The organism is Streptomyces sp. NPDC052682, from assembly GCF_040678435.1.
GTDB lineage: Bacteria > Actinomycetota > Actinomycetes > Streptomycetales > Streptomycetaceae > Streptomyces.
Genome location: NZ_JBFATS010000008.1, coordinates 1 through 57,671, shown reverse-complemented (window position 1 = coordinate 57,671; position 57,671 = coordinate 1). Strand labels below are relative to the sequence as shown.

Here is a 57,671-nt window from a genome sequence, read left to right as displayed (position 1 = left end):
GCTCCAGGCCGACGACGCCGGCAAGCTGCCGCGCCCGCAGACCTCCGAGGAGCTCAAGGACCAGGTCCTGAAGCTGGTCGCCTCCCCGAACCAGGCCTCCAAGTCCTGGATCACCTCGCAGTACGACCGTTTCGTGCAGGGCAACACGGTCCTCGCCCAGCCCGAGGACTCCGGCATGATCCGCATCGACGAGGAGACCGGCCTGGGCGTGGCCATCGCCACCGACGGCAACGGGCGGTACGCCAAGCTCGACCCGTACACGGGCGCGCAGCTGGCCCTCGCCGAGGCCTACCGCAACGTGGCCACCACCGGCGCCAAGCCGCTGGCGGTCTCCGACTGCCTGAACTTCGGCTCCCCCGAGGACCCGGCCGTCATGTGGCAGTTCGCCGAGGCCGTGCGCGGTCTCGCGGACGCCTGCCAGCAGCTGGGCACCCCGGTGACCGGCGGCAACGTCTCGCTCTACAACCAGACGGGGGAGGCCGCCATCCACCCGACCCCGGTCGTCGCCGTCCTCGGCGTGATCGACGACGTGGCCCGCCGCACCCCGGTCGCCTTCCAGGAGGAGGGCCAGCTGCTGTACCTCCTCGGCGACACGCGTGAGGAGTTCGGCGGCTCGGCGTGGTCCCAGGTGATCCACGACCACCTGGGCGGTCTGCCCCCGCAGGTCGACCTGGAGCGGGAGCGGCTGCTCGCCGAGATCCTGATCGCCGCGTCCCGCGACGGCATGATCGACTCCGCGCACGACCTGTCCGACGGCGGTCTGATCCAGGCCGTGGTCGAGTCGGCGCTGCTCGGCGACAAGGGCGCCCGCCTGGTCGTGCCCGACGGTCTGGACACCTTCACCTTCCTGTTCTCCGAGTCGGCCGGCCGCGCGATCGTCGCCGTGCCGCGCTCGGAGGAGCTGCGCTTCACCGACATGTGCGGGGCCCGGGGCCTGCCGGCCACCCGCATCGGTGTCGTCGACGGCGACACGGTGGAGGTGCAGGGCGAGTTCACCCTCACCCTGGCCGAGCTGCGCGAGGCACACGAGGGCACGATCCCGGCCCTGCTCGCGTAACCCCTCGCTGCACGAGCCCCCGTCCGGTCCTCCGGGCGGGGGCTTCGTCGTGTCCGGACCCCGTCGCCCCTTGCCAGAGATTACGTAGTTACGTAATCTCATACTCGTGGATCTGGAACAGCGCGTGGCCGACCTCGAGCGGCGGCTGGCGGCACTGGAAGAGGCGAGGCCGGCCGCGCCCGGCCCCGGCGAGGGCGACTTCTGGGCCCTGGAGGGCTTCAAGGAACGGCTGGCCGAGCTCGGGGCGGCCGACGGAGGCGTGCTGTTCACCGGTGCCGTACGGCTGCCCACGGGGGAGCAGTACGTGTGGCAGGCCGGGACGCTGACCGGGGACCTGCTGGACGACGACTGGCAGCCGGCCGCCGACGCCTTCGCCGCGCTCGGCCACCCCGTGCGACTGCGGCTGCTCCGCGAGATCCTCGGCGGCCGGCGCACCGCCGCCGAACTCGCCGAGCTGGACGAGATCGGCACGACCGGCCAGATCTACCACCACCTGCGCCAGCTGACCGGCGCGGGCTGGCTGCACACCACCGGCCGCGGACGCTACGAGGTCCCGCCCGGCCGCGTGGTGCCGCTGCTCGTCGTACTGTCCGCGGCCCGGCCCTGACCAGGCCGGAGCCGGCACCCAGAGGGGGAACGATGTCGTTGCGCAAACGGGCCGCACTCACCTACCGAGGGCTGATCCTCACCTTCTTCGCCCTGGTGGCGGCCCACACCGGGCTGGACCTCGGCTACCCGTGGTGGTGGAACTTCCTGCCGCTGGCCCTGGCCCTCGCCCTCGTCTTCGTGGCCAACCGGTGGGGCGGCGCACCGGACGCCCCGGGCGTGGTCCGGGAGCCCGTCGAGGTCGCCCCGCCCGTCACCGGCCGCTGGACCGCGCTCAACAGCCCGGCCGACCGCACCCCCAGCCACGGCACGCACGCCTACGGCCAGACCTTCGCCATCGACATCGTCGCCGAGCCGGAGCCGGGGGCCCGCCCCGCGTTCCGCCTGCTGTGGCCGCTCGCCCGCCGCAACAGCGCCTTCCCCGCCTTCGGCGCCCCGCTCCACGCCGTCGCCGACGGCACGGTCGTGCGGGCCACCGACCGGCAGCGCGACCACCTGAGCCGTACCTCGCTGCCCGCGCTGCTGTACCTGATGTTCCTGGAGGCGACCGTGCGCGACCTGTCCGGCGCCCGGCGGATCATCGGCAACCACGTCGTCCTCGACCTCGGCGACGGCACGTACGCCCTCTACGCCCACCTGCGGCGCGGCTCCCTCACCGTCCGCGAGGGCGACCGCGTACGCGCCGGGCAGCTCCTCGCCCGCTGCGGCAACTCGGGCAACTCCACCGAGCCGCACCTGCACTTCCAGCTGATGGACGGCCCCGACCCGGACACCGCCCGGGGCGTGCCCTTCCGCTGGCGGGGCCTTGGCGTACCCCGGAACAACGAGGTGTTCGAGGTGCCGTCAGCGAAGACAACCGTCGTGTGACACCACCCCGCTGGTAGCCTCTGCGGGCCGTTGAGGGGAGCGAGCGGGGGGCCATGAGGATCCCGGAGGGTGTGCGCAAGGGCGTCAACGTCCTGCTGTGCCTGGTGGCCGTGGTGGGGGCCGGCTGGAGCGGACACGAGATCTGGCAGGTCGTCGACGCGCGCCGGCAGATAGACGAGGCCTGCGCGGGACTCGTCCCGGCGGGCCGGGTGCTCGCGCTCTCCCCGGCGGGCGGCACCATCACCCACCGCTCTGCCGAGGAAGGCATGACCGATCTCGGAGACGGGCTGCCCCAGGACTGCGAGTTGTTCAGCACCGAGGCGGGCGAGAAAACCGGCACGAAAACCGGGGCGCGCTTGTTCTTCACGGGCACGGTGGGCGTCCTGCCGGCGGACCGCCCCCAGGTCGCCGACGGCCCGCTGGAGGATCTCGTCGACCCCTTCGGCAACCCCACCCATCCGCCCCAGCCGCTCGGCGGCGGCATCGCGGGTCTCGTCACCGACTCCGGGGTCGTCGTCGAGCTTCCATGCGCCGAGGGCGAGGTGAACGGGCGGCCGGTGAAGGCACTGCGGGCGCGCGCCGAACTGATGACCGGGCCGCCGTTCACCGTGAACGGCCAGGTCGGCGCCCATGACCGAGATGTCCTCGCCGAGACTGCCGTGATCACCGCGAACAATCTCGCGGACCGGCTGGGCTGCGCCGACCGGCTGCCCGACCCGCCGCAGGACATCCCCGCCCTGCCCGAGGGCCCTGTCCCGGCCTCCCGCGCCGAGGGCACCTGCTCCTGGTACCGCGAGGCCGGCTTCGCCCGTGACAGCCGGTACCCGGACCAGGTCCTCGAGAGCCGCACGGACGACCGGCTCTGGGACGAGCGGTGCGGCCTGGTGCTCGGTGACGGTCGCGCGGCCGATCTGTACCTGGCCGAGGCCGACGAGCACCGCAGCCTCACCGAGCCGCAGCTCCCGGGACAATGGTTCGTCTCCCTCCACACGTACTCAGGCGAGGACGCGAAGAACGTCCTGCTCACCAGCACCGGCAGCGACGAGGCCCCGGAACCCGCCGAACCCGGCGGGGCCGGCCGCAGCAGCGAGGACCCGATCTGGTGGGCGTCGTCCGTCTGCGCCGGCCGGCCGCAGATCCACACCATGACCCTCGCCCTCGGGTACGCCACGGTGATGGCGTCCGAGACGGAGAAGGTCTTCCGCGCCTACGTCACCGACGTCACCGAGCGCCGTCACTGCACGGACCTCGTCTTCCCGAAGCACTCCGACTTCCGCGCCGCATAGGCTCCCCCCATGCCCCCGGCCAAGAAGCGCACCCGCAGCTACGACCCCGCCAAGATCCGCGCCGCCGTCCTGGCCCAGTTCGGGAACGTCCGGGCAGCCGTCGCGACCCTCACTGACGACCAGCTCGGCCTGCCCACCCGGCTGGGCGACTGGACGGTCCGGGAGCTGGCCGCGCACGTGACCATGGCGGTGGAGACCGTCAGCCGCAACCTCGAGCGGGAGGAACCCGCCAAGGCGGAGCTCGCGCTCCTCGACTGGCCCTTCGCCACCGCCGCCCGGGCCGCCGGCATCGCCGACGGCACCCGAGCCCTGGCCGCCGACCACCCCGACCTGGACGCCCTCTACGCCCGTACCGGGGAACGGCTCAGCCAGAAGCTGGCCGACGCGCCCGGCACCCGTCTCCTCGCGGCCCGGACGGGCGCCATGACCCTCGCCGACTACCTGGTCACCCGCACCGTCGAGCTCGTCGTCCACACCGACGACCTCAACGCCGCCGTCCCGGGCCTGGCCATCCCCTACGACCGTCAGGCCCTGGCCGCCTGCACCCGGCTGCTCGCCGACGCCCTGGCCGCCAGGGCGCCCGGCGGCTCCACGGAGGTGCGGATCCCGCCGTACGCCGTCGTGCAGTGCGTCGAGGGGCCCCGGCACACCCGCGGCACCCCGCCCAACGTGGTCGAGACCGACCCGCTGACCTGGATCCGGCTGGCGACCGGGCGGCTGGCCTGGCAGGACGCCGTCCAGCAGGCGAAGGTCAGCGCGAGCGGGGAGCGGGCGGACCTGGCACCGTACCTGCCCCTGCTGGCCTGACCACGGGAACCGGTCCCTCCGGGTCCCCGTCGAAGGGGCATGGACAGGCAGAAGCAGCGCATGACCCTGACGGCCGTGGCCCTCCTCGCGCCGTTCCTGGCGGCCTGTGGCAGCGAACAGGCGGGCGGCGGCAGCTCCTCCTCCGTGGCCGGCTGGCCGCCCGTGACCGGCGTGCTGTGGAGCGTCGACAGCGTAATGGCCGACGGCACGACCCACCGTGCCCCCGCCGACGCGCACGTGACGTTCGGCAAGAGCGGCCGGGCCGAGGGCAGCTACGGCTGCAACCACTTCAGCGCCCGGGCCGCCGTCGACGGCGACCGGATCCGGCTCAGCGACACCATGTCCACCGAGATGGCCTGCGAGAAGCGGTCCATGACCTTCGAGAAGACCCTCGCCCGCGCCCTCGCCGACCGCGAGCTGACGGCCGAGGTGAACGGCGACCGCCTCACCCTCACCACCGCCGACGGCGACACCGTCCGCCTCACCAGGTCGAAGCAGGCCCCGCTGTACGGCACCCAGTGGACCGTCACGTCCCCCGACGGAACCGGCCGCGCCCACCTCACCTTCGACGGCACCAAGGACACCGTCTCCGGCCGGCTCGGCTGCAACCACGTCAACGCCGAGGCCACCGTCCGCGACGGCCATATCACCCTCGGCCGCCCGTCCGTGACCCGAATGATGTGCGAAGACTCACTCATGGACACCGAGAAGACGCTCCTGCGTCTCTTCGACGGCGAGCTGCGCTACGGAGTCGATCACCGAACCCTCACGCTGACCAGCGACAACGGCACCACGGTCCGGGCCGTCGCCGAGCAGTGATCCGGTAGGACCGCCGCATCCCCCATTCGGACCAGTGGTCGATCTCGCCTACACTCGGTTGCGTGCCACGTGGTGACGGACGACTCAACCACGACCTGCTCCCCGGTGAGAAGGGCCCCCAGGACGCCTGCGGCGTCTTCGGTGTCTGGGCTCCGGGCGAAGAGGTCGCCAAGCTCACGTACTTCGGGCTCTACGCCCTCCAGCATCGAGGCCAGGAATCCGCGGGTATCGCGGTCAGCAACGGCTCCCAGATCCTCGTCTTCAAGGACATGGGCCTGGTCTCCCAGGTCTTCGACGAAACCTCGCTCGGTTCCCTCCAGGGTCACATCGCGGTCGGTCACGCCCGCTACTCGACCACCGGCGCCTCCGTGTGGGAGAACGCCCAGCCGACGTTCCGCGCCACCGCGCACGGCTCCATCGCGCTCGGCCACAACGGCAACCTCGTCAACACCGCCCAGCTCGCCGAGATGGTCGCCGACCTGCCCAAGCAGGAGGGCGGCCGCAGCCCGCGCGTGGCGGCCACCAACGACACCGACCTGCTCACCGCGCTGCTCGCGGCCCAGGTCGACGAGGACGGCAAGCCGCTGACCATCGAGGAGGCCGCCCACAGCGTCCTCCCGCAGGTCAAGGGCGCCTTCTCGCTCGTCTTCATGGACGAGCACACCCTCTACGCGGCCCGCGACCCGCAGGGCATCCGCCCGCTGGTCCTCGGCCGCCTGGAGCGCGGCTGGGTCGTCGCCTCGGAGACCGCCGCCCTCGACATCACGGGCGCCAGCTTCGTCCGTGAGATCGAGCCGGGCGAGTTCGTCGCCATCGACGAGAACGGCCTGCGCACCTCCCGCTTCGCGGAAGCGAAGCCCAAGGGCTGTGTCTTCGAGTACGTGTACCTGGCCCGCCCGGACACCGACATCGCCGGCCGGAACGTGTACCTCTCCCGGGTGGAGATGGGCCGCCGCCTGGCCAAGGAGGCCCCGGTCGAGGCCGATCTGGTGATACCGACCCCGGAGTCCGGCACCCCGGCCGCCATCGGCTACGCGGAGGCCTCCGGCATCCCCTTCGGCGCCGGCCTGGTGAAGAACGCGTACGTGGGCCGTACGTTCATCCAGCCCTCGCAGACCATCCGGCAGCTCGGCATCCGCCTGAAGCTGAACCCGCTGAAGGAAGTCATCAAGGGCAAGCGCCTGGTCGTCGTGGACGACTCCATCGTGCGCGGCAACACCCAGCGCGCCCTGGTCCGCATGCTCCGCGAGGCGGGCGCCGCCGAGGTCCACATCCGGATCTCCTCGCCGCCGGTGAAGTGGCCCTGCTTCTTCGGCATCGACTTCGCCACCCGCGCCGAGCTCATCGCCAACGGCATGACCATCGACGAGATCGGCACCAGCCTGGGCGCCGACTCGCTCGCCTACATCTCCATCGACGGCATGATCGAGGCGACCACCATCGCCAAGCCGAACCTGTGCCGCGCCTGCTTCGACGGCGAGTACCCGATGGAGCTCCCCGACCCCGAACTGCTCGGCAAGCAGCTCCTGGAGACCGAGCTGGCCGCCGGTACGGCCGCCCCGGCCGCGGTCGACGCGATCCGCCGCCCGTAGCCGGCCCGCACTACCTGCCGTACGACACGAAGGTTCTCATTAGCCATGTCTGAGACAACTGGTGCCAGCTACGCAGCCGCGGGCGTGGACATCGAGGCGGGCGACCGCGCGGTCGAGCTGATGAAGGAGTGGGTGAAGAAGACGCAGCGCCCCGAGGTCCTCGGCGGCCTCGGCGGCTTCGCCGGCCTCTTCGACGCCTCCGCCCTGAAGAACTACGACCGGCCGCTGCTCGCGTCCGCCACCGACGGCGTCGGCACCAAGGTCGACATCGCCCGCCGGCTGGGCGTCTACGACACCATCGGCCACGACCTGGTCGCCATGGTCATGGACGACATCGTGGTGTGTGGCGCCGAGCCGCTGTTCATGACCGACTACATCTGCGTCGGCAAGGTCCACCCCGAGCGGGTCGCCGCGATCGTCAAGGGCATCGCGGAGGGCTGCGTGCTGGCCGGCTGCGCCCTGGTGGGCGGCGAGACGGCCGAACACCCGGGCCTGCTGGGCCCGGACGACTTCGACGTCGCCGGTGCCGGTACGGGCGTCGTGGAGGCCGACCGGGTGCTGGGCGCGGACCGTATCCGCACGGGAGACGCGGTGATCGCCATGGCGTCCTCCGGGCTTCACTCGAACGGGTACTCGCTCGTCCGGCACGTCCTGCTGAACCAGGCCGGTATGAGTCTCGACACACACGTCGACGACCTCGGCCGCACCCTCGGCGAGGAACTCCTCGAACCGACCAAGATCTACTCGCTCGACTGCCTGGCCCTGACGCGCACCACGGACGTGCACGCCTTCAGCCACATCACCGGCGGCGGCCTCGCGGCCAACCTCGCCCGGGTGATCCCGGCCACCCTGCACGCCGTGGTCGACCGCTCCACCTGGACCCCGGGCCCGGTCTTCGACCTCGTCGGCCGGACCGGCCCGGTCGAGCGCCTAGAGCTGGAGAAGACCCTCAACATGGGCGTCGGCATGATCGCGATCGTGCCGCAGGAGTCGGTGGACGTGGCCCTGGCGACCCTGGCCGACCGGAGCGTGGACGCCTGGGTGGCCGGTGAGATCACGGACCGCGGCGAGCACACCACCGGCGCCGCCCTGGTCGGCGACTACGCGCAGTAGGACCCGGAGGCAGCACAGAACCCGGTCGGTGACCGAGGTCACCGACCGGGTTGCTGCTCAGTGCAAGGTCAAGCGCCGCGACGCTGGTGAGAGGACTGGTCGTCCTCGTCCTCGTCGTCGTCCCCGTAGAGGTCGGCGTACTTTGCGTACAGGTCGTCGTCGTGCTCATCGTCCTCGAATCGGTCGCCGTTCGGCGACTGGTTCGACGTCGATGCGCCCAGCTCCTCGGCCAGGCGTGCGAGGTCAGTCCCACCGCTGTTGTACTTCAGCTGGCGGGCGACCTTCGTCTGCTTGGCCTTGGCCCGGCCGCGCCCCATGGCTCGACCCCCTCAACGACGGGGCTCGACGGCCCCAGAGTCTGACACGCGTTCATGGTCCGGAACGGACTCTCCGCGGAGAGGCCGGTCCGTAGGGCTTCCACGGTACCTGAGCCCGCGCCCATACGGTACGTCGCCCGCACGACGTGCCCGCGCCCAGGACCTTCGAGGCGCCCCGTCCTCGCTGGTCAACCGCGATTTTAACCACTTATCGGCGGCCGACCCGCCGGTGGAAGTGAGAGTTCTCTCCAACTGCCCACCGGCGGGTACCGGTCAAATCCGCCCGACAGCCCCTGCCGGTCAGCGCCCGCGGCGCGCCGCGGCGGCCTCGTGCATCCGCTGCTCGGCGATCCGGTCGGCCGCGGCAGCCGGCGGAACACCGTCATCCTTCGCACGTGCGAAGATTGCGAGCGTGGTGTCGAAGATCTTCGCCGCCTTCGCCTTGCACCGCTCGAAGTCGAAGCCGTGCAGCTCGTCGGCGACCTGGATGACGCCGCCGGCGTTCACCACGTAGTCCGGCGCGTAGAGGATCCCGCGGTCGGCGAGGTCCTTCTCCACGCCCGGGTGGGCGAGCTGGTTGTTGGCGGCACCGCACACCACCTTGGCGGTCAGCACCGGCACGGTGTCGTCGTTCAGCGCCCCGCCGAGCGCGCAGGGCGCGTAGATGTCGAGTCCCTCCACACGGATCAGCGCCTCCGTGTCCGCCACGGCCGTCACGCCCTCGGGGTGCCGCTCGAGGATGCGCCGTACGGCGTCCTCGCGCACGTCCGTGACGACGACCTCGGCGCCCTCCTCGCGCAGGTGGTCGACCAGGTGGTGGCCGACCTTGCCGACCCCGGCGATGCCGACCTTGCGGCCGCGCAGCGCCGGGTCGCCCCACAGGTGCTGGGCGGAGGCCCGCATGCCCTGGTAGACGCCGTAGGCGGTGAGGACGGAGGAGTCCCCGGCGCCGCCGTTCTCGGGGGAGCGGCCGGTCGTCCAGCGGCACTCGCGGGCGACGACGTCCATGTCGGCGACGTACGTACCGACGTCGCAGGCGGTGACGTACCGGCCGCCGAGGGAGGCGACGAACCGGCCGTAGGCGAGGAGCAGCTCCTCGCTCTTGATCTTCTCCGGGTCGCCGATGATCACGGCCTTACCGCCGCCGTGGCCGAGACCGGCCATGGCGTTCTTGTAGGACATCCCGCGCGCGAGGTTCAGCGCGTCGGCGACGGCCTCGGCCTCGGTGGCGTAGGGGTAGAAGCGCGTACCGCCGAGCGCGGGGCCCAGGGCGGTGGAGTGGATGGCGATGACGGCCTTCAGGCCGCTGGCGCGGTCCTGGCAGAGCACGACCTGCTCGTGCCCCCCTTGATCCGAGTGGAAGAGGGTGTGCAGTACGTCAGCAGGTGCGCCGGTTACGTCGGTCACTGTGGTGACTCCTGAGTAAATAGCGGCGGGTGAGACCAGCTCCCGTGCGGGTGGCGGGGGCTGCTGGCATGAGAGTAGAGCCTCGGGCGCCCGTCGGCCGCACAGTGCTCAGGATCACCTCCGACCGGAGTACGTCCGTGCGACGATTTGCATAGATTTCCCGCGCGTTTTGTGTCGGGGTTCCGCAGGTTTCCGTGACGGAGCGCGGGGGAGGGAGCAGGCGTGCCCAAGGTGTCCTCGGTGATCGTCCCCTACGCGGCCTACCTCCGCGTCTACGAACCGCTGGCCGCCTTCCCGGAGCCGGAGCGCAGCCACTGGGCGCGCTACGCCCGCCGCCCCGACCGCCCCTCGTACCAGGACGAACTGCGCCGCGCGCTGGCCGACTTGGTGCCGACCCCGCCGGTTCCGGTGCCGGTGCACGAGAGCGAGGACGCCTTCGTCCTCGACATGGACGGGGTGCTGTGCGTCTGTCCGTGGCGGACCCGGCTGCGCGGCTGGCAGGCCCTGTCCGAGCTCGCCGAGGAGCTCCCGCCGCCGGTCCTGGACGCGGTCCTGCCGCCGGTCCTGCGCCGCCAGACCGCCCAGGACTACGAGCGCTGGCTGGCCGACAACCCGGACGCCCGGCCGTGGATCCGCACGGCCACCTGGCAGGTGCCGATCAACTGGTTCGTGCTGGTCTCCGACGACGAGCGCGAGTACGCCAAGGGCTCCGCCGACGAGGCGCCGGTGCTGCGCTACCGCACCCCGATGGTGCAGGCCAGGCGGCGGGTCGCCCGGGGCCTGCGCGCCCTGCGGGAGGCGATGGACGAGGGGCCGCTGATCGACGGCCTGGTGGACGTCGGCCGGTGGCTGGAGGAGTTCCACCCGCGCTCGTACGTCGAGCTGGACTACGGCGGCCTGGTGCACGCCCTGCCGGCCGGCGCCCTGGAGGACGACCACTCGGCGGCGGACGTGGCCGAGGGCATCGCGGCCCTGCGGCGCGGCGACGGAGCCCGGGCGGGGGAGGCCTACGGGCGGCTGGTGGAGCGCTGGCGGTCGGTGCGGGACCTGCGGTCGGCGAACTGAACCGGAGCAGACCGCCCCGCCGGTTTATAACGAACTGACGTTTGACGTGGCGCCCGTTTTGGGGTTTCGTCCTCGCACCGAGGTTCCTGAGGTGGCGTCAACAAGGGACGTAGGTCCCGTTCCGGGCGTATGTGTCAACCGTCTCATGCGTGACGGACTGCACTTACAAGGCCCTTGCGTCCCTTGCCCTCCCTCGTGCCAAAATAGGACAAGGAGTCCGGGGAGGGCTCCTTCCGTCCCGCTGTGGGCGGATTCTCTCGACATTGCACGCTTTGGGGGGTTTTGGTGACTCCAGAGAACCACTGTGACTGATCGTCACAGTGGCGTGACTGTCCGCTATGGCATGGTCCATCGGCTTCCGTCGCTGATGGACACCTGGAGGGCAATTCCATCGGTTTGGCCGTGGCGGCTGGACAGATGGTGTAGTTGTAGTGCCGAGGACAAGCCGTTCGTCCTATAACCGACTCGACTCGCGTCCGCCATTTCGGGCAACGCGGGTCAAGGTGCAGAATTTAGAGGAAAGAACCGAGAAGGTTCGGTTCTCCCGAGGAGGCCGCTCATGACCGCTCGCACCCCTGATGCCGAGCCGCTGCTGACCCCGGCTGAGGTCGCCACCATGTTCCGTGTGGACCCGAAGACGGTCACGCGGTGGGCGAAGGCCGGCAAGCTCACGTCGATCCGCACGCTCGGCGGGCACCGCCGCTACCGCGAGGCCGAGGTGCGCGCTCTGCTCGCGGGCATCCCGCAGCAGCGCAGCGAGGCCTGAACAACCGAATAACCGGACCGACCGGTTGGTCCCCCAACTGGCCGTGACGTCCGGAACGACAGCTCCAAGCGACGCGGGACCTGCCCCAACAGGCCCCACGCCCAAGCCGACAGAGCTTTCAGGCACGTAAGCAGGGTGCGTCGTCAGATCGCGCTGGACTCCGCCGGGTCCAGCGCGATCTTCTTTGTGCGCCGGCTGCGGGCGGGGGAGCGGGGCTGTGGGCGTCCTTGTAGGTCTCTGGGGAGGGGTGGGGGATCCGCTGTGGGAGACCGCTCGGGACTGGTGCAATTGCACATATTAAATTGACCCGTTGTAGGAGAGCCGTAAGTACCGCGCTTTCCCCAACTCATGCGGTGACACCTGTCACATGCCAGAGGTCTTGTTGTCTCTGACGCAGCTGAGTTAAAGGAGTGTCACGCGGCGCGCATTCACGCGGGGGCCGCGCTCTCGTCCTCGACGGTTTCCTCGCGGAGCTCCGTGGGGCGCTCGGCGGGGCCTGGGGCGGAGGCCATCGCGAGCCGCAGCAGGTGGCGGCAGATCGGACAGTGACGGGTGAGATGCCCGTACGACGACGCGGCCGCCAGGTGCGCGCGGAGCAGCGCCCGGGTCTCGTGCCTAGCCGATGCCGCCATACGCCACCTCCAGCGAGCCCGTACCGGGAACGGGCCCTGGTTCTGGGGTACCGAGCGAATGTGACGCCGTCAAGACGGCCGGGCGGCACGCGAAAGAGCCCGGATCCGAGGATCCGGGCTCTTTGTTCTGCGGTCCTGACGGGATTTGAACCCGCGGCCTCCACCTTGACAGGGTGGCGAGCACTCCAAACTGCTCCACAGGACCAGGTTTCGCGGCGACTGTTGTTCTTGCGCTGCGAGAAGGACTGTACAGGAGGGTGAGCCTCCTGGTCGAACTCACCCTCCGTGTTCAGGGCGTCACGGCGCCAGCGCGTCGATCGCCTTCACGATCCGCTTGTCGGAGACGGGGTACGCCGTGCCCAGCGCGTGGGCGAAGTAGCTGACCCGGAGCTCCTCGATCATCCAGCGGATGTCCAGGACCTGCTGGGGGACGGGCCGCCCCTGCGGCATCTGTTCCAGCAGCCAGGCGTACTCGTCCTGCATCTCGTGGACCTTCTCCATGCGGGTGGTGTCCCGCTGGACGTTGGCCGGCATCTGCTGCAGGCGCCGGTCGGCGGCGATCAGATAGCGCATCAGGTCCGGCAGGCGCCGCAGCCCCGCCTCCGTCACGAAGCCGGGCCTCACCAGCCCGTCCAGCTGCTTGCGGACGTCCTGGAGGTTCGGCAGCAGCGCGGGGCTGCGTACGGCCTTCAGACGGCGCTCACAGGCCTGCCAGGCGGCGAGCACCTGCTGTACCTGGCCCACGGCGCGGACGGTCGTGTCGACGATCTCGGCTCGCACCTTGTCGTACAGCTTCCGGTACGACTCCTCGTCCCACGCCGGGCCGCCGAAGTCGGCCATCAGCTTGTCGGCCGCGGCCATCGCGCAGTCGTCGAACAGCGCCTGGACGGAACCGTGCGGATTCGCCGACAGAGCGAGCTTCTGAGCGTTGGTCAGCTTCTCGGATGCGAACTTCGCAGGGTTCACCGGGATGGTGCGCAGGATGAGCCGGCGCGTGCCCTTCCACATCGCCTCCGCCTGCTCGGCCTCGGTGTCGAAGAGGCGTACGGAGACCGTGTCGCCGTCGTCGACCAGGGCCGGGTAGGCCTTCACCGGCTGCCCGGCCCGGCGTGTCTCGAAGACGCGGGTGAGCGTGCCGATGGTCCAGTCGGTCAGGCCCTTGCGCTCCAGGGACTCGCCGCCCTCGCGGGAGGCGGTGGCCGCCGCGGCCTGCGAGAGGGCCTTGCGGGCCTTCGGCTTCAGCTTCAGCTTCAGCGACTCGAGGTCCTTGTCCTCGGCGAGCTTGCGGCGCCGCTCGTCGACGATCCGGAAGGTGATCTTCAGGTGGTCGGGGACCTTGGACCAGTCGAAGTCGTCGGCCTCGAAGGGCACGCCGACCATGCGCTTCAGCTCGCGGGCCATGGTGACCGTGAGCGGCTCCTGCAGGGGCACCGCCCGCTCCAGGAACGCCTTGGCGTAGTTCGGCGCCGGGACGTAGTTGCGGCGGATCGGCTTCGGCAGGGAACGGATCAGCTCGGTGACCAGTTCCTCGCGCAGGCCCGGGATCTGCCAGTCGAACCCCTCGGGCGTGACCTGGTTGAGGACCTGCAGCGGGATGTGCACGGTCACGCCGTCGGCGTCCGCGCCCGGCTCGAACTGGTACGTCACACGGAACTTGAGGTTCCCCTGGCGCCAGGAGTCGGGGTAGTCGGCCTTGGTGACCGCGCCGGCCTTCTCGTTGACGAGCATCTCGCGCTCGAAGTCGAGGAAGTCGGGCTGCTCCTGCCGCTTGCGCTTCCACCAGGAGTCGAAGTGGGCGCCGGAGACGACGTGCTCGGGGATGCGCTGGTCGTAGAAGTCGAACAGCGTCTCGTCGTCGACGACGATGTCCCGGCGCCGCGCCCGGTGCTCCAGCTCCTCGACCTCGCTCAGCAGCCGGCGGTTGTCGGCGAAGAACTTGTGGTGGGTGCGCCAGTCGCCCTCGACGAGGGCGTTGCGGATGAACAGCTCGCGGCTGACCTCCGGGTCGATCCGGCCGTAGTTGACCTTCCGCTGGGCGACGATGGGGACGCCGTACAGCGTGACCTTCTCGTACGCCATCACCGCTGCCTGGTCCTTCTCCCAGTGCGGTTCGCTGTAGGTGCGCTTGACGAGGTGCTGGGCGAGCGGCTCGACCCACTCGGGCTCGATCTTCGCGTTGACGCGGGCCCAGAGCCGGGAGGTCTCGACGAGTTCGGCCGACATCACGAAGCGGGGCTGCTTCCTGAACAGTGCCGAGCCGGGGAAGATCGCGAACTTGGCGTTGCGGGCGCCCAGGTACTCGTTCTTGTTGCCGTCCTTCACGTCCTTCATCCCGATGTGGGAGAGGAGGCCGGCGAGGAGGGAGACGTGGATACGGTCGGCCGGGGCGTCCGTGCCCGCCGCGGGCTCCTGAAGGTGCATGCCCATCTGCTTGGCGACCGTGCGCAGCTGGGTGTAGATGTCCTGCCATTCGCGGATGCGCAGGAAGTTGAGGTACTCCTGCTTGCACATCCGGCGGAAGGACGACGAGCCGCGCTCCTTCTGCTGCTCGCGGATGTAGCGCCAGAGGTTGAGGTAGGCGAGGAAGTCGCTCGTCTCGTCCTTGAAGCGGGCGTGCTGCTGGTCGGCCTGGGCCTGTTTGTCGGCCGGGCGCTCACGCGGGTCCTGGATGGACAGCGCGGCGGCGATCACCATCACCTCGCGGACACAGCCGTTGCGGTCGGCTTCCAGCACCATCCGGGCCAGGCGCGGGTCGACGGGCAGCTGGGCGAGCTTGCGGCCGGTCTCGGTGAGCCGCTTGCGCGGGTCCTTCTGGGCGGGGTCGAGGGCGCCGAGCTCCTGCAGGAGCTGGACGCCGTCGCGGATGTTGCGGTGGTCCGGCGGGTCGATGAACGGGAACTTCTCGATGTCGCCGAGGCCGGCCGCGGTCATCTGCAGGATGACCGAGGCGAGGTTCGTCCGCAGGATCTCGGCATCCGTGAACTCCGGCCGGGCGTTGAAGTCCTCCTCGCTGTACAGCCGGATACAGATGCCGTCGCTCGTACGGCCGCAGCGGCCCTTGCGCTGGTTGGCGCTGGCCTGCGAGATCGGCTCGATGGGCAGCCGCTGGACCTTGGTGCGGTGGCTGTAGCGGGAGATCCGGGCGAAGCCGGGGTCGATGACGTACTTGATGCCCGGCACGGTCAGGGACGTCTCGGCCACGTTGGTGGCGAGCACGATCCTGCGCCCGGTGTGCGGCTGGAAGACGCGGTGCTGCTCGGCGTGCGAGAGCCGGGCGTAGAGCGGGAGGACCTCGGTGAACCGGTAGTTCTTCTTCGTCAGCGCGTCGGCGGTGTCCCGGATCTCCCGCTCACCGGAGAGGAAGACGAGGATGTCGCCGGGCCCCTCGGCCATCAGCTCCTCGACGGCGTCAGTGATCGCGGTGATCTGGTCGCGGTCGGCGTCGTCGCCGTCCTCTTCGAGGAGGGGCCGGTAGCGGACCTCGACGGGGTAGGTACGGCCGCTGACCTCGATGATCGGTGCGTCGCCGAAGTGCCGGGAGAACCGCTCGGGGTCGATGGTCGCCGAGGTGATGACGACCTTCAGGTCGGGCCGCTTCGGCAGCAGTTGCTTCAGGTAGCCGAGCAGGAAGTCGATGTTGAGGGACCGCTCGTGGGCCTCGTCGATGATGATCGTGTCGTAGGCGCGCAGCTCGCGGTCGGTCTGGATCTCGGCGAGCAGGATGCCGTCGGTCATCAGCTTGATGAAGGTGGCGTCCGGGTTCACCTGGTCGGTGAACCGCACCTTCCAGCCGACGGCCTCGCCCAGCGGCGTGCTCAGCTCCTCCGCCACGCGCTCGGCGACGGTACGGGCGGCGATCCGGCGCGGCTGGGTGTGCCCGATCATGCCGCGTACGCCGCGTCCGAGCTCCAGGCAGATCTTGGGGATCTGGGTCGTCTTGCCGGACCCCGTCTCACCCGCGACGATCACGACCTGGTGGTCGCGGATCGCCTTGGCGATCGCGTCCTTCTTCTGGCTGACGGGCAGCTGCTCGGGGTAGGTGATCTCGGGCAGCCGGGCGCGCCGCGCGGCGACCCGCTCCTCGGCCTTGGCGACCTCGGCCTCGATCTCGGCGAGGACGGCGGCCCGGGCCTCCGGCTTACGGATCTTGCGCGCGCCTTCGAGCCTGCGCCCGAGCCGGTGCGCGTCGCGCAGCGACAGCTCGGTCAGGCGGGGGGCGAGGGTGCCGAGGGCGGGAGCGGGGTGCGTAGACATACGGGATCCAGGATCTCATCCTCGGGAAATTCGTGGCTAACGCTTTTGCCCGGCAGCCCGGCAGCGACCAGAGGGAGGGCCACGCAAAACACCCCCGTCGAGATCCTCGACGGGGGTGTTGTTGTGGCTGGGGCCGGGGTCGAACCGGCGACCTTCCGCTTTTCAGGCGGACGCTCGTACCAACTGAGCTACCCAGCCACGAGGTTTCACGTGAAACCTCAGCGGTCCTGACGGGATTTGAACCCGCGGCCTCCACCTTGACAGGGTGGCGAGCACTCCAAACTGCTCCACAGGACCAGGTGTATCTGTGCTTGTCTTCGACTGACGCCTAGGACAGTGTCGCACAGGGTGGTGCGTGCCCCCAACGGGATTCGAACCCGTGCTACCGCCTTGAAAGGGCGGCGTCCTAGGCCGCTAGACGATGAGGGCTATCGGCCCGCCTGGGCGCTTCTCAGCGCGTCGGGGACGTGAGAAGCATATGGGATGGCGGGAGGGATCGCCAAAACGGTTTACGGCGCCCCCGTCGGAGAGCCGGTCGGGCTGCCCGACGGCGGGGTCGCCGAGGGGGTCGGCGGCGCTGTGGCCCCGCCCGGCTGGTTCTCGTCGGCCAGGTGGCGGCTGACCTCGGCGGTCGTCAGGCCCAGGCCGCCCAGTTCGATGGCGTCCCAGGCCTGGAGGCGGCGGGTGTCGCGGTCGAAGTAGAGGATCGACGCCTCGATCGGGTCGGGGTACTTGCCCTCCACCGCGCGCAGGCCGCTGCCGCCGGTGGAGCCCTCGACGCGCAGCAGCGTGCCGTACTTCATGACCTCCGTCACCTCGTGGTGGAGGTGGCCGGCCAGGACCAGCGGCACCTGCCCGTCGACCTGCCGGGCCGCCGACGGCTCGTGGGCGATGGCCACGTCGACCGGGGTGCCGGCGGCCCGCTGGTCGCGCAGGGCCGAGGCCAGGCGCGCGCCGGCCAGCTCCTGCGACTGCTCGGCACCGGCGCTCTTGGAGCGGTCGGGGGTGAACTGCGGGTCGCCGATGCCGCCGAAGCGCAGGCCGTCGATGGTCGTGGCCCGGCCGTTGTCCAGGACGTGCACGTTCTTCAGGCCCTGCATATAGCGCTGGGTGATCGTCGAGTCGTGGTTGCCGCGCACCCAGACGTACGGGGCGCCCAGGTCCTCGATGGGGTCGAGGAAGCCGTTCTCGGCGGCGGTGCCGTGGTCCATCGTGTCGCCGGAGTCGACGATCACATCCACCTTGTACTGCTCCACCAGCGAGGCGATGATCTTCCAGCTCGCCGGGTTCAGGTGGATGTCCGACACGTGCAGGACCCGGATCGTGGACGGGTCCGGCTGGTAGGCGGGGAGCGTGGACGTGGCGTCGTACAGCTTCGTCACGTTCGTCACCAGGCGTGCCAGCTCCTTCTGGTAGACGTCGAACTCGGTGACGATGCTGCGCGCGTTGCCGACCAGGGAGGGCGCCGAGGACAGCAGTCCGGAGAACTTCGGCTCCAGCACCGAGTCGGGGCGCCAGGTGGCGTACGCCGTACCGCCCGACGCGGCCAGCAGGGCAAGGGCGAGGCCGCCGGCGGCCAGGGCGCGGCGCGGGCGGCGGTAGACCACCAGGCCCAGGGCGGTGGCGCCCGAGACGACGGCGACGCAGGAGCGTACGGCCAGGTCGAGCGTGCCGCGGCCGACGTCCTCGGTGATCTCGTCCTGAAGACCCGAGAGGCGCTCCGGATGGTCCACGAGGGCCTGGGCGCGGGCCGGGTCGAGCTGGTCGACGTTGACGTCCAGGCGGACGGGGGCGATGTGACTGTCCAGGCGCAGCGCCCCGAGGGGCGAGACGTTGATCTTCGTGCCGCCCGTGAAGGAGGGGCGCAGGGTCATGGTGGTGTCCATGGGCCCCACCGGCACCCGTACGTTGCCCACGATCAGCAGGCCCAGCCAGGCGCCGAGCAGCACGACGGCGACGAGCCCGGCGGCCCGCACCCACGGGTGGGGCTGCGGGACGAGCTCGATGGTCGTGGGTGCTTGGCGGGAGCGGTAGCGGCGGGCGAGGGCGCGCGGGACCCTACGGAGGGGGTTCGGGACGCTCATGACCTTCGGGACTGCGGCGGGGACGCGGGCACATTGATCCCGTATGCCCAAGTCCGCGCCCGGATATGCGAACCGTCCGTCGGCTCTCGTACGGCTGTGTCGTACCCGACAATGGGCCTGTGCTGGAGATGACGCGCGAGGAGTTCGAGGAGCTGGTCGCCGAGGCGCTCGACCGGATCCCGCCGGAGCTGACACGGCTGATGGACAACGTGGCGGTGTTCGTCGAGGACGAGCCCCCGGCGGACGATCCCGAGCTGCTCGGGCTGTACGAGGGGACTCCGCTGACCGAGCGCGGCGAGTGGTACGCCGGGGTGCTGCCGGACCGGATCACCATCTACCGGGGGCCGACCCTGCGGATGTGCGAGACGCGGGAGGACGTCGTCGCGGAGACGGAGATCACCGTCGTGCACGAGATCGCGCACCACTTCGGGATCGACGACGCCCGGCTGCACGCGCTGGGGTACGGCTGACCCTCGGACGTCTCGGGCAGCCCGGGCATCTCGGGCGCGTTCGGCGCGGCTCGCACACGTGCGTCCGAACGGGTGTGAATGCGGGGCGCGTGTCCTCTTGTGGGCGGCGGGAGTTGGGCACGTTGACTCATCACTCGCCCCGGAGGTGGCCCCGTGCGCCCCTTGAACGTACCCGTCCGCCTGGCCGCCACGGTCGTGGCCGTCGCCGCTGCCGCCGGCTGCATGAGCGTCGGCGACGACGGCGCGGGCGGGGACGCCAGGCCGTCGCACTCCGCCGGGCAACGCAGCGGCAAGGCGCCGGACGGCGGGTCGGCGGTGTCGGGCGGCGGTTCCGGGTACGGCGCGGCGGCGGCCGACGCCGACCACGGGCCCGGCAAGGGGAAGGGCAAGGGCAAGCACGGCAAGCACGGCAAGGGGAAGGGCGCCAAGGGCGGGCCCTCGCAGCCCGAGGCGACGCCGTCCCCGGCGGCGAGCGGATCCGCCCCGGTCGGCGGCAGGCCGGGCAGGCCTGCCAAGCCGACCCCCGAGCGGCCGGCCCCGCCGCCCCCCACCCGGACGCCCGAGCCGGAGCCCACCCCCACACCGCCCGAGCCGTCCGTCACACCGGACCCGACCACGCCCGAGCCGTCGTCGTCGGCGCACGAGCCGCCGGGGCCGCAGCTGGCCCTGCGGGAGCCGGCGCCGGAGGCGGGCACACCCGCGTAGCGGGGCGCGGGAATACGTGTCCGGACGGCCGTGTTCGTGTGGGAGACTGTTCCAGCTGCTGTCGTACGGCTCGAATCCCGTCGGTTTGCCTTGTGGGGCGCGGGGTGCGTATGGTGGCAGATCGTTTGATCCCATCTTGCCCGGCGCCGACACAGAGCGCGCCGTGTGGCGCGTACTCTCCTTTGCCGTGGTGGACCGCATCGAGGCGGTCGTAATTGCGAATCGCGAATCACGGAGTTGACGGGCGCGTGCCGACGAGACGACTCCGGAAGGTTTCGCATTCGCATGTCCATCACCAGTACTGATCACGTCGTCGTGCCCGAGAGCACCGAGGACACCCCCGAGACCCAGGCCCCCGAGCTGACGTTCGCGGACCTCGGCCTGCCCGAGGGCGTCGTGCGCAAGCTCGCGCAGAACGGCGTGACCACCCCCTTCCCGATCCAGGCCGCGACCATCCCGGACGCGCTGGCCGGCAAGGACATCCTCGGCCGGGGCCGCACCGGCTCCGGCAAGACCCTCTCCTTCGGTCTGCCGACCCTGGCGCAGCTCGCCGGCGGCCGCACCGAGAAGCACAAGCCGCGCGCCGTCATCCTCACCCCGACCCGTGAGCTCGCCATGCAGGTCGCCGACGCGCTCCAGCCGTACGGCGACGTCCTCGGCCTGAAGATGAAGGTCGTCTGCGGCGGTACGTCGATGGGCAACCAGATCTACGCCCTGGAGAAGGGTGTCGACGTGCTCGTCGCCACCCCGGGCCGGCTGCGCGACATCATCAACCGCGGCGCCTGCTCCCTGGAGAACGTGGAGATCGCCGTCCTCGACGAGGCCGACCAGATGTCCGACCTGGGCTTCCTGCCCGAGGTGACGGAGCTGCTGGACCAGGTGCCCTCGGGCGGCCAGCGGATGCTGTTCTCCGCGACCATGGAGAACGAGATCAAGACCCTCGTCGACCGCTACCTCAACGACCCCGTCTCGCACGAGGTCGACGCGGCGCAGGGCGCGGTGACGACCATGTCGCACCACATCCTGGTCGTGAAGCCCAAGGACAAGGCGCCGGTCACCGCCGCCATCGCCGCCCGCAAGGGCCGCACCATCATCTTCGTCCGCACCCAGCTCGGCGCCGACCGCGTCGCCGACCAGCTGCGCGAGGCGGGGGTGAAGGCGGAGGCGCTGCACGGCGGCATGACCCAGGGCGCCCGGACCCGGACCCTGGCCGACTTCAAGGACGGCTACGTCAACGTCCTCGTCGCCACCGACGTCGCCGCCCGCGGCATCCACGTCGACGGCATCGACCTCGTCCTGAACGTGGACCCGGCCGGTGACCACAAGGACTACCTGCACCGGGCCGGCCGTACGGCCCGGGCCGGCCGCACCGGCACCGTCGTCTCCCTGTCGCTGCCGCACCAGCGGCGCCAGATCTTCCGGCTGATGGAGGACGCGGGCGTGGACGCCACGCGCCACATCATCCAGGGCGGCGCGGCCTTCGACCCGGAGGTCGCCGAGATCACCGGCGCCCGGTCGATGACCGAGGTCCAGGCCGAGTCGGTGGGCAACGCGGCCCAGCAGGCCGAGCGCGAGGTCGCCCAGCTCACCAAGGAGCTGGAGCGTGCCCAGCGCCGCGCGACCGAGCTGCGCGAGGAGGCCGACCGGCTGCTGGCGCGGGTGGCGCGGGAGCGGGGCGAGAGCCCGGAGGCGGTGTCCGAGGCGGCCGAGCCGTCCGACGACGTGGCGGTGTCGCTGCCTGCGCAGCCGACCGCGCAGGACGTCGAGGCGGGGGAGCGCGAGGAGCGGACGAAGGCCTCGTACGACCGACGGGACGAGCGGCGCGACGACCGGGGGGATCGCGGGGACCGTGGCGGGCGTTCGTTCGACCGTGACCGCGGTGGGCGTTCCTTCGAGCGGCGCGACGACCGGGGCGGGTTCAACCGGGACCGTGACCGGGATCGGGACCGTGACCGTGGCGGGCGTTCCTTCGAGCGGCGCGACGACCGGGGTGACCGCGGGGACCGTGGCGGGCGTTCGTTCGACCGTGACCGTGGCGGGCGTTCCTTCGAGCGGCGCGACGACCGCGGCGGGTTCCGGCGCGACGACCGGGGTGACCGTGGCGACCGTGGCGGGCGTTCGTTCGACCGTGACCGCGGTGGGCGTTCCTTCGAGCGGCGCGACGACCGCGGCGGGTTCAACCGCGACCACGACCGTGGCGGCTTCCGCCGGGACGAGCGCGGTGGACACCGCGGCAGCGACCGGCCGTTCAACCGTGACCGTCAGGGCGACCGCCCCGGTTTCCGCACCGGCGGCCACGAGCGTCCGTACGGCCGTCGTGACGAGCACCGCGGCGGCGGTTCCTTCGGGCGCCGCGAGGACAAGCCGCGCTGGAAGCGCAACGGCTGACCCCGTCGCACGCTGAGCGACCGGCACGGATCGCAAACACGGAGCGCCGTGACCTCACCCTCCCGGTGGGGCCACGGCGCTCTCGCGCGTGCGGCACACGATGGGCAGCCCGCTGTCTCCGCCGGCTTCCCGCACCTTCGGCGGGGCCGCGTCCCGATACCCGATCGGAGACGCGGCTTCCTCGGGCTATGCTCGGGTAGGCAACATCGCCTGGGCCCTTAGCTCAATTGGCAGAGCAGTGGACTTTTAATCCATTGGTTGTGGGTTCGAGTCCCACAGGGCCTACGGGCGCGGGGGAGGGGTTCTCCCCTCTGACCTGCTGCGCAGCGCCCGGGTCGGCTTCGGCCGGCCCGGGCGCTGTCTCGTTTCGGGGCGTCCCGCTCACGGGTGAACAAGGGCGTTGTCCCATGGCGGGAAAGCGCCGTCCGTTCTGCTGTGATCGATACCGAGGGCACAGCAGTGGCGGATGATCACCGGCCGGTGGGTCTGATTCCCCTGGCTTCTGCTGCCTTCGTTGATCTCCCGCCGTCACCTTTCAGCCATGTCCGTCCGTTGTGATGGCCTCTATCCTCCCAAGGCCTGGTTGGGGCGACATGTCCCCTGGTCTCACCAGGGGTTGCTGCGCGCGCAGTGCGACGCGAAACGGGGAGGAACCAGTGAAGAAGCTCCTTTCGGCTGCAGGTCTGCTCGGTGCCCTGCTGACGGGGGCAGCCGGGTCGGCCGTGGCCATGTCCGACTCCGGCTCGACCCCATTGCCCGGTACGGGAGCGAAGGTCGAGGCCAACGCCTGGCAGTGCAACGCGTACGCCGACAAGTGTTCCTTCAGGACGTCCACCAAGACCACGAAGGGCGGCGCCAAGTACAAGGTCAGCAAGATCAGCAACACGGCGACCGTGAAAGCCAACGGCTGGCAGGCAACTCTCGCCCTGAGCCCGAGTGGCACGCAGGTCAGTGAGAACACGCGTCAGGTCAGCTGGACCAACAAGAACACCTGGATCGCGGACATCAGCGGCATCGCAGATCCGGGAGGCTCGCTCAACACGAGCATCACCACCTGCTCGGACGGCGGTGCCTTCAAGTCCGGTGTCAAGGGCTTCGCTTCGGCCTGTGTGAACGACTGATCGATGAATCCTCTCCTTGCCGTACGCCCCAGTCACCGCCGTCGCGGCCTCACAGCCGTGGCGGTGGCGGTCGCCGCGGCCGGACTGGGCGCACTGATGTTCGGCGGCGGCGCGGTGGACCGGCCCGGCCGGCCGGGCAGTGACCTCGGTGAGCAACTCGGCGGTCTGCGCGGCGCGAACGACCTGGTACGGGCAAGCCGCGTCGACGCCGGCCGGGACCCCGCGCTGTATCCGACGGCGTACGGCCGGCTGGAGGCCACGCTCGTCACGGGGCACCCGTCAAAGCCACCGGTACCCGAGATCCGTCCCACGGCCCTGGCCGGCCTCGTCCGCACCGATCTCCTGGACACCCCCGCCTGGCGGGCCCACTACGTGTGTCTCGCACTGGCGGGGGCCAAGGCGTCCGTGTCACCCGAAGCGGCAGCCGTCCTGGAGCGGGCCGGGGTACGGCAGCGGGCCGAGGAAGAGGCGCTCGCCTATCTGCGCCGACCGGACCAGGAGGACGACAAGGCGACCTCGCTCGCCACGCGGGCCGCCTTCCTTCACACGCTGACCTGCCTGGGCCGAGCCGGCAAGGTCCCTGCCGACGCCCGGGACCGTCTCGCGGCGGACGCCGCGCGCATCGCCGAACCGGTGCCGGTGCTGTACGCCGTCGACGCCTTGCGGGCGGTCGGGGTGCGTGTCCGGCCCACGCGTGCCCTGCGTGACGCCGAGGGGCACCTGAGGGACGACTGCGCGGGGCTCGACCCCCTCCAGCGGGCCGCCCTGGCCCTGTTACGCGGCCGTCCGACCGAGCGAACGCGCTCCTGTCTGCTGCCTGCCCTGGGAGAGTCCGATCCCCAGACGCGCTGGGTGGTCCGACGTGCGCTGCTCCTCGCGGACCCGGCCGGGTCGTCACCGGCGCGGCTTCCGGCTCCGGTGAGCAGCATCCGCCCCGACGGCCTGGTCGCCAAGTCTCCGGCCCAGTTGGGCTCGCTCACCGCCACCTATGACGCCGCACGTGCTCTGACCGCCGACGCGCAGCGGGACAAGGCACCGGACTGGCTGAAGCGCCGGTTGACGCAGTTGGCCTCGGACCCGGCACTCGATCCGTCCGACCGGATCCCGCTCGCCATGACGTGCCACCGCCTGGGGCTGGCGTGCGGACCGCAGGCTGATAAGGGCGTCAAGGAGGCCGCCGGGCTGACGGCACCGACACGCCTGACCACGGAGAACCAGCGCCGTTGGTACGGCGTCATGGCGGCGCGGGCCGAGTTCGGCTGGGGCTGCCTCCGTACCTCCGTGGCGTTGCCCGAGGAGAAGGGCACGGCGCTGTCACCCCGTTCACTTCGCATCGTGGCGGTCCTCGCCGAAGCCGGGTGCGAGGCCCACGTACGGCGGCTCACCGAGGGCACCGACCTCGTCGCGCAGGCCCGTCGGGCCCTGCGGGACGGGGATCTGCCGACCGCCTCCGACGCGGTGCAGGCGGCCCTCGTCTCCGACCAGAGCGTTCCGCAGTCGCTCTGGAAGGACCTGCCCGGCCTGCTCGAGCCCTACCGGGACGGGACGTACCCGGACCTGTATGCCGCCTCGCCCGGTGGTGCCGCCTCCGCGGAGGCCACCCGCGCCGCCTATTACCTCCTGGCCTGATCCCCAGAGCCGCCCCTGCCGCCCACAGCCCGAGAAGGACCCCTGATTCTCGTGAACACCCTCTCGCCACCCGTCGTCGCCGAGGGGCTGGCCTTCCGCTACGCCTCCGGCGGTGGCCTGACCCGTGTGGACATCGCCCTCGGGGCGGGAACCACGGCTGCCGTCGAAGGCCCGTCCGGCTCGGGCAAGAGCACTCTGCTCGCCCTGCTCGGCCTGATCCTCTCGCCGGCCGAGGGGTCCCTGTACATCAAGGGCACGGACACCCGCGCGCTGCCTCCGGCGGACCGGGACCTTCTGCGCCGGCGCCACATCGGCATCGTGCTGCAGGATCTTGGGCTCCTGCCGTTCCTCAACGCCTGGGAGAACGTCGCCTCCGCCTTCGGTCCCCGACTCGCGCGGCACCGGACGGCGGCCCGCGACCTGCTCGGCGACCTCGGCATGGCCGATCTGGCGAACCGTCCGGTGACCGAACTCTCCGGCGGCCAGCGGCAGCGTGTCGCCGTCGCCCGGGCGGCGGTGAAGCAGCCGGTGCTCGTCCTGGCCGACGAACCGACCTCCGGCCTGGACCCGGACAGTGCGCACTCGGTCGTGAGCGCTTTGCGTTCCTGCGCCGGACAGGGCGCCGCCGTTCTGCTCGTCACCCACGACCCCTCGGTCGCCGGGACCTGCGAGCAGCGCTACGTGCTCGACGCGGGCGTGTTGTCCCCCGCCCGTACGGAGACCGCTCGTGGGGAGGGCTCACTGTGAGCCGATGGTGCCTGTACACCTGGAAGCGCGACGGGCGTTCCCTGCGCAGGGCGTTGCCCGCGCTCACCGCGCTGGCCGCGCTGCTGGCCACATCCGCCGGGGTGGTGGCCGGTGCCGCCGGGGCCGTGGAGCGGGACGTCCTCGGGGCGGGTGGGCTCACCCAGATCGAACTGTCCTCCTTCGAGGGCGACACGTCCGTCCGCTCGCTGACCAGTTCGGCCCTGCGAGACGTCGAGAACGTGCCGGGTGTCCGACGGGTCGTCGCCGACTACGCCTCCGTGCTCTACGCCGAGGAGGACGGCACGTACGACCTGGCCGCCCGCACCCTGACACCGGGCGACGACCTGCCCGTCACCCGGGGCACACTCCCCACGGAGCCGCGCCGTGACGAGGTCGTCCTGCCCGCCGCCGCCCAGGGCACCGACTTCACGCCGCTGCTCGGCCGGACGGTCGCCTTCGGTTACACCAGGGCGACGGGCGCCGGGGCAGGTACCACCGACGTGATCAGACTGAGGATCGCCGCGGTGTACGACCCGAGTTGGCAGGCCGATGGCCCAGGTGTGGCCTATCTCGCGGAGGACACCGCCGCGTTGCTGGCCGCGGCACGGGCCGGGCTGGATCCCGAGAGGTACCGGAGCACCGAGGGCGCGCGGTCCGCTGTCGTCGAGGTCGAGCACCAGAAGCACGTGGCCGCCGTCACGAAGGCGTTGCAGGACGACGGTTTCTCCGCCTCGCCCGTGTCCGACCGGGTCCGCCACCTGCCGGGTCTGTTCGGTGCCGTCGATCTGGCGGCGCGCATCGGTGTCCTGGTCCTGGCCCTGGCCGCCGTCGGACTCGGTGCCGTCCGGGCCGCCGACAGCGCGCGGGCCCGGGTCGGGCAGTTCGCTGTGCTGCGGATCCTCGGCTCCGGCCGTGCCGACCTGCGCCGGATCCTGCTCGGTGAGGCCCTTCTGACCGGCGGAGTGGCGGGGACGGCCGGGCTGGCCGTCGGTATGGGGCTGTCCACCGCTCTGGCCGGTCCGCTCAGCGGTGTGCTCGGGCTGCCCATCAGGCGCATGGACGCCCTGCCAGGGCCCGGCTGGGCCGCCGCCGCGTTGTTGTTGCCCGCCGCCGGCCTGGCCGCGGGTACGCTGCTCGGCAGTCGGGACGTGCTACGCCAGGACCCTTATCTCACGGCACGGGCGCACCTGTGAGCGGCTCAGCCCGCCGACAGTTCCGTCAGCGCCGCCAGCGGCAGCGTGTGCTGGGTCTGCAGCACCTTCGCCCGCAGGTAACGGACGTTGTGCGCGGTCGTGAAGACACCCGTCGGGACGCGGTCGCGGACCGTGACGTCCAGGGCGCGCAACTGGTCGGCCTTGTCGGGGTTGTTGGAGAGCAGGTCCAGTTCGCGGATGCCCAGGGCCCCCAGCATCTGGGCCGCAGCCGTGTAGTCGCGGGCGTCCTCGGGCAGGCCCAGGGCCGCGTTCGCCTCGTACGTGTCGAGCCCCTGGTCCTGGAGGGCGTACGCGTCGAGCTTGTTGTAGAGGCCGATGCCGCGGCCCTCCTGGCGGAGGTAGAGCAGGACCCCGCCGCGGTCGGTGATGCGCTCGACCGCCTCGCGCAGCTGCGGGCCGCAGTCGCAGCGCGCCGAGCCGAACACGTCCCCGGTCAGGCACTCGGAGTGCAGCCGTACCAGCGGCACCGGGCCGGGGTCGCCCAGGACGACGGCCAGGTGCTCCCGGCCGTCCACCAGCCCGTGGAAGGTGACCAGGTCCGCGTCGACGCGGTAGCCGTCGTGGAAGCGCAGCGGGACCCGGACACGGGCGCGCGGGGTGGCGGCGGGGATCTCGGGCATGCGGGCCTCCGGGTTCCGTTCCAGTGCTTCAGATTTGAAGCAGGACATGGCCCGGGACTCTACTGCATGCTTTAAATTTGAAGCAACTGGCTATTCAGCCGCATGATGAGGGGCATCTCACAGCGTCATGAGCAGGGCGGCGACGAGCGGCGGCGCCACGGCACGTCGTCGGACGCCGGCCGCGTCGCGTCCTCCTGCAGCGCCCGTGCCACCTCGCCGCAGATCTCCTCCAGCTGCCCGACCTGCTCCTCGCTGAGGTGGTCGAAGAGGGAGGCCCGTACGGTCTCGACGTGCCCGGGAGCCGCGCGCTCCAGCACCGCCAGGCCCGCGTCGGTCAGCACGGCGATGCTGCCCCGCTTGTCCCACCGGCACGCCTCCCGCCGTACCAGGCCGTCCTTCTCCAGGCGCGTCACGGCGTACGTCAGCCGGGTCCGCGTGATCTTCAGCCGCTCGGCGAGGTCGGTCATGCGCAGCCGCCGCTCCGGGGTTTCCGAGAGGGTGGCCAGGATGGAGTAGTACAGGTGCGGCATGCCGGCGTCCTGCTGGAGCTGCCGGTCGATCGCGTCCTCCACGAGCAGGGTGGCGGCGAGGTACGCGCGCCAGGCGCGCTGCTCGGCAGGGGAGAGCCAGCGGGTCGTCATGCCGCCAGTGTAGGTTTGCTTCAAACTTGAACCAAGACCCACCAGGACCCGCCGCACGGCTCCCGGGTCCGGCTGCGAGGAGCGCGCCGATGCCCCACCCGTACGTCCTGCTGTCCGCCGCCGTCTCCCTCGACGGCTACCTGGACGACACCGGCCCTGAGCGCCTGCTGCTGTCCAGCCCCGCCGACTTCGACCGGGTCGACGAGGTGCGGGCGTCCGTCGACGCGATCCTGGTCGGCGCCGGCACCATCCGCGCCGACAACCCCCGGCTGCTGGTCAACGCGCCCGGGCGGCGCGCCGCCCGCCTGGCCGAGGGCAGGCCCGAGTACCCCCTGAAGGTCACGGTCAGCGGCTCCGGGGACCTGGACCCGGCGGCACAGTTCTGGCACACCGGGGGCGAGAAGGTCCTCTACACGACCGACCGGGGCGCCGAACGGGCCCGCGCCCTCGGCATCACCGCCGACGTCGTGCCGCTCGGCAGCGGCCTCGACTGGCGGCGCCTGCTCACCCACCTGCACGACGTGCGCGGCGTACGGCGGCTCATGGTCGAGGGCGGCGGGCAGATCCACACCCAGCTCCTCACCCAGGGCCTCGCCGACGAACTCCAGCTCGTCCTCGCCCCGCTCTTCGTGGGCGATCCGGCCGCGCCCCGCCTCTTCGGCCCGGGCTCCTACCAGGGCGGCCGGCTGCGGCTGCTGGAGACCCGCGCGATCGGCGACGTCGTCCTCATGCGCTACCGGCCGACCGCCCCGGGCACCGGCCCGCTGCCCTCGGCCGCGGACCACCACTGGCTCGCCCTGGCCTGCGAACTGGCCGAGCGCTGCCCGCCCTCGGACACCGCGTTCAGCGTGGGGGCGGTGGTGGTGGCGGCCGACGGTACGGAACTGGCCCGGGGGTACTCCCGCGAGGGCGGCGACCCCGTCGTGCACGCGGAGGAGGCCGCGCTGGCGAAGACCGGCCCGGACGACCCGCGCCTGGCGACCGCCACCGTCTACAGCAGCCTGGAACCCTGCGCCCGCCGGTCCTCCCGGCCGCTGCCCTGTGCCCGGCTGATCCTGGCGGCGGGCGTACGGCGGGTGGTCACGGCGTGGCGGGAGCCGGACACCTTCGTGGCGGGCGCGGACGGCAGCGGACTGCTGGCGGCGGCCGGTGCGGACGTCGTCGTCCTGGCGGAGCACGAGGAGCGGGCCAAAGCCCCCAACCGGCACCTGATCGGCGGCGGGCGGTGACGTGTGTGCGGGCTGTCCCGAACATGGCGTACACTGGTGTCATACCGACGCGGGGTGGAGCAGCTCGGTAGCTCGCTGGGCTCATAACCCAGAGGTCGCAGGTTCAAATCCTGTCCCCGCTACTGAAGGCTCAGGGCCGGAACTCATCGAGTTCCGGCCCTGAGTCGTTCCCGAGCCGGGGCGGCAGCGTCACGCGGTGTGACCGCACTGTCCCGCTCCGCACGGCAGTTGACGGTCCGTCAAGCCCCGTCAGTCACGCGAGGTGTGGTCAACTCGCCCGATTATCGCCGGTGATGACAGGTAAGTCCCCGGGAAATTCGCTAACGATCAAGCGGAACCGCTTGGAATCACCACCTCACCTCTATTAACGTTCGATAACGCAGCGCGGTCGTCCCAGCCGTCACAGAAGGCGGCTCCGTGCGCACGCGCCGAATCCCGCAAGGGAACCGGGGAACCACCACCATGGGGTGAATCACGCGGATACCGCCGTGCCGGCACGGCCGGCCGGTATACGCGCGTAGGAGACCTTCCCGCTCCGAACCCGTCAGCTAACCCGGTAGGCGGAGACGGAAGGAAAGGAGTACGCCTACGTGGCGTCCAACCGGCCTGCCCCCGCGGCCCCGTACGCGCCGAGCCGGCGCGAGACCGACACCTTCGGCTACGGCGGCCCCAGCGTCGACGAGGGCCCGTTCCAGGAGTGGAACCCCACCGAGGAGTCCATCCGTCCCGTACGCGGCCGGCATCGCGTCACCAAGCAGCGCGGCGGGCTCGCCCGCAGCTCCACCGTCCTCGGCGTCGGTGTCATAGCGGCCGTCGGCGCGGGCGGCATGGCCAGCGCGCAGACCGGCAAGCCGCCGGTGTCGATCTCCATGCCGGACCTGTCCTCCGTGGGTTCCCTGATCTCGGACGACGACACCCCCGAGGGCTCCGCCACCCCGCTCAGCAGCATCGGCACGACCTCCGCCGACACCGAGCAGGGCGCCGCCGACGCCGGTGAGGTGCTGCGCGCCCGGATCATGGCGCAGGCCGAGCGGCAGCAGGCCCAGGTCGAGAGCAAGGCCGCCGCCGAGGCCGCGGCCGCCGCCGAGAAGGCCGCTCAGGAGGCCGCCGAGAAGGCGCAGAAGGAGGCCGAGGCCAAGGCCGCCGCGGCCAAGGAGAAGGCGGAGGAAGAAGCCCGCAAGAAGGCCGAGGCCGAGCGCCTGGCCGAGCTGGCCAAGCAGTACACGCTGCCGACCTCCTCGTACACCATCACCTCCACCTTCGGCCAGGCCGGCGCCTACTGGTCCTCCGGCTACCACACCGGCCTCGACTTCGCCGCGCCCACCGGCACCCTCATCAAGGCCGTGCACAGCGGCACCATCACCGAGGCCGGCTGGGCCGGTTCGTACGGTTACCGCACGATCCTGACCCTCGACGACGGTACGGAGCTGTGGTTCTGCCACCAGTCCTCCATCAACGTCAGCGTCGGCCAGAAGGTCAACACCGGTGATGTGATCGGCCGCGTCGGCGCCACCGGCAACGTCACCGGGGCCCACCTCCACCTGGAGGTCCACCCGGACGGTTCCGCGAACGGCGTCGATCCGATGGCGTGGCTGCGCGGCAAGGGCCTCAACGTCTGAGCCCCGCCGGGGGATCGGGCAACGCCCGGGAGTTTACGAACCCTTGGCCGGACGCGTGGAATGGGCGGGTCCGGCCGGGTCGTTGACGACGGACATGACGTCGAACACCACCCCTTCGCTTCGCAAGCTCGGCAGTTCCGACCTCGAGGTCTTCCCGCTCGCTCTCGGGGGCAACGTCTTCGGCTGGACCGCCGACGAGGCCACCTCCTTCGCGGTTCTGGACGCCTACACGGCCGCCGGCGGCAACTTCGTCGACACGGCCGACGTGTACTCGGCGTGGGTCGACGGCAACCAGGGCGGCGAGTCCGAGACGATCATCGGCAGGTGGCTCGCCGCGCGCGGCAACCGCTCCGACGTCGTCATCGCCACCAAGGTCAGCCAGCACCCCCGGTACCAGGGCCTGTCCGCCGCGAACATCAAGGCCGCCGCCGACGCCTCCCTGCGCCGCCTCGGCACCGACTACATCGACCTGTACTACACCCACTTCGACCAGCCCGAGGTGCCCGTCGAGGAGATCATCGGCGCGCTGGACGACCTGGTGAAGGCGGGCAAGGTGCGCTACATCGCCGCCTCCAACATCTCGGCGGAGCGGCTCAAGGCGTCCCTGGAGTTCTCCGACCGCGAGGGCCTCGCCCGGTACGTGGCGCTGCAGCCCCACTACAACCTCGTCTCGCGCGACACCTACGAGGGTGAACTGCGCGACGTCGCCGAGCGCTCCGGCCTGGCGGCCGTGCCGTACTACGCGCTCGCCTCCGGCTTCCTCACCGGCAAGTACCGGCCCGCTACGACGGTGGACAGCGCGCGGGCGGGCGGCGCCGGCAAGTACCTGGAGACGGAGCGGGGCCGGCGCGTCCTGCCGGTCCTGGACGAGATCGCCGCGGCCCACGAGGTGCCCGTCGCGACCGTCGCCCTGGCGTGGCTGGCGGCCCAGCCGACGGTGGCCGCGCCGATCGCCTCCGCGCGGACCGTGGAGCAGCTCCCCGCCCTGCTCGGGGTGGCCGGCCTGCGGCTGACGGACGCAGAGGTGGACAGTCTCACGCGGGCGTCGGCCTGAGCCCTGTCGCCCTCGTCCTCCTCCGCTCGGCACCGGTAGGGGCTTTCGCTCAGGTCCGGTACGGGTTGTACGCCGGGTACGGTGCCGCCGGGTGGCCGTACCCGGCGGCGCCGTACAGCCCGTACACCGGCCAGGGCGGTGTGATCACCGGCACCGGCGGGGCGGTGGCCCTGGCCGCGTGCTCCAGGGCCGGGCGGGCCAGGTCACGGCGCCGCCACAGCTCCTGAAGCAGCTCCCGCTCCCGTACGGCGAAACCGGCGTCCGCCCGGCCGCGCCGCGCGCGGTGGCGCAGGAACGCCAGCGAGGTGGCATACGCCTCGTACCGCGCCACCGTGCGGGCCGCCTGCCGTCCGGCGTGGTGGCGGGCGTACTGCCGGGCGATCCGCCGGGCCCGCATCGAGCCCAGCGCGAACGGTTCGGCCGGCCCCAGCCACCCGGCCACCGCGTAGGCGGGCAGTTCCTCCCGTACGGTCCTCAGTTCGCGCTGCCGCGTCCAGATCACCAGCCAGGTCAGCACGCCGAACGTGGGCACCATGAACGCCGCGTACACGGCGAAGAAGCCGTACTCGCCGAGCGTGGAGGAGCCGTTCCACAGCGCGTGCAGGGCCATCGCGAGCAGCAGGCCGCCGAGCGGCAGGAGCAGGCGGCGTACCCGCTGCCGCTGCGTCGCCAGGGCGGCGATGCCGAAGCCGATGCCCGTCAGGACGGTGAAGAGCGGGTGGGCGAACGGCGACATCACGATCCGTACGAAGAAGGTCGCCGCCGTGACGGAGGCGATGCCGCGGTCGCCGGTGAGCTGGTCGGTGCCGAAGGCGTTGCCCAGGTAGAGGATGTTCTCGGTGAACGCGAAACCGGTCGCGGTGACGCCGGCTATCACCACGCCGTCCAGGATCCCCGTGAAGTCGCGCCTGCGGAAGAGGAAGACCAGTAAGACGGCGGCGGCCTTCGCGGACTCCTCGACGACGGGCGCTATGACCGTGGCACCGAGAGTGTCCGCGCTGGAGGGGTCCGCTGTCGCCGTCGCTATCCATCGGGTGGCGAAGCTGTTGGCGACGATCGCTATCAGCGCCGCCGCGCAGGCCCCCCAGGCGAAGGAGAACAGCAGGTTCCGCCAGGGGCCCGGCTCGACCCGGTCCAGCCAGCGGAACGAGGCGATGAGCAGCGGCACGGGCAGCACCGCGAGACCGAGCCCGACCAGGAAGCCCTCGGTGCCGGTCTCCTCGCGCACCAGGGCGAGGATGACCAGCCCGGACAGGGCGAGGAGCGAGCTGAGGGCCCCGTAGCGCACCCACGTCCTTCGCCACCAGTGCGGGTGCCGCAGCGGACCGCCGGCGGGGGAGCCGACGGACGTGCCGGGTGCGGGGCCGTTGGGGTGGGGCAGGTACGGGGGACAGGTGGCCACGGCATCGACCCTAACGACGGAGGGGCGCCGCCCGCGACGGTGTCTCCCGCTGTGCGGGAGGCGCCTAGCGCGGTACGCGACGGAAGAGCAGGTCGTTCACGACATGTCCCTTGTCCAGTCCCTGGCCCTCGAAACGGGTCAGCGGGCGGAACTCGGGGCGCGGGGCGAAACCGCCGTCGGCCTGGGTGTTCTCGAAGTCGGGGTGCGCCGTGCACACCTCGAGCATCTGTTCGGCGTACGGCTCCCAGTCGGTCGCCAGGTGCACGAGCGCGCCCGGCTTGAGACGGGAGGCGGCCAGTGTCAGGAACTCCGGCTGGATGAGCCTGCGCTTGTGGTGCCGCTTCTTGGGCCAGGGGTCGGGGAAGTAGACGCGCAGACCGTCGAGGGAGTCGGGGGTGAGCATCTCGCGCAGCAGGATGACGGCGTCGCCGTTGCCGACGCGGATGTTGGTCAGGCCCTGGCGGTCGGCGAGGTTGAGGAGGTTGCCCTGGCCGGGGGTGTGGACGTCGACCGCGAGGATGTTGGTGCCGGGGTCGGCGGCGGCCATCCGGGCGGTGGCCTCGCCCATGCCGAAGCCGATCTCCAGCACGACGGGGTTGTCGTTGCCGAAGAAGTCGGTGAGGTCGAGGTGCCGGCTGCCGTCGATGTCGAAGCCCCACTTGGGCCACAGCCGCTGGAGGGCATCCGCCTGACCTGCGGTGACCCGGCTGCGGCGGGGCTGGAAACTCCGGATCCGCCGCTCGAAGTGCGACCCGGCGGGATCGGCCTTCGGCCCGTCCGGGAAGCGCGGCTCCCCCTTCGCCCGGGTGCGCCGGATGGAGGTCCCGGGGGCGGGGTGGGCTTCGGGGGTGTTCACGGAGTCAGTCACAGTGAGGTCGATTTTACGGGTGCCTGTGGGACGGGTGCCTTACGCGCGCTCCAGCACGGCCAGCGCCCTCCTCGCCACCTCCCGGCCGATCGGCAGCGAAGCCGTGGCCGCGGGGGACGGCGCGTTCAGGACGTGCACCGCCCGGGCCCCCTCCCGGATGAGGAAGTCGTCCACCAGCGTCCCGTCCCGCAGCACCGCCTGCGCCCGGACCCCCGCCGCCGTCGGCAGCAGGTCCGCCTCCGTCACCGCGGGCAGCAGCCGCCGTACGGCCTGGGTGAACGCGCCCTTAGACAGGGACCGCCGCAGCTCGCCCGCCCCGTACCGCCAGTGCCGCCGCGCGATGTGCCAGGACCCCGGCCAGGCGAGTGCGGAGCGCAGCTCGCCGAGCCGGACCGTGCCCCAGTCGTAGCCCTCCCGGGCCAGCGCCGGCACCGCGTTGGGGCCGACGTGCACCCCGCCGTCGACGCCCCGGGTGAGGTGCACGCCGAGGAACGGGAAGGCCGGGTCGGGGACGGGATAGACCAGGCCCCGGACCAGGTGGGGTCTGGCCAGCTCGTAGTACTCGCCCCGGAAGGGGACGATCCGCACGCCCGGCTCGTCCCCGGTCAGGCGGGCGATCTCGTCGCAGTACAGGCCCGCGCAGTTCACCAGGACGCGGCCCCGGACGACGTCCCCGGTGGCGGTGCGCACGGCGACGCCGAGGCCGGGGCGCCGGTCGACGCGGACCGCCTGCGCGCCGTAGCGGATCTCCGCGCCGGACGCCTCGGCCAGCTGCCGGGCCACCCCGGAGAAGTCGCAGATGCCGGTGGTGCCGACGTGGATGGCCGCCAGGCCCCGCACCTCGGGTTCGTACTCGGCTATCTGGGACGCGCCCAGCTCCCGTACCGGTATGCCGTTCTCCCGGCCGCGCTGCACGAGCCCGTGCAGCCGGGGCAGCTCCGCCCGGTCGGTCGCGACGATCAGCTTGCCGGTGACGGCGTGGGCGATGCCGTACTCGGCGCAGAACTTGACCATCTCGGCGGCGCCGCGCACCGCGTAGCGCGCCTTGAGGGAGCCGGGGCGGTAGTAGACGCCGCTGTGGATCACGCCGCTGTTGCGGCCCGTCTGGTGACGGGCCGGGCCCGGCTCCTTCTCGAGCACGGTGACGCGGGTGCCCGGCGCCGCGCGCGAGATCGCGTACGCCGTCGACAGGCCGACGATCCCGCCGCCGATCACCAGCACGTCGCAGTCGTATGCGATCTTGGCCCGCACCTGCTCCACCTCCCGGTTCCGATAGTGCACTGTGCCACTGACAACGCGCTGGTCCGGGGGCACCCGCACCCGCCGCGCAGGCGGTGCAGGGCGCGTGAGGGGCGGAGGAGCGCCTGGGAGGGGCCGGGCCACGGGGCGCTGCGGGTCTTCCGAGCGGGCCGGATCCCCCTAGCGCGCCGGATCCCCTGAGCGCGCCGGATCCCCCGAGGGCTCCGGGCTCCCGAGGACGGTGTGTCTTCCACGCGCGGCAGATCTTTCGACGGCGGTACGTCTCCCGAACGCTCCGGGCCTGCCGAGGCCCGCCTCGTCAGGCCGGGGCCATCAGCAGGGGGCGGGCGCGCTCGCGCAGTTCGACCACGCGGGGCTCGTCGCCGTACGGCTCCAGGCGGTGCAGGAGGTCCCTGACGTATTCGGTGGTGCGGGCCGAGGAGATGCGCCCGGCCACCTCCACCGCCCGGACGCCCTGCTCGCAGGCCGCGTCCAGGTTGCCCGACTCCAGTTCGGCGACCGCGGAGACGACCAGGCGCAGGCCGTGCGAGCGGACGAACTCCTCCGTCGGCCTGGACAGGGCCTGCTCGGTGAAGCGGCGGACCTGGCGCGGGGCCTTCAGGTCGCGGTAGCACTCGGCCGCGTCGGCGGCGAACCGGTCGTAGGAGTAGAAGCCGAGCCAGTTCGGGTCGTTGTCACCCGGCCGGGCGCGTTCCAGCCAGCTCTCGGCGGACTTCAGGGCCGCGCCCGCCGCCTGGGCGTCGCCCGCACGCGCGTGTGCCCGGGCCTCGACGAGGCGGAAGAAGCTCATCGTGCGGGCCGTGGCCAGGCCCCGGTTGCGTTCCAGGGCGGCCTGGGCGAGGTCGACGCCCTCGTCGCCGAAGCCGCGGTAGGTGGCCTGGAGGGACATGGAGGCCAGCACGTAGCCGCCCAGGGGCACGTCGGCGGCCGCCCGGGCCAGGCGCAGGGCCTGGATGTAGTAGCGCTGGGCCGCCTCCTGCTGGCCGGTGTCGAAGGCCATCCAGCCCGCCAGGCGGGTCAGTTCGGCCGCCGCGCCGAAGAGGGCACGGCCGACCTCGTCGGAGTAGGAGCCGAGCAGCAGCGGGGCGGCCTCGACCCGCAGGCACTCGGGGACCATCGACGAACGCCAGTCCCCGCCGCCGTACTTGGAGTCCCAGCGCCGCGCGTCCTCGGCGGCCTCCCGCAGCTTGCGCACATCGCTGTGGCCGACTTTGATCGGTGAGCCGGTGCCCTCGGAGGGGCTCGCCTCGCGCGCCACCGAGCTGTCGGCCGGGGTTATCAGCCAGCGCGAGGCGGGCGTTGCGTATGCGCTGACTGCGAACGATCCGGCGAGGGACTGCCAGATGCCGCCGGAGCCGGCGCGCCGGCCGGCGAGGTCGAGGCGGTACAGCTCGGTCGCGCTCTTCACCGCCTGCCCCACGTCCCGGGGGAAGGCGAGACCCACCTCGGGCGCGGGGTCCGCGTCGGCCAGGCCGATCTCGTGGAGCGGCACGGGACGGCCCAGCTTCTGGCCGATGGCGGCGGCGATGAGGTGCGGCGCCGCACCCTGCGGCACCATGCCCTTCGACACCCAGCGCGCCACCGAGGTCTTGTCGTAGCGAAGAGTCAGTCCGCGTTGCGCCCCGAGGTCGTTGACGCGCCGTGCGAGTCCGGCGTTGCTGATTCCCGCGAGGGCGAGAACGGCGCCGAGTTTTTCGTTCGGCCCGCGTTGCTCCCTGGACATGCGCCACCCCTCGACACAGACGGCTGCCGCGCTGGCATAACCCCGCGGCATTCGTAAACCCAGCGTAGTTCGCCGCATCCCAAGCGTTAAGGGGCATTGTTCCGGATGGCGGGATTGTGGTCCGTACGCAAGTGCGGGTCCGATACGGGCAGTTGCGGCGTGCTCCCGATGTGTGGCCGTGCGCCCGCCCGTGCGCTCTTCTCCAGCCACCGCGGGAGCGCTTCCATGGTCGGTGCGTGGGTCGGCCCGCTGTACTGGATCCAGTGGGCTGGGGGACACCGCCGCCTCCATCCCCGCGGGCGGCGGAACGGTCCGGGAGGCGGCCTCCGTCTCCCGGACCGCGCATCACGGGGCGGTGCGCCGAGCCTGTACGGAGCGTGTTCGACGCCGTTCCGGCTGCTCGTATTTGGCCGAAAATCGACCCCGTTTCTTCTGCGGAATCGCCGCTTCTAGCACGGTACTTGAGGGCGCGTCGGGTGCCTTCGGGGGCGCATTGAGGGGCGCATTCGTGTCGCAGACGCCGTGCCCCCGCAGGAGAAACCGAGGTGGCGCGCACGGGAGCCGATGAGGCGCGGGCGCGCACTCGGGGGCGCGTTCGCCGGAGCGCAAGCGGATCCGCATCCCCTCTACGGCGTGTCCTTCATGGCAGCATGGTGAACCGGTTCGTACGGTGCACTGGTTGTCCACAGCCTGTGGAGGCGTCGATGCGGTGGTTGGTGGGATGGAGCAGCACCGCCGCGGGGACCGTCCGGGCCGGCTCCGCGGCAGCCACCGGGTACGACACCGCACCCGACGGCGAGACCCTGCACCCGGTGGGTTCCCAGCTGCTGTGGGGCGATCCCGACCCGCTGTGGGCGGTCGGCGACTGGCGCCCCGACGAGGTCCGCGTCGTCGCGGCGGACGCACAGACCCGGATCGCCGTCCTCGGGATCTGCGGCGCCAGCGACGAGCAGTTGCGCGTCGCCCTGTTCGCCGCGCGCGGGGGCGCACTGCGGCATCTGACGGCCTGGCCGGGCAGCTACACGGCCGTGGTGCAGGTGGGGCGGCGCATCACCGTCTGCGGCGACCTCGCGGGCGCCCGCCCGGTGTTCTACACCCCCTGGGCCGGCGGCACCGCGTACGCGACGGCCGCGCTGCCGCTCGCCGACCTCGTCGAGGCCAACCTCGACTTCGGGCACCTCGCCGCGCTGCTCGCCGCCCCCGACGTACCGGCCGCGCTGCACGACTCCACCCCGTACGACGGCGTGAAGCGCGTTCCGCCCGGGCATGCGCTGATCCTGCGCACCGGGGCCCGGGAGGTCGCCGGGTACGAACCCGTCGCCTCGCTGGCGGTGGCGGCGCCCCCGGCCGACCCGGACCGCGCGGTCGACGCCGTGCGCGACGCCCTGGTGGAGGCCGTCCGCACCCGGCTGTCCGCTCCCCGGCACGTCCCCGGGGACGGCATCGACCCGGGCCCGGTGCCCGGCATGGGACCCGCCGAACGGCGTGCCGCGCGCGGGATGCCCGTCCCCGGGATCGGGGCGGACCTGTCCGGGGGGCCGGCCTCCGGCACGCTGGCGCTGCTGGCCGCCGGGCTGCCGGGCATGCCGGGGACCGTGCTCGGACACGGCACGGGCGCGGGCGAGCGGCTGCTGGCGGTGACCTTCAACGACCTGGCCGTCGGCGGCCGGGAGGCCGAACTGGAGCGGGCCGGAGCCCTGGCGGCCAACCCGCGCCTGCACCACGTCGTCGTGGCGGGCGGCGAGGAGACCCTGCCGTACGCCGACCTGGACGTGCCGCTGACCGACGAACCGGGGCGGTACCTGGTGACGGCGGCGCGGCACCGGGCCCGGCTGGCCTCGGGCAGCGCCGACCACTTCACCGGGTACGGGGCGCGCCAGGTGCTGGACGCCCACCCCGCGCGCCTGGCCGACCTGCTGATGGACCGCAAGCGCCGCCACCTGGTGCGACCCGTCGCCGCGCTCGCCAAGGCCGACGGCTCGGTGATGGTCCCCGCGCGCGTGTACGCCGCCGCACGACGGCTGGCCCGTACGTCGTACCGGGCGGGCCTTGAGTCCCTGGCCGGGGTGCTGCTGACCCGCCGCTCGGACGGCTTCGACGAGCCCGACGGCGCGGTGGAGGCCTCCCTGGCCGCGCTGACCTGGGGCAGACCCGGGCCGGCGGCACGCTGGCTGACCGGTGAGGCACTGGCTGAAGTATCGGTTCGCCTCCAGGCGTCGACACACCGCTCCGACGTGGGCCCGGGACAGCGGCCCGGCGACTTCCGCGCGCGTGCGGCGCTCGCCCGGTACGCGGCCGACCTGCGCGTGCTGGAGCAGGCCGCGGAGGTCCGCTTCCAGCGGCTGCACGCGCCGTACCTCGACAACCAGGTGGTGCGGGCCGCGCGAGCCCTTCCCGAGGCGCTGCGGGTCCGGCCGGGAGCGCGGGCGGCGATCCTGCGCACGGTCCTGGAGGGCGCGGGCGTACGCGAGTTGCCGCCCGGCTGGGGCGTCCCCACCCAGGGGACGGCGGCGGCCGCCGCGCGCACGGGGCTGCGGGTGGCGGCGGACTCCCTGCTGATGCTGTTCGAGACCCCGCTGCTCGCGGAGGCCGGGCTGGTGGAGGCGCGGGTGGTGCGGGCGGCGGTGCGGGGCGCCGCGGCCGGCGAACCCGTGCCGGTGGACGGCCTGGCGGACCTGGTCTCCCTGGAACTGTGGCTCCGCCGCCTGCTGACCCGCCGCGGCACCTGCTGGACGGGCACCCCGGGCCGCCAGCGGGCGGTACCGGCGGGGATCGCGCCGCAGCGGGGGGCCCTGGGGGCGGCGGCCTCCGGCGGGGTGGCGGGGTAGGGCCGCTGATTGGGGGCGGGGGCGGAGTGCGCTGATTCCGGGTGGGGGCGGGGCGCGCTGATTCCGGGGCTGGGGCGGTGCGCTGATGGGGGGAGCGGCGAGGGCGGTTGCGCTCGGCGGGCGAGGGCGGTGGCCTTCGGCGGGCGAGGGCGGTTGCGCTCGGCGGTGGAGGGCGGTGGCCTTCGGCGGTGGAGGGCGGTTGCCTTCGGCGGCCGACGTGCTGTGCCGGACGCGGGGCGTCCTGTGCACCGACGTGACCGGGCGCACCCCGGCACAATGACTCAGTGCGGTACAGAATCCTGGGCGTCACCCAGGCCGAGGACGACCACGGCACCCTCATACCCCTGGGCGGCCCCCGCCTGCGCGCCCTGCTGACCGCCCTGGCCCTGCGCGCCCCCCGCGTCACCACCCCCGACACCCTCATCGACGAGGTCTGGGCGGGTGACCCGCCCCAGGACGCCCCGGCCGCCCTGCAGGCCCTGGTCGGGCGTCTCCGCCGTGCCCTCGGCAGGGACGCCGTCGTCTCCGAGGCCGGCGGTTACCGGCTGGCCGCCGCACCGGACGACGTGGACCTCCACCGCTTCGCACGGCTCGTGCGGCGCGGCACCACCGCCCTCACCGCCGGCGAGCCGCACACCGCTCTCCGGTCCCTCGACGAGGCCCTGGAGCTGTGGCACGGCCCGCCGCTGGCCGACCTCCCGGACCGGACCGCCGCCGCGACCCGTCCGGGGGCCCTGCGCCTGGAGGCCGTACGCGCGCGTGCCGAGGCCCGGTTGCGCCTCGGCCGCGCCGCGGACGCCGTACCGGAACTGCGGGAGCTGACCGCGGCCCACCCGTACGACGAAGCGCTGCACGCCCTGCTCCTGCGGGCCCTGTGCGACACGGGCCGTACCGCCGACGCGCTCGCCGCGTACGACTCCGCCCGCCGCGCCCTCGCCGACGGCCTGGGCACCGACCCCGGGCCGGAAATGCGGGCCCTGCACACCGAGTTGCTGCACACGGCCGCGACCGGCACACCGCCGACGACCGCGGCGCCCTCCGCCTCTCAGCCGCCCTCCGCCTCTCAACCGCCCGCCTCCCAACCGCCCCTCTCCCCGCCGCCCGCCTCCCTGCGGCCCGAGCAGCGCGGCAACCTGCGTCGCCGTCTGACCTCGTTCGTCGGCCGGGAACCCGAGATCGACGCCATCCGTTCCGACATGCACAGGGCCCGACTCGTCACGCTCACCGGACCGGGCGGCTCTGGCAAGACCCGTCTCGCCGAGGAGGCCGCCGCCGGGCTTCCGCAGGCATGGCTGGCCGAGCTCGCCCCGCTCGACCGGCCGGAGGCGGTGCCGGGCGCGGTGGTCAGTGCCCTCGGTCTGCGCGAGACCGTGCTGATGACCAGCGAGCTGAAGGCCCCGCAGGACGACCCCGTCGCCCTGCTCGTTGAGTACTGCGCCCCGCGCAGCCTGCTGCTGATCCTCGACAACTGCGAACACCTCATCGGCGCGGCCGCCGACCTCGCCGAGACCCTCCTGACCCGCTGCCCGGGGCTGACGATCCTCGCCACCAGCCGTGAACCCCTGGGTGTCCCCGGCGAGTCGGTGCGCCCGGTCGAACCCCTGCCACCGGAACACGCGCACCGCCTCTTCGCGGAGCGCGCCGCCGCCGCCCGTCCCGACGCCGCGGTGCTCCGGGACGAGGCGGCGGTGGAGGAGATCTGCCGGCGGCTGGACGGGCTGCCGCTCGCCATCGAGCTGGCCGCCGCCCGGCTGCGGCTGCTCACCCCCCGGCAGATCGCCGACCGGCTCGACGACCGCTTCCGGCTGCTCACCTCCGGCAGCCGCACGGTCCTGCCCCGGCAGCAGACCCTGCGGGCCGTCGTCGACTGGTCCTGGGAGCTGCTGGAGGCGGCGGAGCGGACGGTGCTGTGCGAGCTGTCCGTGTTCGCGGGCGGCTGGGACCTCGCGGCGGCGGAGGCGGTGTGCACCGGACCGGTGGCGGACCTGCTCGGGGCGCTCGTCGACAAGTCCCTGGTCGTCGCGGACCCGTCCGGGCAGGACGGTGACGGCATGCGGTACCGGATGCTGGAGACCATCCACGAGTACGCCGTCGAGCGCGCCGGCGAGGTCCCCGGGCTGCGGGCCGCGGCCGAGCGGCGGCACCGCGCGTGGGCGCGTGCGCTGGCCGAGCGGGCCGATCCGCTGCTGCGGTCCGCCGGGCAACTGCCGTGGATCTCCCGCCTGGAGACCGAGCTGGACAACATCCGCGCCGCCCTCGACCGGTCCCTCGCCGCGGGGGACGAGGCCGAGGCGGGTGCCGTGGTCCTCGCCATGGGGTACTTCTGGTGGCTGCGCAACTACCGCCTCGAGGGCGTCCAGTGGACGGACCGCGTACTGCGCCTGGGAGCCGCCCTGGACGCCGGCGCTGTGCCCGACGCGTCGGGCGGTCCTGCCGGCCCCGACCCCGTCGACGCCTTCCTCGCCGCCCCGGACGAAGAGGCCCACCACCCGCTGCACACCCAGCGGATGCGACTGAGGATGCAGGACCTCTTCCTCAGGTCCGAGGTCGAGCCGATCGACCGGCTGCGGGACGAAGGGCTGCGGCCGTACGTCGCCCGGGTGCGGGCCTTCTTCGAGAAGGGCGGCCCGGAGGCGGCCCGTATGCCGGGGCTGGTCTGGCCGCTGACCTCCTTCTTCCTCGACGACCCGGTCGCCTCCCGGGACGTCATGGATGCGGCGGTCGCCAACTGCCGCGCCTACGGCGGGCAGTGGGAGATCGCCGCCGCACTGATGTTTCGCGCGCACGCGGTCGTCGACTCGGTGGGCGGCCTGGCCGGTGTCGACGACGACCTCGCGGAGCTGCGGGTGCTCAGCCCCCGTGTCGGCTGCCGCTGGCTGCGGGCCCAGGTGTGCAGTGCGGCGGGCGAGGCGGCCATGGCACGCGGCCGCTTCGAGGAGGCCAAGGGCGAGTACGAGGAGTCGCTGCGGCTCGCCTACGAGGTGGGCGCGTACGCCGAGTCGCCCTTCCTGCTCGCCCGGCTCGCGGAGATCGCCTACCGCGCGGGCGACCGCCCGGGAGCGCTGGCGGCGCTGGACGAGGCCGGCGCGGCGGCCGACCGCCACGGCGTGGCGGACTCCCGGGCCTTCGTCCTGCTGCTGCGGGCCCAGCTGGCGCTGGAGGAGAAGGACGAGGTCCGGGCGCGCGAGCTGTGGAGGGCGGCCAGGGCCGAAACGACGCGGGGGACACCGCCGCCCCTGTTCTCGGTGTGGCTGTGGCTGGTCGACGTACTCCTGACGGCGAGGGAGCAGGGCCCGGCGCAGGCCCTGCCGAAGCTGGCCGCCACCTTCCGTGAGGCCGTGCGGACGCGGTGCTCGGAGACCGTCCGGGCGACGCTGGTGGACAGCGCCGCCGGGCTGTTGTGCGACCTCGGGGACGCCTCGCGCGCGGCGCGTCTGCTCGGCGCCGGCGAGCACGCGCGCGGTGGCTGTCCGCGTCCCATGCCGGACCGCGCGCACGCCGAGCGGGCGGAGGCCGAGGCCCGGGCCGTGCTCGGCCCGGAGCGGTACGCGGCGGAGCACGCCGCCGGCGCGGCCCTCGGCGCGGAGGACGTCCTGCGCGAGCTGCACGAGGCGATGTCCCGGCACGCCACGCCCAGGTGAACTATGCGCAGGTGAACCTGGACTCGGCCCAGTCCGCCAGTGCCAGGGAGTCGACGTGACCGTGCGGCTCGACCACCAGCCGGACGGTCCCGTGCCCGGTGAGGTCCACATGCACGGGGACGGCCGGGGCGCCGCCGTCGATCACTCCCGAGTTCCACAGCGGGACGCCGTCGGCCTGCACGGAGAAGGACACCTTGGAGAAGGACACCTTGCCCAGCTTCATCGTCGGGTCGTCCACGCCGGCGACCGCGTCGAAGGCCGTGCAGGCGCGGTCGAGGTCGACGGTGACCGAGGAGTGGCCGCGCACGGTCACGCCGTGTGCGTATCCCCGGCCGGCGACGGACAGACCGGAGCGCTGCCCCACCCGGTCGCTCGCGGCGAGGCGCGTCTCGGGCCGGGTGCCGTCGCCGGTGACGTCGAACGCCGGCGCGCTCCGCGGGTACACCTCCGGTGCGGGCGGAGGCGGTGGGGGCGTGGGTGTCGAGGTCGAGGTCGGGTTCGGCGTGGGGCTCGGGTCCGGCCGTGGTGGTTCGGGTGCGGCGCTCGGGGTCGCCGGAGTCGGCGACGGTGACGATGGCGATGGCGACGTAGGCGTCGGCTCGGGCGTGGACGGAGCGGCCGCCGGGGCCGGGGATGCGGCCCGGGCCGGCACGAGCGCCGGCGGCTTGGGCCCGGGTTCCTTCGCCGAGGGTGTGGGCGTGTCCTCGGCAGGCCCGGTCTCCGCTGAGGACGCGGGCGGTGGCGCGGCGTGGGGCTCCTTCGACGGCGTGTCGTTGCCGGCGAGCACCAACGCCAGCGCCGCGGCGGCCGTCACACCGGCCACGCCGGCGGCGATCCCCACCTTGGCCGCTACGCCGAGCCCCTCGGAAACCACGGCACCCCCACCGGCACCCGCACCACCGGACACCCCGCCGCCGGCAGCAGCGCCCGCGCCACCGGAGGCCACGGCGCCCCCGCTGGCGCCGGCACCACCGGCTGCCCCGCCGGCCGCGGCCGCGCCTGCGCCGCCGCCCCCCGCAGCAGCCGCCCCGGCACCCCCTGCGGCTCCGCCACCCCCGGCACCCGCAGCGGCTCCGCCACCCCCGGCAGCCGCAGCCCCGGCACCCCCACCGGCTCCGCCGCCCCCCACCGCAGCCGCCCCCGCGCCCCCGGCCACGAGCCCGGCCACCTTGGCGTACCCGGTGGCGCCGAGCCAGCCGAGGACCGCGACCGGCACGACGGCGGGGATACCGCCGGCGACCTCCTCGATCTGGCTCGCGGCCAGCCGGCACCTGGCGCACTCCTCCAGGTGCTTGCGCAGGCCCCGCTCGGCACGGGTGCGCAACCGGCCGCGGGCGTAGGTGCCCAGCTGGTCGGCGTAGCGCGCGCACTCCTCGGAGTCGGCGAGCGCGGCGCTGACGTGGGCCTGGAGGTAGGCCTGCCTGAGGCCCTCACGGGCGCGGCTGGCCAGGACGCGGGTGCCGTTGGCGTCCAGCCCGAAGAGCGTGGCGACCTCGCTGGGCGACTCGTCCTCCACCTCGGTGTGCCACAGCACGGCCTGCCACCGCTCCGGCAGCGACCGGAAGGCCCGTACCGCCAGGGACCGCTCGGCCTCGCGCAGGGCACGGACGTCGGCGCCGAGGTCCAGGGCGTCCTCGTCGGACACCTCGTGGGCGCGCGCTGCCTGCGTGGCGAACACCGCGAAGTCGTCGACGAGCTGCTCCCGCCGAGCCGACCGCGTCCACCCGGCGGCGACCCGCCGCACGGAGGTGAGCAGGTACGCGCGTACGGCGTGCCGGGGTCCGGACCCGCCGCGCACCGCCTGGAGCATGCCGGCGAACACCTCGGCGGTCAGGTCGTCCGCGGTGTGGGCGTCCCGACAGCAGGTCCGGGCGTACCGGCGCACCGCCGGGGCGTGGCGCCGGTACAGCTCCTCGTAGGCGGTGTCGTCGCCGGCCCGCATCCGGCCGACGAGGTCGGCGTCGGACGCAGGCAGGTCCAGCGGCAGGGCGCCGTCCTCGCGCCGGTCGCGCTGCGCGGGGACGCCGCCGTCCGAGGGCCTGCCGGGGTCGCCTTCCGACGGGCCGCCGGCCCGTCCCCCCTCAACGCTCATTCGCGGAAAGCCCCCGCCCGCTGCCCGACCCGACCAGAACACGGGTCAGGGTGCCACAGCGGCTTCTGCCCAGGACACCGCGGGACGGCGCATCCACTCATCCGTGGGGACGTGCCGAAAACCAGTACCAGCCCTCAGCTGTTCGGGGAAGACGCACCGCTTCATCCCGGACCGCGGTGCGCCAACCGCTCTGAGGCCCGTACGGCCGCCTGCTCACGACGGCCGGGACCGCAGCCCCTCCAGCAGGATGTCGAGCAGCCGAGCCGAAGCAGCCGCCTGCTGCGCCGCGTCCGGCAGCGAGGGCGCGGCCGTCGCGATCACCAGCAGTACGTCCGACACCGACACGTCCGGCCGCAGCTCACCCGCCGCGCGGGCCCGCTCCACGAGCTGCCCCACGACCTGCAGCAGCGCCGCCGCCCCCGCGTCGTCCTGCGGCGCGAGCCCCGGCGGCTCCTCGGGCACCAGCCGCAGCTCGCCCGCGCCCGGCTGGGTCCGCTGCTGCGGCACCCGGGCGGCGGCCTCGTCGGCCACCCCCACCCGCAGCACCTGCGGCGGCAGCAGCCGCCCCGCACCCGAGGCCACCGACGTGCGCAGGAAGCGCGACAGCGCCGACCACGGCTCGTCCTCCTGCCCGAGTGCCGCCCGCGCCTGCTCGGTCAGCCGGGACGTCTCCTCCTCGGCTATCCGCCGCACCAGGACGTCCTTGCTCGGGAAACGCCGGTACACCGTGCCGACACCGACCCGCGCGCGCCGCGCCACGTCCTCCATCGGCGCGCCGTACCCCAGCTCGCCGAAGACCTCCCGTGCCGCCCTCAGCACGTGCTCAAGATTGCGCTGTGCGTCCACCCGCAACGGCGTCGTCCGCGTCTGGTCCCCGCGTCCGTGCCCCGCCGCCGCGCTCATCGTCGTCGCGCCGCCAGGTACCACGGCGGACGCGGATGTCCCGTACGAACTGTGAACATGCATAAGCATTCCCCCGGTAAATGACGTCTCCCCCCGGAGACCTCTCCCCGTCACCGAAAATCCGGAGCGCGCGGAACAAGCTCGTTGCCCGGGCCCGTAGTCGAGGACCCGACGAGCGCACCCCCCTACACCCCGTCGACACACGAACATAGTTGAGAGGGAGTCAATTCAGAAGGGGCACGTTCCGCACAGAGCGCCCCCCGATCGGAGCACGCGTCGTGATCGTCCCGATTGGGGCCCCGCCCGTTCCCCGGCCCACCCGTCCTGACCTGGGGATCTTCCATGCGCTCCGGTCGCCCGCCCGGCTCCGCGCGCCCGCGCCGCCCGGTCACACAATTTGTCGGGGCTGTGGACAAACGCAAGCGGCGGGGGCGTCATGGGAGGGTGAAGGAACGTGCGCGCATTCTCGTTGTCGGCGGCGGCTACGTCGGGATGTACACGGCCCTGCGCCTCCAGGAGAAGCTGGGGCAGGAGCTGAGGCGGGGCGAGGCCGAGATCACGGTCGTCACACCGGACCCGTACATGACGTACCAGCCCTTCCTGCCCGAGGCCGCCGCCGGCGCCATCTCGCCGCGCCACGTCGTCGTACCGCTGCGCCGGGTCCTCGGCCACTGCCATGTGATCATCGGCGAGGCGCAGGCCATCGACCACGCGGCCCGCACCGCCACCGTCACCACCCTCGCCACCGACGAGGAGGGCACCGGCGGACGCCTCCTCACCTACGACGAACTGGTCCTCGCCCCCGGCTCCGTCTCGCGCACCCTGCCCATCCCCGGCCTCGCCGAGCACGGCATCGGCTTCAAGACCGTCGAGGAGGCCATCGGGCTGCGCAACCACGTCCTGGAGCAGATGGACATCGCCTCCTCCACCCGCGACCCCGCGCTCCGCGACGCGGCCCTCACCTTCGTCTTCGTCGGCGGCGGCTACGCCGGCGTGGAGGCGCTGGGCGAGCTGGAGGACATGGCCCGCTACGCCACCCGCTACTACCACAACCTCCGCCCCGAGGACATGAAGTGGATCCTCGTGGAGGCCTCCGACCGCATCCTGCCCGAGGTCGGCGAGGAGATGGGCCGCTACACGGTCAGCGAACTGCGCCGCCGCAACATCGACGTACGCCTCCACACCCGCCTGGAGTCCTGCGCCGACCGGGTGGCCGTCCTCAGCGACGGCGCCCGCTTCCCCACCCGTACGGTCGTGTGGACGGCCGGCGTCAAGCCCCACCCGGTCCTCGCCGCCACCGACCTGCCGCTGACCGACCGCGGCCGCCTGAAGTGCACCCCCGAGCTGACCGTGCAGGGCACCACGCACGCGTGGGCCGCGGGAGACGCCGCCGCCGTCCCCGACGTCACCGCCGCGGAGCCCGGCCGGGACTGCGCCCCCAACGCCCAGCACGCCGTCCGCCAGGCCCGTCTGCTCGCCGACAACATCGTGCACTCCCTGCGCGGCGAGCCACTGGAGACGTACGCCCACAAGTACGCCGGCTCGGTCGCCTCCCTCGGCTTCCACAAGGGCGTCGCCCACGTCTACGGGCGCCGGATCAAGGGCTACCCCGCCTGGTTCATGCACCGCGCCTACCACCTCAGCCGCGTGCCCACCTTCAACCGCAAGGCGCGCGTGCTGGCCGAATGGACCCTGGCCGGGCTGTTCAAACGGGAGATCGTCTCCCTGGGTTCGCTCGAACACCCCCGGGCGGAGTTCGAACTGGCGGCCGGTGGAAAGCCTTCCCAGGACCCCCCGGACAACCCGAAGGGGTCGTCCTGACCGGACCCAGGAACTCCACGGGCCGGCCCGGCGTCTGACGGATGTTGGCCCGGTCGGCGCACTGCCAGACTGGTCCCCCACGCGGGCGGCTCGCCGCTCACCCCGGTACGGCCCCGGGGCCCCGGCCGGTCCCGGTGCCGGCCGCCGACACCTGACACGAGGCAAGGATTCGTGAACTTCACGCGCTGGAGCGCCCGGCTCCCCGGAACGCAGCGCCGCGCCACAGCGCGGACCGAGCACACCCTCTCCCCGGAGGGTTCCGTCCCCGCCGCCCGCGTCGAACACCTGACCGACCAGGCGCCGCCCGTGCCCGCCGTCGAGGACCTGCGGGTCCGCGAGGTCCTCGACCGGGTCCCGTCCCTGGCCGCCCTGGTCCACGGCCCCGACCACCGCATCGCCTACGTCAACGACGCCTACACGGCCGCCTTCGGCGTACGCCCCCCCGGCGCACCCGCCCGCCAAGCGCTCCCGGAACTCGACGAGTTGGGTCTGCTGCCCCTCCTGGACCAGGTGCTGCGCAGCGGCAAGCCCCGTACGGTGAAGTCCCGCAAGGCCCCCGACGGCCGCTCCTACACCTTCACCTGCACCCCGGTCACCGAAGGCGAGGGCGGCGGCCGCGGGGTCCTCGTCTTCGCCACCGACGTCACCGACCACGCGGAGGCCGCCGAGCGCCTGCGCGCCAGCGAACGCCGCCAGCGCGAGACGGCGGTCACCCTCCAGCGCTCCCTGCTGCCCCAGAAACTCGAGGAACCCGACGACCTGCGCGTCGCCGCCACCTACCACCCCGGCGGCACCGAGACCGCCGTCGGCGGCGACTGGTACGACGTGATCACCCTGGGCGGCGGCCGCACCGCCCTGGTCATCGGCGACGTCATGGGCCGCGGTGTGCGCGCGGCGGCGGTCATGGGCCAGCTCCGCACGGCGGTGCGCGCCTACGCCCGCCTCGACCTGCCCCCGCACGAGGTGCTGCAACTCCTCGACGGCCTGGCCACCGAGATCGACGCCAACCAGATCGCCACGTGCGTGTACGCCGTCCACGACCCCAACGAGGGCAGGCTGGTGTACGCCTCCGCCGGCCACCTGCCCATCCTGGTCCGCGACCAGAACGGCACGGTCCTGCGCGCCGACGAGCCCACCGGTCCCCCGCTGGGCACCGGCGGCTGGATCCACGCCTCCGGCTCCGTCCCCCTCGGCCCCGGCTCGACGGCCGTGCTCTACACCGACGGCCTGGTGGAGCGCCGCAACGAGGACCTGGACGAGGGCATCACCGCCCTGGAACGCGCCCTGGCCGGCGCCACCGGCACCCCCCAGGTGATCTGCGACCGCCTGGTCCGCTCGGCCGGGGTCACGGCCGACCACGACGACGACGTGGCGGTCCTGGTCCTCCAGCACCCGGCCCGCACCGGCCCGGAGAGCGAGCTGTTCCGCAACGCGTCCCTGGAGCTCATCGGCGGGGTCGAGGCGGCCCCACGCGCGCGTGCCTTCGCCTCCGGCGTCCTGACCAGCTGGCGCTTCCCCGCCGACCTGCACGACCTCGGCGTGCTGGCCGCCAGCGAACTGGTCGCCAACTCCCTCCAGCACGGCACACCCCCCATGCGGCTGCGCCTGCGCCGCACCGACCGCCGCCTGATCATCGAGGTCACCGACGGCGACGACCACCTCCCCAGGCGCCGGCGCGCCGAACCGGGCGACGAGTCGGGCCGGGGCATCGCCATCGTCGCCACGATCGCCTCCCACTGGGGCTGCAGACGCACCCCGGGCGGCGGCAAGGCGGTGTGGTGCGAGTTCGTCCTGCCGTGCGGCATGGCGTGACCAGGGCGGCGGTCCGTCCCGCCGCACATCCGTCACGTCGGCTCGGGCACCTGCCGATCCGGCCGGCGCAGCGCGCCGCCCTCCGCGCGCCAGGCGATGTGGGCCGCGTGGAGGCGGGTCGCGACGCCCAGTTTGGCGTAGATGCGGCGGAGGTGGTCCTTGACGGTGTCGGGGCTCAGGCCGAGGGCGTCGGCGATCTCCCGGTTGGGCAGGCCGTCGCCGACGAGTGCGAGCACGTCCCGTTCGCGCGCGGTGAGCTTGGCGACCAAGGTGTGGGCGGCGCCTTCCAGCCGCTCCGGGGAGGGCTGGACATAGGCGGCCTTCAGGGCCTGCGTCAGGCAGGGATCCAGCGCCAGGCTGCCGTGCGCCACGGCGGTGACGGCCCAGGGCAGGTGCCGGCCGGCGGTGGCGCGCAGCAGCAGGCCCGCCGCGCCCTGGCGCAGCAGCTGGCGTGTGCCGTGGGGGGTGAGCTGCTCGGCCAGGACGACGCTGGCGGGCTTGGCGTGGCCGCCACGGGGACCGGACGGATCCGGTCGTCGCCGCCCGGCGCCGCCTGCCTGCCCGTCGGGTCCGGGGGATTCCCGGCCGCCGAGCCGCAGCAGCGTGTGCAGGGCCTCGCTCTCCGCCGCGTGGCTGATCACCAGCACGTCGGGCCGCGACCAGCGCACGATGTCCGCCAGCGTGCCGGGCGCTCCCTCGGCGACCACGCTGAACTGCTGGGCTTCCTCCAACGCCGCACGGACCGCCATGCGCGCGGAGTGCATCGGGGCCACCAAAGCGACACGCACCATACTGTTCCCCCGGTCAAGTCGGAACGGTTGATGGCGAGGACCGCTCTGGTCAGAAGCGGTCATCCATGGTTCAACAACCGCACGCAGCCTCACAGTTGGTCATGCGTCGGTCAAGCGCATACCGGCGCTACGGCACATGTCCCTCCGCGTCAACTCCCCGGCCGGGTGGAGATGACCTCCTGTCCCCCCTCAAGGGGGGTGCACGCGTGACAGACGGTGCGGCAGGTTTCTTGCCGAAGTGCGCGGACACCGCGCACCCGGCGCACAAGGGGGAACGATGAGAATCAAGACCGCTCTCGCGGCCACGATGATCGTGGGCGCGAGCCTGCTCACCACCCAGGGCGTGGCCAGCGCGGCCCTGAGCGACTGCAACTCCAACAACATGTGCATGTGGGGCAACAACGACTTCCGGTGGATGATCGGCGAACGCGCCCACGGCTCCGCCACCTGGGCGAACCTCAGCGGGGACCGCAACGACGAGATGGACTCGTGGGCCAACCGCTCCGCCAGCCACACCGGCTGCATGGCGGAGCACTCCAACGGCTCGGGCGACAAGCAGACCATGCACAGGAACGACAACGACAACAACGTCGCCCCCTGGAACAGCGACGAGATCTCCTCCTGGCGCACGACGAACGGATGCTGAGTTGACCACAGCCGCTGGTGCACCGCTGGTCCGGACGAGCGGGGTGTGCAAGGCGTACCGCTCCGCGGCCGAAACCGTATGGGCCGCGCGAGACGTGGACTTCACCGCCCGGGCGGGGGAGTTCGTGTGCGTGTACGGCGCCAGCGGCTCTGGCAAGTCGACCCTGCTGAACCTGCTCGCCGGCCTGGACCTCGCCGACTCGGGCGAGATCCAGGTCGGTGGTGTCGACGTCCGCACGGCGAACGAGGCGCAGCGCGCGGAACTGCGGCTGCGCACCGTCGGGGTGGTGTTCCAGGAACACAACCTCATCGAGGAGTTCACCGCGGCGGAGAACGTCGCGCTGCCCCTGGAGGCGACCGGCCTGCCGGTCCCCGAAGCCCGTGCACAGGCGCTGGAGCAGCTCTCCCGCGTCGGACTGGCCGGACTGGAGGACCGGTTCCCCGCACAGATGTCCGGTGGCCAGCGGCAACGGGTGGGCGTCGCCCGGGCGCTGACCGGGCAGCGGACGGTCCTGCTGGCCGACGAACCGACCGGCGCGCTGGACTCCGCGGCCACCCGGGAGCTGTTCGAGCTGTTCCGGACGCTGTGCGACGACGGTGTCCTGGCGGTGATCTGTTCCCACGACCCGCGCTGCCGCGACTACGCCGACACGGTCTACGAGGTCATCGACGGCCGTCTGGAACGGCGCTCGTGAACACCGCGGAGCGTGTGAACACCACCGCGCTCCTGAACACCACGGACACGACAGAGGGGCACCGGGCCGCATGACGCAGGACCGCACGACCCACCCCGTGCCGCCGCCCGGCCCCGCCGCGTACACCAGCCAGGTCCGCCTGGCCCTGCGGCTCGCACGGCGGCTGGCCCGCTCGCGGACCCTGGCCCGGTCGGTGGCCCTGGTGTTCGTCGCCGCGCTGCTGGTGATGGCCATGTTCGTCACCCTGCGGACGCTGTCCCTGTCGGGTGAGCAGGTCGCCGACCACGAACTGGGCCGCTACGCGGCCAAGGTCGGTTACGGCAGCGGGGTCTCCCTCCGGCCGGGCGACGACACGTTCGTCGCCGACCTGCGGTCCCGGGCGCGCAAGGCCGGGGCGGCCGACGCCCAGGTGGTGCTCAGTGCGACCGACGTCCAGCTGAACACCACGCCCGCCCGCAACGTCACGGCCCTGGAGACCGACTGGACCGCCCGGCCGTATCCCGAGCGGTACCGCCTGCTGTCCGGTCGGTGGCCGAGCCGTCCCGGCGAGGTGGCGGTCACCGAACCGCACGACGTGGACACGCCGGTGGGCAGAACGCTCACGGTGCTGGGCGACGTACGCCTCCAGGTCGTCGGCACCGTCGACGACCGCGCCGCGGACTCCACCAACCTGCTGCTCGGACCGGGCACCTGGGCGGCGCTCGACCCCGCGCTGAGCGAGGGATTCCCGGTGCTGGCCGCTCAGATGGACCTGCTGTGGTCCGGGGAGCGGCCGAAGGCCGTCGCCGACGCGTTCCTCGGCGCGGCCCGCACCTGGGCGCGCGGCCAGGACGGCAACGCGGACGCCGCCGCCCTCAGCCGCAACGGCCGGCCGGCCGTGCTCGCCACCCTGGTCACCAGGGATCAGCTGGCGGCGCGCCCCCAGAAGACCTGGATCGAGAAGACCCCGGCCGGCTACACCGTTCCCTCCCTCCTGGTGCCGACGGCCGCCGTCGCCCTGGTGTACGGGCTGAACGGCCGCCGGTTCAGACGCACCACCGCCGCCATGGAGTCCGTGGGCGTCTCCCGGACAGCGGCGGCCGCGGGCCCGGGCCTGGCCGCTCTGGCCTGGTCGCTGGCCGCCGCGGTGTGCGGCACCGTCGCCGGTGTGGCGGTGGGCCTGGGCGCCCGCCTGCTCATCTCGCAGCTGCGCGACCGCCCCGCGGGCCCGGTCGACGACCTGGCCACGCCCGCGCTGCGCCTGCTCGCCGTGATCCTGGTGACCGGCCTGGCCGCCTCAGCCCTGCTCGCCCGCACCCGCCGCGACGGCTCCGCCTCGCCGCGCGGCGAGGACGACCACGCCCCCCGGGCCGCCCGTACGTCCTCCCGCCGCGTCCGCGACGCCCGGCACCTGCTGGCCGTCGCCGCGTGGTGCGCCACGGTGGTGTACGCCACCCGGATCGACTCGCCCGCCCAGGCCATGGTGCTCACCGGCATCGTGATCGTCGCGGTGCTGCTGATCATCCCCGAGGTGTTCGCCGGGCTGCTCAGGCTGCTGCCCGAGGCCGGCCCCCGCCGCCGTCTGGTACGCCGCCAGCTGGCCGCCGACCGGGGCAGGGCCTGCGCCGCCCTGGCCGTGCTCACCGTCCTGCTCGGGGCGTCGCTGGGCTATCTCACCCTGCTGGACACCCTGATCCGCACAGCCGAGAAACAGGCGTACCCGGCGGTGCTCCCCGGGCAGGTCCTGCTGGCCGGCCACCAGAGCGACACGTTCCCGCCCGGCAAGGCGCTGCTGAGCACCGTCGACCGCTCCGGCGTGCTCGACGGCCGGCCCCGTACCGAAGTGCGCTACCTGATGGCCGGCGACCCCGACGACCCCCGGATGGCCGGCCGGGAGGGGTACGACGGCAGCCTGCTGGCCGCGGACACCGTCCGGGACGTGGAGCGGCTGACCGGCCGGCGGCTCGACCCCACCCAGCGCTCCGTCCTGCGCGACGGCGGTCTGCTGGTCTGGGCCCACGTCGCGGACGCTCCCACCGGGGGGCACGCGCGCACCCGCCTCGTCGTCCGCCAGGGCGACAAGGCCCTGAGCCGCACCGCCGAGCTGCCCGCGGCCGCCCTCGAGGTGGCCCCGGCCGAGTGGCGGACGGGCTCCGACGGCATCATGCTGCGCGCCACCGCCGCCGCGCTCCGGCTGCCGGTCCAGGCACACGGACCCGTCATGGTCACCGGTGTCTCCGACGCCACGGCCCGAGCGCTGCAACAGGCCGTCGTCGACGCCGGACTGGACGCGGGAGCGGTCCTCATCCACGTGCCGCCCGACGACCCGGTACCTCCGGCAGCGCTCCTGGCCACCGCGGTGGGCCTGGTGGTCCTGGCCCTCGCCGCCGTCCTCGCCGCGACCCGCAGCCAGACCCGCGTCCTGCGCCGCTATCTCGCCCGGCTGATCGCCGTCGGCATCCCCCCGCGCTGGGCGCGTCAGGTGCTGCTCTGCCAGCACGCCGCCCTCATCGCGGTGAGCACCCTGCTCGGCCTCGTGATCGCCGTGGTCCCGAGCGTCGTGCTCGCCGCGCGGATCTCCGGCTTCGTGCTCAGCGTCCCCTGGTGGCAGCTCGGCGTGCTGGCCGCGGCAATCTACTTCGCCGCGCTCCTCGCCGCCGCGCACTCCGTCCACAGACTCCGCGTGACCGAAGCACGAGCAGCCTGACCGAAACCGCCCCCCGCGGGAACAGCCCCGTACCGGCCAGGCGCTGTCAGCCGTGCGCCCTGGCGGGCTCCACGGGCGCCCCGCCGTGCGCGACCACCCGGCTCCCGGCGAGCCCCGGCTGGTCCTGCACGGCCGAGAGCTGCCGCCCGAGCCGCAGCGCCAGCACGCAGATGCCCAGGGAGAACAGCAGGAACATCCCGATGTACGGCGCGTGCAGCGACGCCCCCAGCGGACCGCCCACCGCGGGCCCCACCGCCAGCGCGAGCTGCTTCACCAGGGCGAAGGCCGAGTTGTACTGCCCTGCCAGACCCGTCGGCGCCAGATCGGCGACCAGCGGGGCGACGGTCGGCGACAACATCGCCTCCCCCAGCCCGAACAGCGCGTACGTCGACACGAACGCGGCCGTCGCCATCTCCTGGCTGCCGTGCCCGAGCCCGGCGTACCCGGCCACGGCCCAGGCCACGGCCCAGATCAGCCCCACGGCCGCGATCACCCGCGACCGCCGGCGCCGCTCCACGAACCGCAGCACCAGGAACTGCGCGACCACGATCATCAGCGTGTTGGCCGCCAGCGCCGTCCCGAGCGCCGACGTCGAGATCCCGGCGGCCTCCACCCCGTACGCGCTCAGCCCGGACTCGAACTGCCCGTAGCAGGCGAAGAACAGCACGAAGCCCAGCACACACAGCTGCACCATGGCCCGGTTCTCCAGCAGCTGCTTCCAGCTGCCCTTGGCGGACGGCGCGTCCTCGATCCGCGGCGAGTGCGGCAACCGCACCGTCGTCATGACCACGACCAGCAGCAGGAACATCGCCGCCTCGATCGCGAACAGCAGCGTGAAGGAGGAGGCCCGCGTGGTGTCGACGAGGTGCCCGCCGATCAGCCCACCGACCCCGAGCCCCAGGTTCTGCAGGAAGAACTGCGTGGCGAACGCCCGCGACCGCGTGCCCGCCGACGAACACTCCACGATCATCGTCGCGAGCGCCGGCTGCATCACGGCCTGCCCGGCCCCCAGCAGCGACGCCGACAGCAGCACGCTCGCCGCTCCGCTCGCCAGCCCCAGGCTCAGCGCCCCGACGGCGGCGGCGACCAGGGCGGCGAGCAGCACCGGAAGCGGGCCCCGCCGGACGATGGCCCGCCCGGCGAACGGCAGCACGACCAGCGCGGCCACAGCGAAAACGGCGAGTACGACACCCGCCGTCACGGCCCCCAGCCCCCGCACCTGCGCCACATAGACGTACAGGTAGGGGACGGTGAAGCCGAGCCCGAAAGCGCTGAGTGCGTTGCCCACGTGGATCCGGCGCATCGCTGCGCCCATCGCCCTGGTCACGTTCACCTCTCTCACTAGTTAGACGTGAAGACTTCGAAGCTAAAATTCGAAGCTAAAGAGTACACATCGAAGGACTTCAAGGCAAAGCCTCAGCGTGCGATACTGCCGCCCATGGCCGAGACCCCCGGCGTCAGCGAGCCGACCCTCGAAGAGCAGATCGCGGCGTACCAGCGCGAGTTCCAGGACCTCGACCCCCAGGTCGAGAAGATCGTGTCGGCGCTGTCCCGGCTGAACCGCCGTATGAACGTCGCCTACGGCCGCCAGACCGCCGCACTCGGCATCAGCAACGCCGAGTGGGAGGTCCTCAAGGCCCTCGTGCTCTCCGGCGCCCCCTACCGCATGGGCCCCAGCGACCTCGCCAAGCGCCTCGGCCTGACTCCGGCCGCGATGACCCACCGGATCGACCGCATGGTCGCCGAAGGACTGGTGACCCGGGAGCGGGACGAGAGCAACCGCGTCCGTGTGATCGTCGAGCTGACACCGGAGGGGCGAGAGAAGTGGCTCGAGGCGATGCGTCTGGCGACGGTCTTCGAGGAGGACCTGCTCCAGGACCTCTCTGCCGAAGAGCGGACGGCCCTCGGTGAGGTCCTCATCCGCCTCCTGCGCAGGGTGGAACACGCCCAGCCCGACGCCGGCGGACGCCTCTCCGACCTGGACTGACGCCCCCTGGAAAAGATCTTGACAGGGGCACCTTGACAGCCACCCTCCCGATCCGTAGAGTTCTTCGGGTTGCCGGGGAGCCGTAACGGTTCTGCGACAGCACTTCCGCCGCACGAGCGGCACCCAACCACCAGCAAGATCTCTCCCAACGGGGTTGATTTCGGCGTGCCCGAATTCAATTCGCCATTGGGCAGTGGTGAACATGATCAGTTCCGCAAGGATCCGATTTTGGAATCGCCCGGAGAGCGCGCTAAGGTTGGAGACGTCGGAAGGGCCCAACGGTCCGGAGGACAACCCCTTCTGACTGGGGATCAGATCTGATAGAGTCGGAAACACCGAAGGGAAGCGCCCGGAGGAAAGCCGCGAGAGAGTCTCTCGGGTGAGTACGAAGGAAGCGTCCGTTCCTTG

43 protein-coding genes, 6 tRNA genes and 1 riboswitch (1 of these 50 running past the window's edge) are annotated in these 57,671 nt (G+C 72.6%); of the genes, 30 read left to right on the top strand and 19 right to left on the bottom strand.

The window, feature by feature from the left end:
• The 8 genes from purL to purM all read left to right on the top strand — a co-directional run.
• Positions 1-1,057 carry the end of a phosphoribosylformylglycinamidine synthase subunit PurL gene (purL, locus tag AB0K80_RS14265; protein ID WP_365669246.1) on the top strand. 1,202 nt of this gene lie to the left of the window's left edge, so 1,057 of the gene's 2,259 nt are visible here — the last part of the coding sequence; its start codon lies beyond the left edge, outside the window; it ends in the stop codon at positions 1,055-1,057.
• A 106-nt stretch (positions 1,058-1,163) separates the two neighbouring features.
• Entirely contained in the window at positions 1,164-1,664 is a 501-nt protein-coding gene (locus AB0K80_RS14260; protein WP_365669245.1) for a helix-turn-helix domain-containing protein, read from the top strand.
• 32 nt (positions 1,665-1,696) lie between these two features.
• Positions 1,697-2,530: a M23 family metallopeptidase gene (locus AB0K80_RS14255; RefSeq protein ID WP_365669243.1), complete on the top strand. Its 834-nt coding sequence runs from the start codon at positions 1,697-1,699 to the stop codon at positions 2,528-2,530.
• A gap of 53 nt (positions 2,531-2,583) precedes the next feature.
• Positions 2,584-3,816: a hypothetical protein gene (locus tag AB0K80_RS14250; protein ID WP_365669240.1), complete on the top strand. Its 1,233-nt coding sequence runs from the start codon at positions 2,584-2,586 to the stop codon at positions 3,814-3,816.
• Positions 3,817-3,825: 9 nt separating this feature from the next.
• Positions 3,826-4,623 carry a sterol carrier family protein gene (locus AB0K80_RS14245; RefSeq protein ID WP_365669238.1) on the top strand — a complete coding sequence of 266 codons (798 nt, stop codon included), beginning with the start codon at positions 3,826-3,828 and terminating at the stop codon, positions 4,621-4,623.
• 39 nt (positions 4,624-4,662) lie between these two features.
• On the top strand, positions 4,663-5,442 hold the full coding sequence (locus AB0K80_RS14240; protein WP_365669236.1) for an META domain-containing protein: 780 nt from the start codon (positions 4,663-4,665) through the stop codon (positions 5,440-5,442).
• A 62-nt stretch (positions 5,443-5,504) separates the two neighbouring features.
• A complete protein-coding gene (gene purF, locus AB0K80_RS14235) occupies positions 5,505-7,034 on the top strand; it encodes an amidophosphoribosyltransferase (protein ID WP_365669235.1) in 1,530 nt (509 codons plus the stop codon).
• Between the two features lie 45 nt (positions 7,035-7,079).
• A complete protein-coding gene (purM, locus tag AB0K80_RS14230) occupies positions 7,080-8,147 on the top strand; it encodes a phosphoribosylformylglycinamidine cyclo-ligase (protein ID WP_365669233.1) in 1,068 nt (355 codons plus the stop codon).
• A 68-nt stretch (positions 8,148-8,215) separates the two neighbouring features.
• Here purM and AB0K80_RS14225 read toward each other — a convergent pair whose 3' ends face one another.
• Entirely contained in the window at positions 8,216-8,464 is a 249-nt protein-coding gene (locus AB0K80_RS14225; RefSeq protein ID WP_365669231.1) for a DUF3073 domain-containing protein, read from the bottom strand.
• Positions 8,465-8,764: 300 nt separating this feature from the next.
• A complete protein-coding gene (locus AB0K80_RS14220) occupies positions 8,765-9,871 on the bottom strand; it encodes a Glu/Leu/Phe/Val dehydrogenase dimerization domain-containing protein (RefSeq protein WP_365669229.1) in 1,107 nt (368 codons plus the stop codon).
• Between the two features lie 222 nt (positions 9,872-10,093).
• Between AB0K80_RS14220 and AB0K80_RS14215 the strand changes: the two genes are divergently transcribed.
• Both AB0K80_RS14215 and bldC read left to right on the top strand, forming a co-directional pair.
• On the top strand, positions 10,094-10,936 hold the full coding sequence (locus AB0K80_RS14215; protein WP_365669227.1) for a hypothetical protein: 843 nt from the start codon (positions 10,094-10,096) through the stop codon (positions 10,934-10,936).
• 559 nt (positions 10,937-11,495) lie between these two features.
• Positions 11,496-11,702, top strand: coding sequence for a developmental transcriptional regulator BldC (bldC, locus tag AB0K80_RS14210; RefSeq protein ID WP_003949541.1), 207 nt, complete (start codon positions 11,496-11,498; stop codon positions 11,700-11,702).
• A gap of 428 nt (positions 11,703-12,130) precedes the next feature.
• Here the strand turns inward: bldC and AB0K80_RS14205 are convergent, their stop codons facing one another.
• The 7 genes from AB0K80_RS14205 to AB0K80_RS14175 all read right to left on the bottom strand — a co-directional run bounded on the left by AB0K80_RS14205 (position 12,131) and on the right by AB0K80_RS14175 (position 18,672).
• Positions 12,131-12,334, bottom strand: a complete 204-nt coding sequence (locus AB0K80_RS14205) for a DUF6274 family protein (RefSeq protein WP_365669225.1) — start codon at positions 12,332-12,334, stop codon at positions 12,131-12,133.
• Positions 12,335-12,464: 130 nt separating this feature from the next.
• Positions 12,465-12,539 (bottom strand) — tRNA-Asp (locus AB0K80_RS14200).
• 92 nt (positions 12,540-12,631) lie between these two features.
• The gene (gene hrpA / locus AB0K80_RS14195; protein ID WP_365669224.1) at positions 12,632-16,588 is read right to left on the bottom strand and encodes an ATP-dependent RNA helicase HrpA; all 3,957 of its coding nucleotides are present in this window, start codon (positions 16,586-16,588) and stop codon (positions 12,632-12,634) included.
• A 124-nt stretch (positions 16,589-16,712) separates the two neighbouring features.
• Positions 16,713-16,786 (bottom strand) — tRNA-Phe (locus tag AB0K80_RS14190).
• A 24-nt stretch (positions 16,787-16,810) separates the two neighbouring features.
• Positions 16,811-16,885: transfer RNA gene (locus tag AB0K80_RS14185), tRNA-Asp, on the bottom strand.
• 59 nt (positions 16,886-16,944) lie between these two features.
• A tRNA-Glu gene (locus tag AB0K80_RS14180) sits at positions 16,945-17,017 on the bottom strand.
• A gap of 80 nt (positions 17,018-17,097) precedes the next feature.
• On the bottom strand, positions 17,098-18,672 hold the full coding sequence (locus AB0K80_RS14175; protein ID WP_365669222.1) for a metallophosphoesterase: 1,575 nt from the start codon (positions 18,670-18,672) through the stop codon (positions 17,098-17,100).
• Between the two features lie 119 nt (positions 18,673-18,791).
• On the opposite strand from AB0K80_RS14175, the gene AB0K80_RS14170 reads away from it, so the two are divergent.
• The 8 genes from AB0K80_RS14170 to AB0K80_RS14135 all read left to right on the top strand — a co-directional run bounded on the left by AB0K80_RS14170 (position 18,792) and on the right by AB0K80_RS14135 (position 26,925).
• Entirely contained in the window at positions 18,792-19,142 is a 351-nt protein-coding gene (locus AB0K80_RS14170; RefSeq protein ID WP_365669220.1) for a metallopeptidase family protein, read from the top strand.
• Between the two features lie 153 nt (positions 19,143-19,295).
• Entirely contained in the window at positions 19,296-19,847 is a 552-nt protein-coding gene (locus tag AB0K80_RS14165; RefSeq protein WP_365669219.1) for a hypothetical protein, read from the top strand.
• A gap of 285 nt (positions 19,848-20,132) precedes the next feature.
• Positions 20,133-22,235, top strand: a complete 2,103-nt coding sequence (locus AB0K80_RS14160; protein ID WP_365669217.1) for a DEAD/DEAH box helicase — start codon at positions 20,133-20,135, stop codon at positions 22,233-22,235.
• A 212-nt stretch (positions 22,236-22,447) separates the two neighbouring features.
• Positions 22,448-22,520: transfer RNA gene (locus AB0K80_RS14155), tRNA-Lys, on the top strand.
• A gap of 371 nt (positions 22,521-22,891) precedes the next feature.
• On the top strand, positions 22,892-23,356 hold the full coding sequence (locus AB0K80_RS14150; RefSeq protein ID WP_365669216.1) for a hypothetical protein: 465 nt from the start codon (positions 22,892-22,894) through the stop codon (positions 23,354-23,356).
• Positions 23,357-23,359: 3 nt separating this feature from the next.
• Positions 23,360-24,985: a hypothetical protein gene (locus AB0K80_RS14145; RefSeq protein WP_365669214.1), complete on the top strand. Its 1,626-nt coding sequence runs from the start codon at positions 23,360-23,362 to the stop codon at positions 24,983-24,985.
• Between the two features lie 51 nt (positions 24,986-25,036).
• The gene (locus tag AB0K80_RS14140; protein ID WP_365669212.1) at positions 25,037-25,732 is read left to right on the top strand and encodes an ATP-binding cassette domain-containing protein; all 696 of its coding nucleotides are present in this window, start codon (positions 25,037-25,039) and stop codon (positions 25,730-25,732) included.
• Positions 25,729-26,925 (top strand): FtsX-like permease family protein, encoded by a 1,197-nt coding sequence (locus tag AB0K80_RS14135; protein WP_365669210.1) that lies wholly within the window; start codon positions 25,729-25,731, stop codon positions 26,923-26,925. The genes AB0K80_RS14140 and AB0K80_RS14135 overlap by 4 nt, the downstream gene beginning before the upstream one ends.
• Positions 26,926-26,930: 5 nt before the next feature.
• Here AB0K80_RS14135 and ribA read toward each other — a convergent pair whose 3' ends face one another.
• Entirely contained in the window at positions 26,931-27,566 is a 636-nt protein-coding gene (ribA, locus tag AB0K80_RS14130) for a GTP cyclohydrolase II (RefSeq protein ID WP_365669208.1), read from the bottom strand.
• Positions 27,567-27,691: 125 nt separating this feature from the next.
• Positions 27,692-28,207, bottom strand: coding sequence for a MarR family transcriptional regulator (locus AB0K80_RS14125; RefSeq protein WP_365669206.1), 516 nt, complete (start codon positions 28,205-28,207; stop codon positions 27,692-27,694).
• Positions 28,208-28,296: 89 nt separating this feature from the next.
• Here AB0K80_RS14125 and AB0K80_RS14120 point away from each other — a divergent pair, with 89 nt between their 5' ends.
• The 4 genes from AB0K80_RS14120 to AB0K80_RS14105 all read left to right on the top strand — a co-directional run bounded on the left by AB0K80_RS14120 (position 28,297) and on the right by AB0K80_RS14105 (position 32,109).
• Positions 28,297-29,436: a dihydrofolate reductase family protein gene (locus tag AB0K80_RS14120; protein WP_365669205.1), complete on the top strand. Its 1,140-nt coding sequence runs from the start codon at positions 28,297-28,299 to the stop codon at positions 29,434-29,436.
• A 48-nt stretch (positions 29,437-29,484) separates the two neighbouring features.
• Positions 29,485-29,558: transfer RNA gene (locus AB0K80_RS14115), tRNA-Met, on the top strand.
• 294 nt (positions 29,559-29,852) lie between these two features.
• A riboswitch (cyclic di-AMP (ydaO/yuaA leader) is annotated at positions 29,853-30,014 on the top strand.
• A 12-nt stretch (positions 30,015-30,026) separates the two neighbouring features.
• Positions 30,027-31,055, top strand: a complete 1,029-nt coding sequence (locus AB0K80_RS14110) for a M23 family metallopeptidase (protein ID WP_365669204.1) — start codon at positions 30,027-30,029, stop codon at positions 31,053-31,055.
• A gap of 94 nt (positions 31,056-31,149) precedes the next feature.
• Positions 31,150-32,109 carry an aldo/keto reductase gene (locus AB0K80_RS14105; protein ID WP_365669201.1) on the top strand — a complete coding sequence of 320 codons (960 nt, stop codon included), beginning with the start codon at positions 31,150-31,152 and terminating at the stop codon, positions 32,107-32,109.
• A gap of 49 nt (positions 32,110-32,158) precedes the next feature.
• Here the strand turns inward: AB0K80_RS14105 and AB0K80_RS14100 are convergent, their stop codons facing one another.
• From AB0K80_RS14100 to AB0K80_RS14085, 4 genes are all read right to left on the bottom strand, one after another.
• Positions 32,159-33,511, bottom strand: coding sequence for a PrsW family intramembrane metalloprotease (locus AB0K80_RS14100; RefSeq protein ID WP_365669198.1), 1,353 nt, complete (start codon positions 33,509-33,511; stop codon positions 32,159-32,161).
• Between the two features lie 64 nt (positions 33,512-33,575).
• Positions 33,576-34,379 (bottom strand): tRNA (guanosine(46)-N7)-methyltransferase TrmB, encoded by an 804-nt coding sequence (gene trmB / locus AB0K80_RS14095; RefSeq protein ID WP_365669197.1) that lies wholly within the window; start codon positions 34,377-34,379, stop codon positions 33,576-33,578.
• A gap of 39 nt (positions 34,380-34,418) precedes the next feature.
• Positions 34,419-35,660: an L-2-hydroxyglutarate oxidase gene (gene lhgO / locus AB0K80_RS14090; RefSeq protein ID WP_365669195.1), complete on the bottom strand. Its 1,242-nt coding sequence runs from the start codon at positions 35,658-35,660 to the stop codon at positions 34,419-34,421.
• A 277-nt stretch (positions 35,661-35,937) separates the two neighbouring features.
• Complete coding sequence (locus AB0K80_RS14085) at positions 35,938-37,362, bottom strand: MFS transporter (protein WP_365669193.1); 1,425 nt, start codon at positions 37,360-37,362, stop codon at positions 35,938-35,940.
• A gap of 704 nt (positions 37,363-38,066) precedes the next feature.
• Here AB0K80_RS14085 and AB0K80_RS14080 point away from each other — a divergent pair.
• On the top strand, positions 38,067-40,190 hold the full coding sequence (locus AB0K80_RS14080) for an asparagine synthase-related protein (protein ID WP_365669192.1): 2,124 nt from the start codon (positions 38,067-38,069) through the stop codon (positions 40,188-40,190).
• Between the two features lie 284 nt (positions 40,191-40,474).
• Positions 40,475-43,831 carry a BTAD domain-containing putative transcriptional regulator gene (locus tag AB0K80_RS14075; protein WP_365669190.1) on the top strand — a complete coding sequence of 1,119 codons (3,357 nt, stop codon included), beginning with the start codon at positions 40,475-40,477 and terminating at the stop codon, positions 43,829-43,831.
• A gap of 1 nt (position 43,832) precedes the next feature.
• Here the strand turns inward: AB0K80_RS14075 and AB0K80_RS14070 are convergent, their stop codons facing one another.
• Positions 43,833-45,923: a sigma-70 family RNA polymerase sigma factor gene (locus AB0K80_RS14070; RefSeq protein WP_365669189.1), complete on the bottom strand. Its 2,091-nt coding sequence runs from the start codon at positions 45,921-45,923 to the stop codon at positions 43,833-43,835.
• A gap of 213 nt (positions 45,924-46,136) precedes the next feature.
• Positions 46,137-46,889 carry a helix-turn-helix domain-containing protein gene (locus AB0K80_RS14065; protein WP_365669187.1) on the bottom strand — a complete coding sequence of 251 codons (753 nt, stop codon included), beginning with the start codon at positions 46,887-46,889 and terminating at the stop codon, positions 46,137-46,139.
• Positions 46,890-47,270: 381 nt separating this feature from the next.
• Here AB0K80_RS14065 and AB0K80_RS14060 point away from each other — a divergent pair, with 381 nt between their 5' ends.
• Both AB0K80_RS14060 and AB0K80_RS14055 read left to right on the top strand, forming a co-directional pair.
• Positions 47,271-48,647, top strand: a complete 1,377-nt coding sequence (locus tag AB0K80_RS14060) for an NAD(P)/FAD-dependent oxidoreductase (protein ID WP_365669185.1) — start codon at positions 47,271-47,273, stop codon at positions 48,645-48,647.
• A 171-nt stretch (positions 48,648-48,818) separates the two neighbouring features.
• Positions 48,819-50,459 (top strand): SpoIIE family protein phosphatase, encoded by a 1,641-nt coding sequence (locus AB0K80_RS14055; RefSeq protein ID WP_365669183.1) that lies wholly within the window; start codon positions 48,819-48,821, stop codon positions 50,457-50,459.
• 32 nt (positions 50,460-50,491) lie between these two features.
• Here the strand turns inward: AB0K80_RS14055 and AB0K80_RS14050 are convergent, their stop codons facing one another.
• On the bottom strand, positions 50,492-51,223 hold the full coding sequence (locus AB0K80_RS14050) for a response regulator transcription factor (protein ID WP_365669181.1): 732 nt from the start codon (positions 51,221-51,223) through the stop codon (positions 50,492-50,494).
• Positions 51,224-51,527: 304 nt separating this feature from the next.
• On the opposite strand from AB0K80_RS14050, the gene AB0K80_RS14045 reads away from it, so the two are divergent.
• From AB0K80_RS14045 to AB0K80_RS14035, 3 genes are all read left to right on the top strand, one after another.
• Positions 51,528-51,896 carry a peptidase inhibitor family I36 protein gene (locus AB0K80_RS14045; RefSeq protein ID WP_365669179.1) on the top strand — a complete coding sequence of 123 codons (369 nt, stop codon included), beginning with the start codon at positions 51,528-51,530 and terminating at the stop codon, positions 51,894-51,896.
• 1 nt (position 51,897) lies between these two features.
• Positions 51,898-52,590 (top strand): ABC transporter ATP-binding protein, encoded by a 693-nt coding sequence (locus tag AB0K80_RS14040; RefSeq protein WP_365669177.1) that lies wholly within the window; start codon positions 51,898-51,900, stop codon positions 52,588-52,590.
• A 70-nt stretch (positions 52,591-52,660) separates the two neighbouring features.
• Positions 52,661-55,276: a hypothetical protein gene (locus AB0K80_RS14035; RefSeq protein ID WP_365669176.1), complete on the top strand. Its 2,616-nt coding sequence runs from the start codon at positions 52,661-52,663 to the stop codon at positions 55,274-55,276.
• Between the two features lie 46 nt (positions 55,277-55,322).
• Here AB0K80_RS14035 and AB0K80_RS14030 read toward each other — a convergent pair whose 3' ends face one another.
• The gene (locus AB0K80_RS14030; protein WP_365669708.1) at positions 55,323-56,591 is read right to left on the bottom strand and encodes an MFS transporter; all 1,269 of its coding nucleotides are present in this window, start codon (positions 56,589-56,591) and stop codon (positions 55,323-55,325) included.
• A gap of 123 nt (positions 56,592-56,714) precedes the next feature.
• On the opposite strand from AB0K80_RS14030, the gene AB0K80_RS14025 reads away from it, so the two are divergent.
• The gene (locus AB0K80_RS14025) at positions 56,715-57,263 is read left to right on the top strand and encodes a MarR family transcriptional regulator (protein ID WP_365669174.1); all 549 of its coding nucleotides are present in this window, start codon (positions 56,715-56,717) and stop codon (positions 57,261-57,263) included.
• The last annotated feature ends 408 nt before the right edge of the window (positions 57,264-57,671 follow it).

Coding starts and splice junctions, on each gene's coding strand:
- AB0K80_RS14240 (WP_365669236.1), top strand. CDS start 4,663: ATGGACAGGCAGAAGCAGCGCATGACCCTGACGGCCGTGGCCCTCCTC.
- AB0K80_RS14255 (WP_365669243.1), top strand. CDS start 1,697: ATGTCGTTGCGCAAACGGGCCGCACTCACCTACCGAGGGCTGATCCTC.
- AB0K80_RS14070 (WP_365669189.1), bottom strand. CDS start 45,923: ATGAGCGTTGAGGGGGGACGGGCCGGCGGCCCGTCGGAAGGCGACCCC.
- AB0K80_RS14105 (WP_365669201.1), top strand. CDS start 31,150: ATGACGTCGAACACCACCCCTTCGCTTCGCAAGCTCGGCAGTTCCGAC.
- AB0K80_RS14085 (WP_365669193.1), bottom strand. CDS start 37,362: ATGTCCAGGGAGCAACGCGGGCCGAACGAAAAACTCGGCGCCGTTCTC.
- AB0K80_RS14205 (WP_365669225.1), bottom strand. CDS start 12,334: ATGGCGGCATCGGCTAGGCACGAGACCCGGGCGCTGCTCCGCGCGCAC.
- AB0K80_RS14025 (WP_365669174.1), top strand. CDS start 56,715: ATGGCCGAGACCCCCGGCGTCAGCGAGCCGACCCTCGAAGAGCAGATC.
- bldC (WP_003949541.1), top strand. CDS start 11,496: ATGACCGCTCGCACCCCTGATGCCGAGCCGCTGCTGACCCCGGCTGAG.
- AB0K80_RS14125 (WP_365669206.1), bottom strand. CDS start 28,207: ATGACGACCCGCTGGCTCTCCCCTGCCGAGCAGCGCGCCTGGCGCGCG.
- AB0K80_RS14175 (WP_365669222.1), bottom strand. CDS start 18,672: ATGAGCGTCCCGAACCCCCTCCGTAGGGTCCCGCGCGCCCTCGCCCGC.
- AB0K80_RS14050 (WP_365669181.1), bottom strand. CDS start 51,223: ATGCACTCCGCGCGCATGGCGGTCCGTGCGGCGTTGGAGGAAGCCCAG.
- AB0K80_RS14080 (WP_365669192.1), top strand. CDS start 38,067: ATGCGGTGGTTGGTGGGATGGAGCAGCACCGCCGCGGGGACCGTCCGG.
- AB0K80_RS14065 (WP_365669187.1), bottom strand. CDS start 46,889: ATGCATGTTCACAGTTCGTACGGGACATCCGCGTCCGCCGTGGTACCT.
- AB0K80_RS14120 (WP_365669205.1), top strand. CDS start 28,297: ATGCCCCACCCGTACGTCCTGCTGTCCGCCGCCGTCTCCCTCGACGGC.
- AB0K80_RS14145 (WP_365669214.1), top strand. CDS start 23,360: ATGAATCCTCTCCTTGCCGTACGCCCCAGTCACCGCCGTCGCGGCCTC.
- AB0K80_RS14160 (WP_365669217.1), top strand. CDS start 20,133: ATGTCCATCACCAGTACTGATCACGTCGTCGTGCCCGAGAGCACCGAG.
- AB0K80_RS14035 (WP_365669176.1), top strand. CDS start 52,661: ATGACGCAGGACCGCACGACCCACCCCGTGCCGCCGCCCGGCCCCGCC.
- hrpA (WP_365669224.1), bottom strand. CDS start 16,588: ATGTCTACGCACCCCGCTCCCGCCCTCGGCACCCTCGCCCCCCGCCTG.
- AB0K80_RS14250 (WP_365669240.1), top strand. CDS start 2,584: ATGAGGATCCCGGAGGGTGTGCGCAAGGGCGTCAACGTCCTGCTGTGC.
- AB0K80_RS14225 (WP_365669231.1), bottom strand. CDS start 8,464: ATGGGGCGCGGCCGGGCCAAGGCCAAGCAGACGAAGGTCGCCCGCCAG.
- ribA (WP_365669208.1), bottom strand. CDS start 27,566: ATGCCCGAGATCCCCGCCGCCACCCCGCGCGCCCGTGTCCGGGTCCCG.
- AB0K80_RS14045 (WP_365669179.1), top strand. CDS start 51,528: ATGAGAATCAAGACCGCTCTCGCGGCCACGATGATCGTGGGCGCGAGC.
- AB0K80_RS14245 (WP_365669238.1), top strand. CDS start 3,826: ATGCCCCCGGCCAAGAAGCGCACCCGCAGCTACGACCCCGCCAAGATC.
- purM (WP_365669233.1), top strand. CDS start 7,080: ATGTCTGAGACAACTGGTGCCAGCTACGCAGCCGCGGGCGTGGACATC.
- AB0K80_RS14030 (WP_365669708.1), bottom strand. CDS start 56,591: ATGGGCGCAGCGATGCGCCGGATCCACGTGGGCAACGCACTCAGCGCT.